The following is a 57,671-nucleotide window of genomic DNA, read 5'->3' as shown; positions in this document are numbered from 1 at the left end:
CTTCGCTTTGGCGGTGCTCCGCTTCTTCTTTGGCGCGGGCCCCTTGGCGCGCTTCTCCGCGAGCAACTCGGCGGCACGCTCCGGCGTCAGGTCGTCCACACTGTCCGACTTACGCAGCGAGGCATTGTACTCACCGTCGGTGACGTACGGGCCGAACCGCCCGTCCTTCACCACCATCTGCTTACCGGACTGCGGGTCCTCACCCAACTCCTTCAACGGCGGCTGGGCCGCTGCCTGCCGGCCCCTGCGCTTCGGCTCGGCGTAAATCTTGAGCGCCTCATCCAGCGTGATGTCGAAGATCTGTTCCTCGGTGGCCAGCGAACGCGAGTCCGTGCCCTTCTTCAGATACGGCCCGTAACGCCCGTTCTGCGCGGTGATCTCCTCGCCGGACTCCGGGTCCGTACCGACGACGCGCGGCAGCGACAGCAGCTTGAGCGCGTCGTCCAGCGTCACCGACTCGATCGACATCGACTTGAACAGCGACGCGGTGCGCGGCTTCGGCCTCCGCGCTTTCGACGTCTTCTTCTTACCGTTCTCGGCGGGCTGTTCCTCCTGCTCTGGCAGGATCTCCGTGACATAAGGGCCGAACCGGCCCTCCTTCGCCACGATCTCGTGCCCGGTGACCGGATCGGTGCCGAGCACGCGGCCTTCCTGCGGGGTCGCGAACAGCTTCTCCGCGATCTCGGCCGTCAGCTCGTCCGGCGGCAGCTCGTCCGGCAGGTTTGCCCGCTGCGAGGTTTCCTCGCCGTCCTTGCTGACGGTGCGCTCCAGATAGGGGCCGTAGCGACCCACCCGGACATACACCGTCCTGCCCTCGTCGTCGGTGAACATCGGGATCGAGTTGATCTCGCGCGGGTCGATGTCCTCGACGCCGGAGCCGACCAGCTTCTTCAGCCCGCCCTCGCGACCTACCGACCCCGCAGGGCCGACGTCGCCGCCGAAGTAGAACCCGGACAGCCACGCGGTGCGCTCCTGCCTGCCCTCGGCGATACGGTCCAGCTCATCCTCCATCGCGGCGGTGAAGTCATAGTCCACCAGACGCCCGAAGTGCCGTTCCATCAGCCCGACAACGGAGAACGCCACCCAGGACGGCACGAGCGCGGAACCCTTCCGCCACACGTAACCGCGGTCCTGAATCGTCTTGATGATCGACGCATACGTCGACGGCCGCCCGATACCCAGCTCCTCGAGGGCCTTGACCAGGCTCGCCTCCGTGTAGCGGGGCGGCGGTGACGTCGTGTGACCGTCCGCGGCCAGTTCGTCGGCGTTGACGCGCTGGTCACGCTCCAGGTGTGGCAGCCTGCGCTCGACGTCGTCGGCCTCGCCACCCGCCTCGCTGTCGACCGCCTCGACATAGGCGCGCAGGAACCCCGCGAACGTGATGGTGCGACCGGAGGCCGCGAACGTGCACTCCTCACCGGTGCCAGCGGCCGTGCCGGTGATGCGCACCGACATCGTCGTGCCCTTCGCATCAGCCATCTGGGATGCGATAGTGCGCTGCCAAATCAGCTCATACAGCCGGAATTCATCCGACTCCAGCTCGTTCGCGACCTCGCCTGGCGTGCGGAACACCTCACCGGCGGGCCGGATCGCCTCGTGTGCCTCCTGCGCGTTCTTCACCTTGCGGTTGTACTGCCGGGGGCTCTTGGCGACATGGTCCGCGCCGTAGAGCTGCGTGGCCTGGTCGCGCGCGGCCGTCAGCGCCGTCTCGGACAGCGTGGTCGAGTCGGTACGCATGTACGTGATGTAACCGTTCTCGTACAGCCGCTGCGCGATCCGCATGGTGCGGTCGGACGAGAAGCGCAGCTTGCGCCCCGCCTCCTGCTGCAGCGTCGACGTCATGAACGGCGCGTACGGCTTGCGGGTGTAGGGCTTCGACTCGACACTGGCGACGGTGAATTCGGCGTCGGCGAGCGCCTGCGCCAGCCGGGTCGCCTCGGCCTCGTCCAGCACCTTGACGTCGGTGAGCGACTCCTTGAGCACGCCGTCCGACGTGAAGTCCTTGCCGGTCGCCATGCGGTCGCCATCCACGGAGACCAGCCGCGCGCTGAACGACTTCGCATCGCCGTTGGTGTTGTCGGCCGCCGACATGGTGGCGGCGATGTCCCAGTAAGACGCGGAGGTGAACCGCATCCTGGCGCGCTCGCGCTCCACGACGATCCTGGTCGCCACGGACTGCACCCGACCGGCCGACAACTTCGGCATGATCTTCTTCCACAAGACCGGCGAGACCTCGTAGCCGTAGAGCCGGTCAAGGATCCGGCGGGTCTCCTGCGCGTCGACCAGGGCGTTGTCGAGGTCGCGGGGGTTCTCGGCCGCGTCGCGGATGGCGTGCTCGGTGATCTCGTGGAAGACCATCCTGCGCACCGGCACCTTCGGCTTCAGCGCCTCGATCAGATGCCAGGCGATCGCCTCACCCTCGCGGTCACCATCCGTGGCGAGATAGAGCTCATCGACGTCTTTGAGCAGGCCCTTCAGCTCGGTCACCGTGGACTTCTTGTCCGGCGTGACAACGTAGAGCGGCTCGAAATCGTGCTCGACGTCCACGCCGAGCCGCGCCCACGGCTGACCCTTGTACTTGGCGGGCACGTCGGCGGCACCGCGCGGCAGGTCACGGATGTGGCCCTTGGACGACTCGACGACGTAGTCGCGGCCGAGGTAAGAAGCGATCTTGCGCGCCTTCGCCGGCGACTCGACGATGACAAGCCGCCGCCTGCCGTCAGCCGAAGCGCCCGTGCCGCTTTTGCTCCGTGTCGATCCTGCCACGCTTGGCAGCCTCCTTTACCGGTCGCGCGATTCCTGGTACGGCGACACCGCCACGACAGCGTCGCGCGAGTGCGCCGCGGCAGGTGAATCGCATCGACGCCGATCCAGTGAACCGGCTCCGTGCCAAGCATCCACGAGAGATGCGTCGATACCAGGCGTGATGCCGTTCCTCACTGAGTTCCTTTTTCCACCTTTAGCATGGCCGCTGGTCAATGGCATTGCCGGGTTGGACTGACAGCATGACCTATGACCGCAAGTCCTGCCTACGCCGACACCGCGACCAGTGATGCCGGCCATGCCGGTTCCGCCGCGATGGGAGCGTCGCCAACCAGCTCAACCAGCCTGCGCAGCCGGGCTCGCCCCGCGACTCGCACGGCGGGTGTGTCCGTGCGAACTCCGACAACGCTACCCCTACTGGACATCGAGAGTAGGCCAGCCTGCCGCAAAGCGCGCAACAACGGTTCGTGAGTTCCCTGCTCATCGGCGTCCAAACCCAGCAGGAACCCGCTGCGCCGCTTGCCATCATGCCGCTCCCGCGCGCCAGCCGCCAACGCCCACAGCCGCAGCACGGCGCCGGTCAGCAGGAAGTCATCCGGCACGCGCTTCGCGCCGTCCCCCGTCCACGCCGTGGCGAGACCGAGCAGGTCGGACCGGAACGCCGTGCGCACCAGCGGGCTGCCGCAGTCCGCCGTCGTCAATGTCGCGGTGACACCTCGTACCGCGAACTCCTCCCGCAGCGCCGTCGCCCGCCATGGCTCGTCCACCACGATCGACAACCGCGCCGCGCTCGACGCGAAACTGACGATCCTGCCGTGTGCGCACAGCACACCCGCGAGGTCAGCCACCCCGGGCTGGCTCGCGTCGGCGGAATAAAAGGAGAGCTGCGCCACGACGACACATCGTAGAACAGAAGTTCGAAGTCGCGCTAGTGGGCGGGGTACCGTGAAGGGCATCTTACTGGCACCAGACGCCATGAAGATGCCCTTCACGGCACCACGCGCGAACGGCCACCCCAGAAGCACCGCGCCTCCGAGGTGGCCGTTCAGCGGGACGTCGAGCCGGTGACGCTAGGCGTTCACCGTTTCGGCCGGCTCATCGGTCATCACGCTGACCCGCCGCTTCGCGATGATGATCGCACCGACGATGATGCCCACGGCGACCAGCGAGATAATCACCCGCGCGGTGGGTGACGCCGAGTCGCCGACGCTCAGGTTCACCACGGCGGGCGCGATTAGCAGCGACACCAGGTTCATCACCTTGATGAGCGGGTTGATCGCGGGACCGGCGGTGTCCTTGAACGGGTCACCCACGGTGTCACCAATGACGGTCGCGGAGTGCGCCTCCGAGTTCTTGCCGCCGTGGTGGCCGTCCTCGACCAGCTTCTTCGCGTTGTCCCACGCGCCACCGGAGTTGGCGAGGAACACCGCCATCAGCACACCGGCACCGATCGCGCCGCCCAGATACCCGGCGAGCGCACCGGTGCCGAGGCCGAAGCCGACGGCGATCGGCGCGAACACCGCGAGCAGACCCGGCGTTGCCAGCTCCCGCTGCGCGTCCTTGGTCACCATGTCGACAACGCGGCCGTACTCCGGCTTGGTCGAGCCATCCATGATGCCCGGAATGTCGCGGAACTGGCGGCGCACCTCGCGCACGACGGCACCCGCGGACCGCGACACGGCGTTGATGGCGAGCCCGGAGAACAGGAACACCACGCTGGCACCGATGACAATGCCGACGAGCACCTTCGGATCGAAGACGGCGTAGTCCGCGAAGTTGAGCGACCTGCCTGCCTCGGTGAGCGCCTCGTTGATGGACGCGAGGTAGGAGCCGAACAGCGCGGTCGCGGCGAGCACGGCGGTCGCGATCGCGATGCCCTTGGTGATGGCCTTGGTGGTGTTGCCGACGGCGTCGAGTTCGGTGAGCACGCCAGCGGCCTGCTCGTCGACGTCCCCGGACATCTCGGCGATGCCCTGCGCGTTGTCGGAGACCGGGCCGAACGTGTCCATCGCGACGATGACGCCGACCGTGGTCAGCAGGCCGGTACCGGCGAGCGCGACGGCGAACAACGCGGCGCTGCCGCCGATAAGGTACGCACCGAATACGGCCGCGCCGACGACGAGCGCGGTATAGACGGCGGACTCGAAGCCGACCGAGATGCCGGTCAGGATCACCGTTGCGGGGCCGGTCTCGGAGCTCTTGCCGACGTCCTGAACCGGCTTGTGCTCGGTGCCGGTGTAGTAGCCGGTGACCCAAAGAATGACACCGGCGAGCGCGATACCGATGATCACGGACACGGTGGCGACGATCGCGGGGTTGCCGTCCGCCTCGAGGAACTCACCCGGCAGGAACACGAACGCGGCGATGGTGGACAGCACCGCCGCGATCACGGCCGAGATGTAGAACGAGCGGTTGATCGTGACGAGGCCGCCCTCGTTCTCGCGCGCCTTGGTGATGTAGACGCCGATCACGGCGGTGATGACACCGATGGCGGGCACGATCAGCGGGAACACGAGGCCGTCAGCGCCGAGCGCGACGGTGCCCAGGATCAGCGCGGCCACCAACGTCACCGCGTATGACTCGAAGAGGTCAGCCGCCATACCAGCGCAGTCACCGACGTTGTCACCGACGTTGTCGGCGATCGTCGCCGCGTTGCGCGGGTCGTCCTCGGGGATGTTTTGCTCGACCTTGCCGACGAGGTCGGCGCCGACGTCAGCGGCCTTGGTGAAGATCCCGCCACCGACACGCATGAACATCGCGATCAGGGCGGCACCGAAGCCGAACCCTTCCAGCACCTTCGGGGCCTGACCGGCGTAGACGAGCACGACTACCGCGGCACCGAACAGGCCGAGGCCCACCGTGATCATGCCGACGACGCCGCCAGTGCGGAACGCGATTCGCATCGCCTTCTCGCGGCCACCGGATTCCCGGGACGCCGCGGCGACCCGCAGGTTGGCCTGCGTCGCCAGCCACATGCCCAGGTATCCGATGGCGAACGAGAACGAAGCGCCTACCAGGAAGAACACCGAGCGGCCGATGCGCTCACCCCAGTCTTCCGCCGGTAGGAAGAACAACAGCACGAACACCAGGACACCGAAGATGCCGAGGGTGTTGCGCTGCCGTTTCAGGTACGCGATGGCCCCTTCCTGCACGGCCTTGGCGATCTCCTGCATTTTCTCGGTGCCCTGGCCGGCCGCCAGAACCTCACGAAGCAGGACATAACCGATGGCGAGTGCGGCGAGGGCGATCACGGCGACTGCGGCCACGATGCCGTAGTCGCCTCCAGACAGCGTCATGCTGTCCGCGAGGAACTGCCGGGACATTCGTCCTCCTGTGTTCGCCTAGTTATCAGCACCGAGCGAGTGCATCGCACCCCTCGTGCTGAAGTGGGATCTTCACCACAGTGGTGTGATTTGTGGCGGAGTCTATTGGTAGCCGCGTGCGCGATGTCACGACGGTGCGCCCAGTCACGTCCGGGACGCTCCTGGACTGTCTGCCCTATGTGCGAAGCTCGCGGTCGTGGATATCGCCGAAGTCGAGGTAGCACTCGCGGGCACGCTGCTACGCCAAGTGCTGGCGGGGGTACCGTCCGGCGAGAACCCCGTGACACATCTCACAACGCTGCCCGCGCGGCCGCCCCGCCATCAGGATTGGCCCAAATGGGCACCTGACGACGTCGTGTCCGCTTTGCGGCAGTCCGGTGTGACACGGCCATGGTCACACCAGGTGGCGGCGGTCGAGCACGCCTGGCAGGGGCGGCACGTCGTGATCTCAACCGGGACGGCGTCCGGCAAGTCGCTCGGTTACCAACTCCCCGTCCTGACGACGTTGACGACACGCTCCCGTAGCACGGCGTTGTACCTGTCGCCGACGAAGGCGCTCGCGAACGACCAGCTGCGGTCGGTGGCCGACCTGGGCCTGCGTGAGGTGCGGGCGGTCGCGTGCGACGGCGACACGCCGATGCCGGAGCGAGACTGGGCACGCGACCACGCCAACCTGATCTTCAGCAATCCAGACATGCTGCACCACACCATGCTCAGTGCCCACCAGCGCTGGGCGCGGTTCTTCCGGCAGCTGGACTATGTCGTTGTCGACGAGTGCCACAGCTACCGAGGCGTGTTCGGCTCGCATGTGGCGGTGCTGCTGCGCAGGCTGCGACGAGTGGCGAGGTACTACGGCGCAGCGCCGACGTTCGTGCTCGCCTCCGCGACGACCGCCGACCCAGCGACATTCGCTCAGCGGCTGACGGGCGTGGACTGCGTGGCGGTGACCGAGGACTGCTCGGGACGCGGCGCGCGCACGGTGGTGCTGTGGGAACCGCCGCTGCTGACGGAGATCACCGGCGAAAACGGCGCTCCCGTGCGACGCTCCGCTGGCGCTGAGGCGTCGCGCATCCTCGCTGACCTGGTTATCGAGGGTGCCCGCAGCCTGGCGTTCGTTACGTCGCGGCGGGGAGCGGAACTGACCGCGGCGGGGGCGCGGCGCGTGCTGGCCGACGTTGACCCGGACCTGTCGGAGCGGGTGGCGGCGTATCGCGCGGGGTTTCTCCCAGAGGAACGTCGCGAACTGGAGGCGAAGCTGCTCTCCGGTGAGTTGCTCGGCGTGGCGTCGACAAACGCGCTGGAGCTGGGTATCGACATCGCGGGCCTGGATGCCGTCGTGCTGGCGGGCTATCCGGGCACGCTGGCCTCCTTCTGGCAGCAGGCTGGCCGCGCTGGCCGCTCTACCAAAGACGCGCTGGTGGTGTTCGTGGCACGGGACAACCCACTGGACACGTACCTGGTGCACCATCCGGACGCGGTGCTGGATCGCCCGGTGGAGGCCGCCGTACTGGACCCGACGAACCCCTACGTGCTCGCACCACAGCTCGCGTGCGCAGCGGCGGAGCTGCCACTACGGGCGGAAGAGCTGGCGGACTTCGGTGACGACGCGGCACGGCGGGTCCTCGCGACGCTGGTGGACGACAAGCTGCTCCGGCGGCGTGCGAGCGGTTGGTACTGGACGTCGCGGCAACGCCCGCATGCACAGGTAGGCATCCGCGGCGGCGGAAACGATCACGTGGTGATCGTCGAGGCGGAGACATCACGGGTGCTCGGCACGGTCGACAGCGGTGCCGCCTGCGCCACTGTCCATCCCGGAGCGGTCTATCTGCACCAAGGCGCGTCGTTCGTGGTCGACGACCTTGATCTGGACGCCGGTCTCGCGCTGGTACACGCCGAGAACCCGGAATGGAGCACGTCGGCGCGCGACGTGACGGACATCGAAGTGCTGGAGACGACGTCGCGAGACGTCTTCGGCGGCGTGACGGTCTGCCTCGGCCAGGTCGCGGTGACCTCACAGGTGGTGGGTTACCTGCGACGCTTGCCTTCCGGGGAGGTGATCGACCAGGTGCCGTTGGACCTGCCGGAACGCACGCTGCACACCCGAGCGGTCTGGTACACGGTCAGCGATGAGTTGTTGAATGGCAGGGAACCGGGGGGCGCTGGGTTGACCGCAGCGCGCATCCCCGGCTCCCTGCATGCCGCCGAACACGCGGCGATCGGCCTGCTACCGCTGTTCGCTACCTGCGACCGATGGGACATCGGCGGTGTCTCCACCGCCTTGCACGCGAACACCGGGGAGGCGACGGTGTTCGTGCATGATGGCCATCCCGGGGGCGCGGGATTCGCCGATCGCGGCCATGCCGCATTGATCCCATGGCTGGCAGCTACGCGGGAGGCGATCGTCTCCTGCGAGTGTCCGGCAGGGTGCCCGTCCTGCGTCCAGTCGCCGAAGTGCGGGAACGGCAACGAACCGCTGGACAAGGCGGGCGCGGTGGCCGTGCTGGATACCGTGCTCGGGGCGGTCCGCGCTGGTTTGCCGGCATAGGGGACGTGGGGGCGGGAGGTGCCCCTTATGCCGGTGGGCGGGAAGCGCAGCGCGGGAATCACGGTGAGCACGACCACCTTGATGGTCTTCAGTTATGCGGCGTGAACGTGGAACTCGCTGTCACGGTTGTCGGGCAGCGTGGCGAGCGCCCTGGCGAGAACGCCATGCAGCGCGCCCGCACGGGGGAGCTTCCACTCCCACACTTCGGGCTTGACCCGCCAGTGCACGACGCCATGCGCGAACGGGGTCGGCGGCAGTGGCACCCAACTACCCATGCCATGGCGGACGACTCCGGGGCGCGTGGCGAGTTCCCCGGCCAGTTCGCCACCAGACTCGGTGAGGAACACCCACTTGCCGTTCGGCATAGCCAAGATGGGAGCGGGGCGGCCGGTCTCCCTCAATAAGGTCGCCGCACGGTGGCCAAGTTCGGCGTCTACCTCGACGGCGTCGACGTAGCTTCCGGTGGCGACGAGGACGCTGTATACCTCGCCACCCCACCACTCGATGACGTCCCCAGAGTCAGCGACGGCACGCTCCTGCCAGTCGTCGTGCACCGGTACCGGGCCGGACACGCCGTCGCCCGCCGGAGCGGTCCCCGGCACGACTGGCCAACCCCGCGTCGCGAGGCCGATGGCTTCCGCCCGCAACTCGATGCGGAACGCATCACGCCACGAGACGCTGTCGATGCCGATCGTCGGATTGTTCATCTCGCTGTTCCTGCCTCCTGCCCTTCGTTGGGCCTTCGCTCGCGGGGCCGGTTGCGACCTCGCACACTTCACTAAACGGCAAGTTGCAGATCGCGTGTAGTGGTGAGTCGATAACCGGTGGTCACGGCGCGATGAACGACCAGTGGTTAACGGTTCAACCGAACGTGTCCAGCGCCTGGACACCACGAGAGAACACGTCGTGACCAGCGCGTAATACCGCTCATCGCGTCACCGGGACCGTCTAACCGGACTCCTGCTCGTGCCGGTCAGGTTCGGTAGAACCGTTCATCGCACGGCCTCCACGGAACCCGCACGCGCCCGAGCGGTCACCTCGCCCGCGCCGCCGACGTCGCCGAGCGGCCATCCGGCAGTTGCCTGGACAGTGACGAGCACATCCCAGCCTCGTACCTGACATGAGACCAGGTCGACCTTCATGCGCCGAGCAACGAGCGCGGCGGCCTCACAGGCGTGCCGCGTTCCGTGGTTGAGCTTCACCGCCGCGCCGAGGGCGGCGAGATCGGCTGTCGCGGCGGCCCGATGCCGGGCATGGGTCGCCGCACCGAGGTATATCAGCATCGCGAACACCGCTAGCAGCGCGAAGGCGACACCGGCCGTCCATACCGTGACGATTCCGTGGTCGCCTCCGCCGCCGACATATTGCCTGCCTACCCGCGTCACGGACTCGGACCCTCCGGCGACGACTCGACGGAGACGACTCCCGGCTCGATGATCGCGAACGCGGCACCTTCGATACGTACACCGGGCAATAGCCCGCCGACCGGCACCGAACGCACTACGGCGACGAGCCCATCAGCATCGGGAACGAACTCCAGGCTCGCACCGTTCGGAGCGATCGCGGCAACCGCTCGTCTCGCGGCGTCGGGATCGCCTCGTGCCGCGAGCCGGACGGCTTCGCGCGCGGCATCGGTACACCGTAATTGATCAGTAACCGCGCCGATTCCCGCGAGCACGAGGACAAGTAGCCCAACGAGTGAGGCAAGCGAGATGGCGGCCTCAACCGTCACCGTTCCGGTGTCGTCACCGCGGCGCGGAAACAGCACCATCAGAAGTTCACGGAGAGCGCGCGTTCGACGAGTCCCGTCAACGCGTCGACGACCGAGTCACCGCTGACGACTCCATAAAGGACGGCGGCGAACGCCGCGGCAGCGAGTGTTCCGATGGCGTATTCCGCGGTCGTCATGCCGTGTTCCGCCGCACCCAGCGCGCGCAACCTGGCTCGCAGCGTACGTGGACACATCATGGGGAACGGTGGCGTCGTGGGCGTTCCGGCGAGACCACCACGTCGCGCGACTTGCGGTGGTCGTTTCGGCGGTAGCGGCCTCACGGGAAGCGGGTATGACGGCAGAGGGAACAAGGGCATCGTAAGTGACCTCCTTGATGTCGTTGAACTAACTCCCGCGAACGTCCACTATGGACGCTCCTGTGGTTCAGGGTGTAACGGTCACGGTGTTGGCGAGCCCGATGACGACGGGCACGACCCCGAGCAACAGAAAAGCAGGCAGGAAGCACAAGCCGAGTGGCAACGTGATCAGTACTCCCGCTCGCTGCGCGCGTTCCTGCGCTGATTCGGTGAACTCGGCACGCAGCCTGGCCGCGAGGTCGTCGACGGCACCGGCGAGCGCGCTGCCGGATCTCGCGGTTCTCCGCGCGGCTCGCGCTAGCGACGCCGTCGCCACGCAGTCCAGTGTTGGCCGCCAAGCTTCCTCGGTCGCGGCACCCAGTGCGATGAGTTCGCCGGTACGGCGTAGCGCGGCAGCCGCCGATGTCGGCATGGTGTCGGCTACCGCACCGAGTGCGTCAGCCACGGGCATTCCGGCCCGGAGGCAGGCCGCGAGCAAGTCCCAGTGCGCCGCGAGGCTCAGCGAGTTCACGCGCCCAGGGCGCCGGAACCGATACAACATCCCGTGCGTGCCACGAATGCCAGCGGACGGCACTCGGGCCGCACGAGAAACAGACAGCAGCGCCTGGGTGCGAAGCATCGACGCGCGCGGGGCGGGAAACACAAGCACCGCGGCCGCGATGGCGCCGAACGCGAGCTCGATCACGCCAACACCTCCTGCCTGGTCAACACCGCGCACCAGGCGGTGCCCGCGAGAACGAGGGCGGCCCCGCACACAAGAAGCAATTGCCCAACGGCGGATGTGAGCAGCACAGCGATCGGCCCCGCACCCATGGCCTCACCGAGCGCGATTCCCAGCACCGGGAGCGCGGCGAGCACGGCCGCGCTCGCTCGTGGCCCTGCCATCATGGCTCGCGACCGTGCCGCGAACCGAGCGTTGGACTCCACGTCGCGCCGGATGGAATCGAGGACATCGGCGAGCGGCAGTCCGTGGCGATGCGCCAGCGCCCAGCCACTGGCGATCCGTGCGACAGCCAGCAGCACGGGGTCGACGTGGTCCCGCGCACGAACCTGCGCGGTGATATCGCAGCCAAGACGTGCTGCGGCACCGAGGGTACGCAGCTTCGCCGCGGCCTCGGCGTGGCGGACGTCGAGGTCGGCAGCGGCGGAATCGACAGCGGAGACTGGCGACACACCCGCCCGTAGCTCCGCGACGATCCCGCCAAGCGCGTCAGCTACGGCGGACATCGCCGTGGCGCGCGCCTGTTCGCGCGACCGCTCGCGCCAGCGCCACGCCACGCCCGCGACGAGCGCGAGTAGTACGGCAGTGGGAACCATGCCGAGGGTGAGCACACCAGTCAGCATCGCGAGCGCGGTAAGCATCCCGGCGACGCTTCGGAACGTCATCGCGCGGCAAGGGTGCGCTACTCGCCACGACGTCATACCCGCCATACCCCGGACCGCGCGCAGCCGCGGCATGGCACGGCCCGCGGGCCAGCACAACAGCCCCAGCCCACAGGTGACAGTCGCGACCGTCAGCACGGCACCATCACCTCCCGCTCCGTGAGCAGGCGGGTAAGAGCGCTGCCATGTTCGGTCCAGTCACCGTCACGCCAGGCAGGCAGGACTTCGACGTCGTCGCCACGCCGATGCGGCACGCCGATCTCGGCCAACACGCGCCGATCGCCGTCTCGCCGCATGTGGAGAACGACACGCACAGCGGCGGCGACCTGACTGTGCAGCCCTGCCCGCGACAATCCGCCCAACGCGGCGAGCGCTTCGAGGCGGGCGGGCACTTCGGCAGGGGAATTCGCATGCAGCGTGCCCGCACCGCCCTCATGGCCGGTATTGAGCGCGGCGAGTAGCTGGACCACCTCGGAACCCCGCACCTCGCCCACGACGAGCCGGTCAGGTCGCATCCGCAGCGACTGCCGCACAAGCTCCCGCAGGCCGACCTCTCCAGCGCCCTCGACGTTCGGCGGCCGGGCGACGAGGCGTACGAACTGCGGATGATCCGGCTCGAGCTCACCAGCGTCTTCCACGCATACGATGCGTTCGGTCGGTGCGACGGCGCCAAGCAACGCTCCTAGCAAGGTGCTCTTGCCCGCGCCGGTTCCCCCGGAGACGAGCAGTGTCAAACGCGCCGAGATGATCGCCCTTAACAAGGCCGCACCCGCCGCATCCACCGTCCCTAACGCGGTGAGTGCGGCGAGGTCATGCGCCGCGGGCCGTAGTACCCGCAGGGACAGGTACGTACCTCCGGCCGCGACGGGCGGCAGCACAGCATGCAACCGGACCCGAGCCGCGGCGGCCGCCGCCGGCAACCACCCGTCGACAAAGGGCTGCGCATCGTCGAGCCTCCTGCCCGCCGCATGCGCCAGCCGTTGCGCCAGTCGCCGCACCGACGCCTCGTCGGAAAACGTGACATCACTACGCCGCAGGCCCCCAACGCCATCCGTCCATACCTGATCCGGCGCGGTCACCAGCACGTCCGTAACGGCATCGTCGTCAACGAGTTCCGCGAGCGGGCCGAGGCCGACCAGTTCGTGGCGGAGCTGACGCAACGCGGACAACACCTCTTCGTGGCCAGCGACGCCGAACTCCGCCCGTATCGCCGCCGCCACCGTCGCTGAGCTGACGTCGGCGCCGTCATCGGCCAGCCGTCTGCGCACGCGGTCAACCAGGTCCGCACGCATCAGGCCGCTACTTTCGAGTCGACACGCAACGCGTTAAGCACGTCAGCGGCGCCACCCGCGAGCGGGCCACCACGCCGAGGCCGGAACTCACCGCGTTCGAGCGCCCTCGCCAGCCGTGGCTCGGCACGCATCACGGCAAGCGGCTCACCGTCGACCACGTCGGCAACGACATCAGCGGGCAACGCATCGGGCGAGGGACCTCGGACAACGAGCCCGACACGGCGCGACCGATGCCGTAGCCGTTCGACCAGCCGGTGTGCCGAAGCGGTGGCGCGTACCTCGGCCGGCACGATGACCGCGATCAGGTCGGCGACGTCCACGACCTGCCATCCAGCCGAACCCAGGTGTCGCGGCAGGTCACACACCACCGTGTACCCAGACCGCACACCCGCGTCGATGACGGCCGAAACCGCTTCCGGCGCTGGGCCGTCCCCCGACCTGCCGCATGACAGGACGACCAGCCTGCCCGCACCGCCACTCACTTCGGGGAGCGCGTCACGTAGCGCGGACATCGACACTCGGCCGGCGCGCACGGTGACGTCCGGCCAACGCAACCCCTCGGTGTGTTCGGCACCGAGCACCAGGTCGATGCCACCAGACAGCGCGTCGCAGTCAACGAGCAACGCGTCTCCACCGTCGTCGGCATGCGCGATGGCTACGCTCGCCGCGAACACTGACGCACCGGCGCCACCCCTGCCGCCGATCACGCCGAGCACCGCACCTCGCCCCTCCGTTGGTTCTTCCGCGGTGTCGGCGAGTAGGTCGACAAGTGCGGATTCCGCGTCAGGCAGGGTCAGCACCCGCTCGACGCCCGCGGCGTACGCGGTTTCCCAGCCCGAGACGTCGAGCGGCTGGCCAGTGACGAGCACGACACCGCCGCGCCTAGGTAGCTGTCCGTCGCCGTCGTTGAGCATGGCGCCGTCGACAAGCACAAGGGGTGCCCGTGCCCACTGTGCCCGTGCCGCTACGAGGTCGGGGACGCAATCGAGTTCGCACCCCGCCGCCGCGGCGATGCGCAAGATCTCGTCGAGGACGCTTTCCTCACTTATGGCGACGAGCGGGCGAGAGCTGGACATACTACCCCCTGTTTCCATTAACTGACCGTGGACTGAGCTGAAACGCGGCACCAGGTTCGCTGCCGAGATGAGATGCGGCGCGGCTGTGCCATCACTGTTACCCACGGCGGCCCGGACGGCGAAATGTCCGATTGTCTTCGCTGTGGACAACGGGCGAGCCTTGTGGATAACTCGACATGAACGGCGGCTGGGTGCGCCGTACTTCTATGCTTGCGCCATGTTCGACGCGCCAGAAGGCGAACATCACGGCGACCTCGGCGGCAGGTCCGGCGTCGCCGCGTTCTTCGACCTCGACAAGACGATCATTGCCTCATCCAGCGCGCTCGCCTTCAGCAAGCCGTTGTTCAAGCAAGGCCTCATCAATCGCAAAGCGGCGCTGAAGAGCGCCTACGCGCAGTTGATGTTCTCGCTCGCCGGTGCCGACGAGCTACAGACGGAACGGCTCCGCTCACAGATCTCGGCGCTGTGCGCTGGTTGGGACGTCGCTCAGGTCAGCGCCATCGTCAATGAAACGCTGCACGATGTCGTCGATCCGCTCATCTACGCGGAGGCCGCCGAGCTGATCGCGGCGCACAAGGCTGAGGGCGATGACGTGATCGTGCTTTCCGCGACGGGCGAAGAAGTGGTCGAGCCGGTCGCGGAGATGCTTGGCGCCGATCTCAGCGTCTCGACACGGATGGAGGTCGTCGATGGGCGGTACTCCGGCGAGGTCGAGTTCTACTGTTTCGGCGAGGAGAAGGCACGAGCCGCACGGCGGCTCGCGTCGGAACGCGGTTACGACCTTGGCCGCTGCTTGGCCTACTCGGATTCCAGCACCGACTTGCCCCTGCTGGAGGCCGTCGGCAGGCCGTGCGCGGTCAATCCGGACAAGCAGCTACGCAAGATCGCGCAGGAGCGTGGCTGGCCGGTGCTGACCTTCTCCCGGCCAGTATCGCTGCGCACGAAGATCCCCCATCCGACGGCGACCGCCGTCGCACTCGGCATGGGTGTGGGAGCGCTCGCGGTGGCTGGGGTGACCTGGTACGGGGTGAAGAACAGACGTCGCCAAGAGCGCTAGTACACGGCCGAGCGACTGCTGGTGATTAAGTGACGGAAGGGGCGCTGAACAGCGGTTTCGTCGCGCGCAGAAAAGGAATCTTAGTCGGTGGACGCGCTGAAGTCACTACCGAACGCCCTCTTGACCGGTGCACCCGTTCGCTCTCTTGAAGTGGCCGTCATCACTGAGTAGAAAGAGAGGTGCGGACACCTGATCGGCCCGGGAGCAGTCGGAGATAAGGCTGGTCCACCCCGATAGGTCTCCGTGCGCGGACACCGGGCACCCACGCGCAGCACGCCGCGGGAGGCTTGTCGTCAACGGGATTGCGTACCGGGACGCCGGACGCCTAGTCCACAAGGTACGACACGAGTTGCACGCTTGGTAACCCGACTGCCCGCGCGAGCAGGCGGCGGCCCGCCGACATTCGTGTCGACGGGCCGCCGCCATTGCATGCGTACGTCGCCAATCACATCGACCCACCGTCACCTAACATGAACAGGAATCGCGTCCTGTTGTCAACTTGTTAACGATGGCCGTTAACGGTATTGCGCCCGCAAGCGACGTCCTCAACGGACAAACATTCACGGTATGGGCGAATTGACACGTTCGTGCTCATCGCCCATCACTAGACGTGTGTCTTCCAGGCCACACCAGCCGTGGATCGCGACGTGACAGAAGGGCGTGGGCGTAGTTGTCGATTCCAACCTCTGTGGGTGATCTTTCCGCCGCTGACGACAGCGAATCCGACGGCGCTACGCCGGTCATCGAACTCGCGGCGGACAACGATCCAGGCCCCCTGGTACGCATCCGCTCGCTGCTGCCGGGACTCGCGCGAGCCGAACAACGCGTCGCCAAAGTGGTGCTCGATGACCCGTCAGCGGTCGCGAACCGCAGCATCACCGAAGTCGCACTCGCCGCGAACACCAGCGAGACAACGGTGACTCGATTTTGCAAGGCTGTCGGTGTTGGCGGGTATCCGCAGCTTCGGATAGCGCTCGCCGCGGACACGGCACGCACCCAGGCGCGCGGTAGCAAGGTACTCGGCAACGAGATCGGAGCGGACGACGATCTTGACGCCATCGTCAGCAAGATCAGCTTCGCCGAAGCCAGGGCCGTGGAGGACACCGCCTCCCAGCTGGATATCGGCGTCCTTGCCGATGCCGTCACCGCCGTGACAGTGGCGCCGCGAGTTGACATATACGGCGTCGGCGCGAGCGCGTTCGTCGCCTCGGACCTCCAGCAAAAGCTGCATCGCATATCAAAGGTCAGCTTCGCATGGTCGGACACCCATGTGATGCTGAATTCCGCGTCCGTACTCACCGAACGCGATGTCGCGATTGGCATCTCCTACAGCGGGTCCACCTCGGACACGATCGAAGCGCTGCGCGCCGCGAAGCAGCGACGCGCGATCACCATCGCGATCACCAACTTCCCGCGCTCACCCATCGCCACCGTGGCGGACTACACGTTGACCACGGCGGCGCACGAGACGACCTTTCGCACCGGTTGGACCGCGAGCCGCATCACCGCGCTCACCGTGACGGATTGCCTGTTCGTCGGGGTCGCACAGCGTATGGGGCCGACCGCCCGGATGGCCGTCGATCCGGCACGCGACGCGACGATGTCGCACCGGCTGGGCGTGCGGCCAGACGGTAGACGTAAACCCCACGAATGGGGGTCGTGAACGCGGTGATCAGCGACGTGGCCTGCTGAGCTCGTGCTGGCCACCGTTCCTGCTGCGGACGATCCGATCAATCCGCCGCAGTGACTTCGGCGCGGGCTCGGCACTGGGCGCCGTCAAGTCCCGCAACCGGATCGGCGGGCCGAGGTCGACCAGGGTGGGAACGTATTCTGCCTTGTCGACCCGCCAGCCTTGCGCTCCGCGGGTGAAGCGAAACCGCGCGGCGATACCTTCCTCGCTGACGCCTCGAGGTTCCTCATGCCTGGCCACGCTGTTGCCGAGCCCGTAGGCGACCCACTTGCCCTTGATGTGTTCCATTGGTTGAACCACGTGTGCATGGTGCCCCACGATAAGGTCAATCGCCGTCGTGCCGAGCAGCCGACGCGCCAGCGTGGTCTGCTCGGCACTCGGCTCGTGGCGGTATTCCTCGCCCCAGTGCAGGCTCGCGATGACGACATCGGCACCGGCGGAACGAGCTCGCTTCGCCTCCGCGATCACCTGCTCAGCTGACAGCTGGTTCGCCAGCCAGGACTTCCCCGCTGGTAGCGGGATTCCGTTGAACCCGTAGCTGTACGAAACGTGGCCGACAGTCACGCCGCCGACATCCATGAGTAGTGGTTTGGCCGCCTCACGCGCGGATCGTGCCGAGCCGGTGTGCCGCAGCCCGGCGGCATCCATCGCGTCCAGCGTGCGCTTGACGCCCTCCTCACCCTGGTCGAGAGTGTGGTTCGACGCTGTCGAGCAAGCGTCGTACCCGGTGTCGACCAGCGCGTCGGCCAACTCGGGTGGCGCGTTGAACGCCGGATAGCCGCTGAACGGTCCGCCTGGCGCGGCGAGCGGCACCTCGAGATGGCAGAGCGCGACATCGGCGCGTTGGATCACCGGCCGGATCCCGGCGAACAGGTCTCGAAAGTCCCTGCGACCGTCGCCAACCTCGCCTTCGTCGCGGTCGGCCTGCGCGGTGAGCGGCGGGTGGATCAGGATGTCGCCCGTCGCCACAACACTGAAAGAGCGCGGCCGATCCTGCTCTTGGAGCATGGCCGTGCGTGACGTGGGCGCGGTCGGAGCCGTCGGCACACCCCTTGTCGCCCGCGGCGAGCACGCCACCGTCACCGCGACCATGATGGCGAGCAAGATCGCGCTCAGCCGCCTGCCGCGCATGGGCATGTCACTCGCCAACGGCCGCGTCGGCGATGCCAGCGGCTTCCTTCGCGCCCGTCTCAACGGCCTCGCAGCTGAACAGCAGCCATTCCCTGACGCCGTCGGTCTCCCCGCTCGCGAAGCCATCCGCGGCCGTCCGGTACTGGTTCAGCTTGCGGTAGCAGGCGACCTCCGGGACCGAAAGGCCCTTCGGGTCGAGCCCGCTGGAGATCATCGTCAGTCGAGCAGCAGCTCGTGCGATCACGCCGTCGGCGGACGGGAACGCCTTGAGTGCGAGCAGCTCGCCGTGGATGACGGCGGCGAGCACGGGACCCGGCGCTTTGGTCGCTCCGGTGACTAGCTGGCCGAGCAGCTCCAATCGTGTGGCGACGTCGTCACCCGGCCGCGGCCTGCCCAAGTCGTCGGGGTCGGAGACCAGATCGGCGGCGGCGAGCACATGCAACCGGGCGAGCGCCTGCAACGGCGCACGCTCCCAGGTGGGCAGCAGCGGTCCAAGCGCCTCGGCGACCCGGAGCGACCCGGCCAGCACCGGTTCGTCGACCTCGCCGCCCTCGGGAATCTCGGGATCGGCGCCGTCGATTCCCGCGGACGCGCGCGCGGCACGCACCGACGCCTCAGCGGCGGTTGCGGGCCACCCGGTGCGGTTCGCCGCATGCCGGTGTACGGCGTCAACCGCCTCGCGCGCGGAGCGCACGGCTTCGGTGACACCGGGGAGGTCGAGAAGGGGTGCTAACGGGTCCGTCACAGCGCGGACGTTACTCGTTGGGCCACGAATGGTTCCACTGGCGGGCCAATCCCAGCCGTTCGCGGAGTCCTGCCCGGAAGATTGGTGCGAGTGTTGTCCCCGGGCGCTAACGTCGGTAGTCACAGATCACACCCCCGTTACCCGACCCTGAAGACAGTAGTCAGGAGGCTTCGCAGCATGGCAGAGCGGACCGAATCCGGACAGTCGGCGACTCTGGACAACCTGCTCACCGAGGAGCGGACCTTCGCGCCGAGCCAGGATTTCGCGGCGCGTGCCAACGCCACCGCCGACACCTATGCGGAGGCCGAAGCCGACCGCGACGCGTTCTGGGCGAAGCAGGCCGAGCGGCTCCACTGGGAGACCGGGTGGGACCAGGTTCTCGACTGGTCGAACGCGCCGTTCGCGAAGTGGTTCGTCGGCGGCAAGCTCAATGTGGCCTACAACTGTGTCGACCGGCACGTCGAGGCGGGTCACGGCGACCAGATCGCCATCCATTGGGTCGGTGAGCCAGGCGACACCCGCGATATCACCTACGCCGAGCTCCAACGAGAGGTCAGCCGCGCGGCGCACGGACTGGCATCACTAGGTGTCGGCGCGGGCGACCGGGTGGCGATCCAGTTGCAGATGGTCCCTGAGGCAATCGTGGCGATGCTGGCGTGTGCCCGCATCGGTGCGCTGCACAGCGTCGTATTCGGCGGCTTTTCACCGTCGGCGCTGCGCACGAGGGTTGATGACGCGGAGGCCAAGGTCGTCATCACCTCGGACGGGCAGTACCGGCGCGGCAAGGCGGCCGCGACGAAATCGCAGGTCGACGAGGCTCTTGAGGGCGCGGAGTCGGTCGAGAAGGTGCTCGTGGTGCGCCGGACCGGCGACGAGACCGGAATCCCGCCGTGGACGGACGGCCGCGACATCTGGTGGCACGAGCTGATGGACGCCCAACCCGACAGCCACACCCCGGAGGCGTTCGACTCCGAGCACCCCCTGTTTATCCTTTACACCTCGGGCACCACAGGGAAGCCGAAAGGCATCCTGCACACCTCGGGCGGTTACCTCACTCAGGCGGCCTACACCCATCACGTCGTGTTCGACCACAAGCCCGGCGAGGACGTCTACTGGTGCACCGCCGACATCGGCTGGGTAACCGGGCACTCGTATATCGTCTACGGGCCGCTGGCCAACCGCGCCACCCAGGTGGTTTACGAGGGCACCCCCAACACCCCGCATGAGGGGCGGCACTGGGAGATCGTGCAGCGCTATGGCGTCACGCTGTACTACACCGCGCCCACGCTCATTCGTACGTTCATGAAGTGGGGCGAGGACATCCCCGCGAAGTACGACCTTTCGTCGCTGCGCCTGCTCGGCTCGGTGGGTGAGCCGATCAACCCCGAGGCGTGGATGTGGTACCGCGAGCACATCGGGGGCGGGAATGCCCCGATCGTGGATACCTGGTGGCAGACCGAAACCGGCGGCATCATGATCTCACCGCTGCCCGGAGTCACCGCGACCAAGCCCGGCTCGGCCCAACGGCCCCTGCCCGGCATCTCCGCGAAGGTGGTCGACGACCAGGGCGTCGAGGTCGGCCGCGGCGGTGGCGGTTACCTGGTGCTGGACAAACCTTGGCCGGGCATGCTGCGCGGCATCTGGGGCGACGATCAGCGTTACAAGGACACCTACTGGTCGCGGTTCGCCGACCAGGGCTTCTACTTCGCTGGCGACGGTGCGAAGTACGACGACGATGGCGATATCTGGCTACTCGGCAGGGTCGATGACGTCATGAACGTCTCGGGTCACCGCATCTCCACGACCGAGGTGGAGTCCGCGTTGGTGTCGCACCACAATGTCGCCGAAGCCGCCGTCGTCGGCGCGTCCGACCCCACGACGGGGCAGGGCATCGTCGCCTTCGTCATCCTGCGCGGCGGTGCCGACGACGATGCTAGTGGCGAGAAGGCCATCACCGAGCTGCGTAACCACGTCGCGAGCGAGATCGGCCCCATCGCCAAACCGCGTCAGATCATGGTCGTGCCGGAGCTGCCGAAAACCCGTTCCGGAAAGATCATGCGTCGGCTGCTGCGCGACATCGCCGAGAACCGCGAGGTCGGCGACGTCACCACGCTGGCGGACACCACCGTGATGGACCAGATTTCGGCGGGCCTCAAGAGCGGCAAAGGCGACGAGTAGTCACACAAAGCCCGTCAAGCGGGTTGAGCAATCACACATAAGACAGCCGCGAGTGGACGTCGCGGTTAGGATCACCGAAGGAGTGCCGGGAAGTCTGGTCGGCGAGTAAGACACTCATGTCCCTACGACCTATGGAGCGTGTGTGGCCCGCCGCCAGACCCACCCCAAAGCTGAGTTCGCCCGCTACCTGCGTACCGAGACCACCGGCGGCATCGTGCTGCTCATCGGTACCGCCATCGCGCTGATCTGGGCGAACTCGGCCTTCGGTGATGCCTACGTCGCTCTCCGAGACACCGAGATCGGACCGCACTTCCTCCATCTGGACCTTAGTGTGGGGACGTGGGCGAAGGACGGCCTGCTCGCGCTGTTCTTCTTCGTCGTCGGCCTCGAGCTGAAACGAGAACTCGTTGTCGGCGAGTTGTCGAACATCAAGGCCGCTGCGTTGCCGATCGTGGCCGCGATCGGCGGCATGGTCGCACCCGCGCTCATCGCGCTGACGATCTCGTGGGGTGAGCCAGGCTTCGAGCGCGCATGGGCCATCCCGATGGCCACCGACATCGCGTTCGCCCTCGGCGTGCTCGCCCTGACTGCCCGTCACCTGCCCAGCAGCGCGAGGGTCTTCCTGTTGTCGTTGGCCGTCGTCGACGACCTCGGCGCGATCATCGTCATCGCGGTGCTGTTCACGTCGGGCTTCGACCTCGTGGCTGGTGCCGTGGCACTGGTCGCACTCGCGGTGTACTGGTTCCTGCAGAAAAAGCGGGTCCGGACCTCCTGGCTGTATGTGCCGCTCGCGGTCGTGGTTTGGGTCGCGATACACACCACAGGCATCCACGCCACTATCGCCGGTGTCGTGCTCGGGCTGCTGACCAGGGTGCGCCCCGATCCTGGCGAGGAGGAGGCTCCTGCCATCCGGCTGGAACACCGCTTGCAGCCGTACTCGGCACTGATCGCCGTTCCGGTCTTCGCGCTGTTCGCGGCGGGCGTTCCGATCAACGCCGAGGCGATGACGACCGTATTCACCTCGCCGATCCCGCTGGCGGTCATGGCGGGGCTCATCGGCGGCAAGCTGATCGGCATCGTCGGCGCGAGTGCTATCGCGGTGCGAACCGGTATCGGAAGACTGCCGAACCGGACGAACTGGCGGGACATCACCGCGCTGGCGATGCTCGGCGCGGTTGGTTTCACCGTCAGTCTGCTGATCGCGGACCTCGGCCTGCCCGAGGAGGCGCGAGAACCGGCCAAGTCCGCGGTGCTGATCGCGTCAGCGACCGCCTCCCTACTCGCGGCGGCGCTACTCAGCAAACGCAGCAAGGCGCACGCGCAATACAACAACGCGCAGGAGGCGTAAAGCGACCGCGTGCCCGAACTCGCACGCGAATCGCCCGACCTCATCACTTGCAAGTCACCTGCCCCATGGCACGATGACACTCGTGACACGGCACGAGGAGCAGTTCAACGACGCCAGCGGGGCGGTGGACTACCTACCGCTGACCGACGATGACAAGGCCCTTGCGGGCAACGGCGCGGGCGAACCGTCGATCGGCACGCTCGTGCGTGATACGTCGACACGGATGTCCGCATTGGTCAGGGCGGAGATCGAGCTCGCGAAGTCCGAGGTCATCGGCGAGGTCAAGAAGGGCGTCAAAGGCAGCGTCTACTTCATCATCGCGCTTGTCGTCGCCCTCTACAGCTCGTTCTTCTTCTTTTTCTTCCTCGGCGAGCTGCTTTCCGTATGGCTATGGCGGTGGGCCGCCTTCCTCATCGTGTTCGGCCTGATGCTGGCGGTCGCCGTCGTAAGTGGACTGCTCGGCTGGCGCAAGGTGCGCAAGATCCACGCGCCAGAGGAGACCATCGAAAGCGTGAAGAAGACCTCGGCGGTATTCGCACGAAAGAAGTCCGATGAGGAGGCCGACGCGCACCAAGGTGGCCCAAGTCGCGGCTAATGGCGTGTCCCGCGCACCCGACCCGTCCAGCGTCCGGTACCAAGGGCCGTGGACGCATCGCGACGTCTCCGCCAACGGGATCGCGCTGCACGTCGCCGAAGCGGGCGACGGCCCACTCGTTGTGCTGCTGCACGGCTTCGCCCAGTGCTGGTGGGTCTGGCGTGAACACCTGACGTTTCTCGCTAATGCTGGCTATCGTGTCGTCGCTACCGACATGCGCGGCTACGGTGACTCCGATAAACCCCCGCGCGGCTACGATGCGTGGACCCTCGCCGGGGACGTCGCCGGTCTCGTGAGGGCGCTCGGAGGGCGCCGGGCCCATCTAGTCGGGCATGGCTGGGGCGGTGCGATCGCGTGGACAGCGGCGACACTGCATCCCCGCGTCGTCAACACAGTGAGCGTCGTCGGCACATCTCATCCGCTGGCGTTACGTCCGGCGCTGCGTAGGTGTTTAGTGAACGAGCGACAACGCCGTGCGACCAGCCACATCTACCGGTTCCAGATTCCGATCGCGGCCGAACGGCGACTACTCGCGGATAACGCCGCACAGGTCGAGCGATATCTGCGTGCCTGGTCAGGACCACGCTGGCACATGAGCCCGGATTTCGCCCCCACTGCGGCGACGCTGCGCGACGCCATGTGCATCCCTGGCGTGGCGCATTGCTCGCTCGAGTACTACCGGTGGGCCTTCCGTTCACTGTTTCGTGGGGACGGCAGGCGGTTCGCCCGCGCGATGCGACGGCCATGTCCGTCTCCTGTCCTACAGATACACGGCAAGGACGACGGCTGCGTACTTATCGACACCGCACGTGATAGCAACCGCTGGGCCGGTACGGGATCGCGTTTCGAGATGCTCTCCGATGTCGGACATTACCCGCACCTTGAGGCGCCCGACCGCACGGCGGTGCTTCTGCGTGACTGGCTCGACGCGCACTGACCGAACCGCCGTACACAACGTCCTGAGCGTCGGACACAACGTCGGGAGCGTCGGACACAGCGTCGGGAGTGTCGGACACAGCGTCGGGAGTGGGGACACGGTGCGCCAGATCGCGGCGGGGCGCGAGCTAGGACGTGCAGCGGCCGGTGCCGACAGGTTGCGTCATGCCAGGCGCCTGCTGAACCTCGGGAGCGACCTCTTCCGCCGTCAGAGTGAAGCCGGTGTCCGGGTCCTGCACTGACGCGCCGAAGACGACACCGAGGACATCGCCGTCGGGAGCGACCATCGGGCCGCCGGAGTTGCCACTACGGATCTGACCCCGCACCGTGTAGACGTCCCTGCGCACGGTCTTCGACTCGTAGATGTCCGGTCCGCGTAGGGTGATCCGCTGCCGCACCCTGGCAGGTGTCGCGGTGTAAGGGCCGTCGAGCGGGTAACCGACGACGATCGCGCTGTCTCCGCTGTCGGCAAGATCGGACTGGAAATCGAGCACCGGGGCGTTCAACGCGGGCACGTTCAGTACCGCGACGTCCGTGTCCGGGTCGAAGTACACCACCGTCGCGTTGAGCAACGAGCCGTTGGACTCCACCCGCACCTGGTTGGTACCCGCGACGACGTGCGCGTTGGTCATGACCCGCTGCGGTGCGATAACGAATCCGCTGCCTTCCAGCCTGCGGGCGCAGGACGGTGCCTCGCCGCGAATCTTCAGCACGCTCGGCCTGATCCGCTGCACCACGGCCGAATTCTGCAGCGCGGTGTCCGGCGGCTGCACGTTTCGGTTGGGTGACTCGGCGAATGGCGGAAGGATTCGAGGCAGACCAGAGACGTCGAGCAGCCGCCGCAGGTCATTCGGCAAGGCATGCGCCTGGTCCGGCATGGTGTCGTTGACCGTGGCGAGCACCTTGGAATTGTTGATCGCCGCCGCGAGCCCCGGCAGGCCGGAGACGCTGGTCATGGAGAATCCGACGAGCCATGCGATCGCGAACGCCGCCAAGCCCTGCACCAGCGCGCCAAGCCCGTTCTCCAGCACGGAGGGCCCGTTGGCACCGAGGCGTTCCTTGAGGGTTCTGCCGACCCATACCCCGAACGTCTCACCAAGCGCGACAAGGAACACCACGGTCGCGAACGCGAGCGCCACTTTCGCGGCCGGGTTCTGGAACATGTCCACGACCATGGGCGCGGCGAAACGGATTCCGATGATTGCCCCTGACAGCACGCCAAGGAATGCGGGCAGCGCGACGATGACGCCTTGCCGTGCACCGGAAATGGCAGCCAGCAGCGCCACGAGCAGGACGATGACGTCGACCCAGTTCACGATCACTCCCTCGTGGACTTCCGGCCTGGCAACCGTAGTAGCCCGCCCGCGCGGTCGTGACGCGGGCTCCCGGACTTCATGTCACACCTGATCACAGGCGCTCACCATGTTCGGCGAGCGCACGCCGCAGCGGCCGGACGTCGGTGGTGTCCCACTCTTCCTCCCACCCGCCGAGCGAGAGCAGCACACTCAGCAGGCCAGCGGTGAAGCCCCACACGAAGAGCCCGTCAACGACGAATGCGGGCCCCTGCCAGCCACCTTCATCCCTTCGGACGACGAATCGATTGGCGGGATTGGCAAGATCAGCGAGCCTGACACGAGCCACGGCGGATGTCTCTCCAGGATCGACGGCGCGCACCGCGCTCGGTCGCTCCCAGTGTGCGAGTACCGGTGTCACGGCGAAGCCAGACACCGGGACGAAGAGCTGCGGCAACAGCGCGACGGGCAGGACGCCGTCCGGCTCGAGCCCGGTCTCCTCAACGGCTTCCCGCAGGGCGGTGTCGACAGGACCGGTGTCGCCCTCATCGGCGCCACCGCCTGGGAAGGCAACCTGACCCGGGTGCGACGGCATGTCATCCGCCCTGCGCAGCAGCAGCACGTCAGGATCAGGTCCCGCACCGTTGGCGGCGCTCTCGCCGAAGAGCACGAGCACCGCCGCGTCGCGGACGTCGACGTCGCTTGGCGGCGAGAACCGGGTGAACGTGCGGTAGTCGAGGTCACCCGCGATGTCGACGAGGCCGCGCAGCCAAGCCGGCACCTCGGAAGGTTCGACGAGCGCACCGGGCGCGGTTTCGGTCACGAGCTTCCTCCGTAGGCTCGAACGGCCTTACGTACCTGCTCAACGCGCGAGAACACCCTGGGATTCTCGATCAAGCGGATCTGACCATCACTGGTGATCACGTAGGACGCGGGTAGCGCCTGCGGTGCACGCAGCGCGGAGCGGATCGGTCCTCTACCTTCGCCGTCGTGCACGGCGGGCAATCGGACGCCTAGCTCGGCGAGCAGTTCAAGACCTTCGAGCTCACCGCTGTCCACCTGGACGGCCAACACGCCAACGGCCTCGTCGGAAGAGGCGTAGGCGTCGAGGACCGGCAGCTCATCCCGGCACGGCCCACACCAGGTCGCCCACAGATTGACCAGCGTCGTCCTGCCCGCCAGGGCGGCGCCGACGTCGATCCGCTCGCCATCCGCGAGGCACCGGGCCTCGACGTCGCGTAGCCGCGGCACGACGGCGGGACCACTGCCGGGACCGGACGTGCGCGAACGGCCCGCCCCGTCCGACGCGCCCGGGGCGCCGGGGCAATCCGGTAGCCGCGCGTCCTGGCGTGCCGCGGCCAACGCGCCGCTGTCGGTGTTCGACCCACCGGAAGCACCAGGCGCGGCGGAGTTCTCGTCTCGTAGCGTCGGCAGCACGGCGACGATGCCAGCCAGCACCAGCACTCCGAGCACGAGCGTCCAACGCGTGATTCCGCTCACGGCGCCACCTGGCCCGCGCCAGCGGCGAGTTCGAGGAGATGCTCGCGCTCTGGCCCCTTGACCAGCCGCGCCGCCGTGTCGAAGTCGGTCGGACCGGTGCCGTAGGACGGGCACTCCCGCGCGAGCAGACACGCACCGCAGGCGGGCGTGCGCGCGTGACAAACCCGCCTGCCGTGAAAGATCACCCGATGGGACAGCAGCGTCCAGTCCTCGCGCGGGATCAGTTCGCCGACGGCGTGCTCGATCTTCACCGGATCGTCCAGATCGGTCCACCACCAGCGCCGCACCAACCTGGCGAAGTGGGTGTCCACGGTGATGCCCGGCACGCCGAACGCCTCGCCAAGCACGACGTTGGCGGTCTTACGCCCCACACCGGGCAGCGTGACCAGGTCAGCGAGGTTGTCGGGCAGTTCGCCGCCGAACTTATCGACGATCGCGGCGCCCAATCCCATGATCGACGTCGCCTTGTTGCGATAGAAGCCGGTCGAGCGAATGTAGCTCTCCAGCTCCTCCCGATCGGCCCCCGCGTAATCCGCCGCGGTCGGGTACCGCGCGAACAGCGCGGGAGTGACCTTGTTCACCCGTTCATCGGTGCACTGGGCGGACAGGATCACCGCCACGATCAGGTCAAGGGGCGTGTTGTAGTTGAGCTCGCAGTGGGCGTCCGGAAAAGCCTCGCCGAGCTTGCGGTAGATACGACGCGCACGCCGGATGAGTGCCAGCCTGCTCTCGTCGGTGAACTTCCTGCGACGTCGGCCACTGTTGGCGGGGCCCATGTTGGCTACGGAAGGCACACGGCTAGCCTACGGCCAGACGCGAGTTCATCCGCTAGTGGGCAGCGGATTCGGGGCGACGCTGGCGTCACGGCAACATCACAAGAACACGCCGATCCGGGTCAAGCACCTGAACGATCGTCGAGACGTAAGCGAGGATTGACCTTATGACGGTCTGGTTCGTAGTCGCTGTTCCCCTGGTCGTACTCGTGTTCGCGCTGTTCATGGAGCGCGTGGAGAGCAGGCTTCGGAACGTGACCGTCAAAGAGGAAGACGTCGAGGAGTTCCTGGAGAAGGCACACCCCAACGAGGTGGGCGCGCTCTACGGTCAGGGCATCGGACGAGCTCTCGAGCTGTTCCGCCTACGCAGGGTCAGCGGTAAGGCGAACAAACTCCGTACGCGCAGGCCCGAGAGCGCACAGTAACGAGCTACCCCAGCTACCGGACCGGGTGGCAACGCCGCGTGACCGACGTCTAAGATCGCCTACTTGGCGGGTCGCGTCGCCGCGCGGTCACGAATCGGGCACTCACACGTGTGGGTTCGATCGAGACCGCGCCGACGCTGGCTGCCAGGGCATTCCGCGAGTACGCCCTAGACTGCACCACACAGGCCGGGCTACTCGCTGACGGCCTCGCGGTGGGCTCACCAAGCCCGTCGTCAGGTCGGAACAGCACGACAACCGGGCAAGACAGGCTGTGCCGACATAGAGTAGCCCGGGCGGTACATTGAGGCACAGTGACCAGCGACACGTGCCCGCGAGAGACGGCGGAGAACACGGTCGCGTGCGACAGGAGGCACAGGTGGACGAGGTCCTTGCCCGCGCGGGCATCTTCCAGGGCGTAGAACCAGCCGCGGCTGAGGCACTCGTGCAGACCTTGGAGAGCGTGGAGTTCCCCAGGGGGCACGTGATCTTCAACGAAGGCGAGCCAGGCGACAAGCTCTACATCATCCAGTCAGGCAAGGTGAAGATCGGACGCAAGTCCCCGGATGGCAGGGAGAACCTGCTCGGCATCTTCGGGCCCTCCGACATGTTCGGCGAGCTGTCCATTTTCGACCCAGGCCCGAGGACATCGAGCGCCGTCACCGTGACCGAGGTGCGCGCCGTGATCATGGACAGGGCCGCCCTGCGCCAGTGGATCTCGACCCGCCCGGAGATCTCCGAGCAGCTGCTCAGAGTGGTCGCGCGTAGGCTGCGCCGCACCAACAACATGGTCGCCGAGCTGATCTTCACCGACGTGCCTGGCCGCGTCGCCAAGGCGCTGCTGCAACTCGCGCAGCGCTTCGGCAGCCAGGAGGCAGGCCTACTGCGGGTCACCCACGACCTCACGCAGGAAGAGATCGCGCAGTACGTGGGTGCGTCCCGCGAGACGGTGAACAAGGCACTCGCCGACTTCGCCCAGCGCGGCTGGCTGCGACTGGAGGGCAAGAGCGTGCTCATCCTCGACCCGGAGCGACTGGCCCGCAGGGCTCGCTGATCTCCGGCGGTGTGGGGAGGGCCGGAAGTCGATGACGCACAATCCGTGGGGTGGTTGGCACCATGCCATGCCGCCCCCGCCGCCTACCCCACCACGCTCGAACAAGCGATGGCTCGTTGTCTTGATCGTCGCGGGCGTCGTGATAGTCGCCGCGGGTGTGGGTGTCGCGGCGTTCGCGGTGTCCGCATCGAACGACGATGACCCCACGCCGGCGCAACCTACCGCCGACGTCTCGTTCCCCACGGCAACCACGAGCACGACGACCCAACCGCTGCTACCAGGCGGGCCGCGACCGTGCTACCCAGACCGGCCCGACTTGTGGCGGTGCTTCCCGCCCGAGATCACCGCGCGCGGGCTCAGCGAGGCCATCGAGGCACGCCAGGGATGGCGGTGTTTTCGGCGCGGTGAGACCGACGACCGAGGTTTCGAGGTGTCTCGCGACGTCGAATGCGGGCGGATGTTCACCGCTAACGGCGAACTGATCACGCTCGACGTCGATATGGAGACCCAGCGCGAAGCGCCTAAACGGCCACTGCGCTCGATTACGGTCGCGGCGGGAGCCACCGGAGCGAACAGCAAGGTGGCCCGAAGGCGCACCGCGCGGTACATGGACGAGGCGTTCAAGCTGGCCGTCCGGGAGGTATGGCCGGACGGCGCCCGCCGCGGCGAGGCGAGCGCCGCTTTCAAGCAGGTCAGCGCGAAGTGTGACCGCCTGACCACCGACGACACCCCGAAGGCCATCACACCGCATGGCTACCAGATCGGCTGCACGCGGCCTATAGAGATCACGGTGGACGACAAAATCTCCGTGAGCCGAACCGCGATCATCACGGTTCCGCGCGACCTCTAACGGCCTGCGGTGACCGGTGCGGTGACATACGCCACCGCACCGACGCGCTAACGCTGTCGAGTTCGCGGGCGACACACAGCCGGAAAGCAGAAAAAGGAGCCGGGCGCCACCCCCGACGTGGCGCACCGGCTCCTTTCTCTGTATGCGCGGCCCATCCCCCGACGTTCCGCGCTCCCCGCCCTCCGGACATAGGCCCCGACCCAATCTGCCGGAGGGAGCTCTCACTATGTTCTTATCTCCACCATCGCCGACGGCGTCCACGACTTCAAGGCCGTTCACCCTCAAGGACGGTGCTGAGGGCGGATATGTTGCATAAGTCGGCACAAATCTTGCGTAACGTTACCCAATCGAAACCTGCTTCTCCCGGCCCTGCGCGACAACGGTTCGGTCGGTCGGCTGGTGTGAGTGAACCAACCAGAAATCGAGTGGTACTTCCGTACCACAATTAGCCATACTGGTACACGTGTCCAACAACGCCTCGCTCGCCGACTACCGCACCGCGCTGACCGCGCCAGGTGCCGGTGTGCCCGTACTGTGCTCGTTGCTCGCGCGCCTGCCGATCGCCATGATCGGCTTCTCCGTGCTGCTCTACACCCAGCACGTCACCGGCACGTTCGCGATCGCCGGCTTGGTCGGCGCTGGACTGCTACTCGGCGTCGCGGCGGGCTCCGTGGTTCAGGGCAGGATCATCGACCGGTTCGGACCAACCTGGCCGATCCTGCTAGCCACCGTGATCTTCACGGCCGCCGTCATCAGCCTGGTCCTGTCGATCGAACGCGGCGCACCCACCGCGCTTCTTGTGGCGCTCGCGGTCATGTCTGGCAGCAGCCAGCCCGGTGTGCCATCCGCCGCACGGTCGTTGTGGGCGCGGCTGCTGCCACCTGGCAACGCGCGCGACGCCGCCTACGCCTACGAGGCCATCTCCATGGAGGTGTTCTTCATCCTCGGCCCCGGCCTCGCCGGAATCATGTTGCTGACACCGTGGCCGGGCTCCGGCGTCGTCGCAGGCGCCGCCTGCATGGCGATCGGCTCGGTCGGTTTCGCGCTCACCCCGGCGGCCCGCGCGTGGCGAGCGCGCCCCAAGGGTGAGCACGCTGGCAGTGTCATGGGCGCGCTCAGCAGCGCGGGCATGCGCACGGTAGTGATCGCGGTGCTCGGCTTCGGCATCGTGATCGGGTTCGTCGAGGTCGCCGTGCCTGCCGTCGCGACCGACGCCGGCGAACCGACGATCGGCGGGCTGCTGCTGTCGGTATGGTCGCTCAGCTCCGTGCTGTTCGGCCTGTTCTTCAGCCTGCGGCCCTGGCCTCGCCCGCTGCCGCTACGGCTGCCGGTGCTGCTCGGCGGACACGGGGTGCTGGTAGGGATGCTGGTCCTGCCGACGGCGTTCGCGCCGACGTCGCTGCTGCTGCTCGCGGGCTGCATGGTGATCGCTGGCGCGCTCATCACCCCGCAAGCGACCAGTCACTCCACCGCGATCGACGTCGTCGCGCCACAAGGCACCGCGACGGAGGCGTTCGGCTGGGTGATCACCGCGGCGACGCTCGGGCTGGCCATCGGCCACTCGACCAGTGGGTTCGTCGTTGAGCGGTTCGGGCCGCCGATGTCGTTCCTCGCGGCGGCCTGCGCCGGACTCGCGCTCGCCGCGCTGGTGTGGGCACGGCGGCACACAATGCGGACGTCAACCCCGCCGGTTGAGGTAGTCGAGCTGCGCGCGGACACTGGCCTCGGCAGCTCCCCAGAGCTTGGGGTCGACGTCGGTGTAGACGAACTCGACGATCTGCCGAGGGCTGGCGTCCGCTCCTAGCTCGGCCAGCGCGCCGCGCACCTGGTTCAGCCGCTGCTCCCTGTGCTCCCGGTACTCACGAACGGTGGCGCGCAGGTTGGCCAGCTCCGGCCCGTGACCGGGCAGCCCGACGGCGCCTTCGGGCACCTCGGAGAGCAGGTCCAGCGAGTCGAGGTAGTCCCCGAGGTGGGAAAGCACCGTGGTGCCGTAGCCGAGGATGGTGTCCCCGGTCAGCACGTGCGTGGTGGCGCCGTGGCCGACAGTCAGGCACACCGAGTCGGCGGTGTGGCCGGGGGTGTGCAGGACGTCGAACCGCAGGCCGGCCGCGTCGACGACGTCGCCGTGGCCAATCGCGTCACCGCCACGGCACAACTCGGGCTCAGCGGCCCGCACCGGCGCGCCGACGCGCTCAGCGAAACCGGGAGCGCCATCGGCGTGGTCCGGGTGATGGTGGGTGAGTAGCACTAGCTCGACGTCACCCGCGGCCTCTACAAGCAGGTCGAGGTGTTCCTCATCGTCGTGGCCCGGGTCGACGACGACGCTGCCCGCCGCACCAGGCGCACGCAACACCCAGCTGTTGGTGCCTTCGAGCGTCATCGTCGACGGATTGTTCTCCAGCAGCACCGACGCGACGTCGCTGACGGGCCGCAGCTGGCCGTAGGCGGGATGCCGCATGCGTGTCACTCTCCTCGAGGCAGTGAAAACTCGACGCGCACGCCCTCGCTGTCGCGCACGATCGTCGGTTCGATCCGGGGAATCTCCCTGCGTGCGGCGAGCGCACTCGCCACAGTGTCGTACTCGGCGAGCTCGGCGAGCGTCACCCTTGTCGGCGGCATCATCGGACGCTGCCCCGCGTCGGCCTCGGCGAGCGCGTCGGCGGGCCGATGCCACGCGGAGGACTCCGTCTCGGACGTCGCGTCGTCGGCACGCTGTCCTTCTGGCAATGCCGCGAGGAAGAACCTGGCGTCGTAGCGACGCGGCTCCTCGGCGGGTGTCACCCAACTCGCCCATGGCCGCAACAGGTCAGCGCGCAGCACAAGCCCCGCGTCGTCCAGGAAGGCCGCCAGCGACAGGTCCCGCGAGATCAACGCCTCGCGGGCGTCGTGGTACGGCGTGGAGTCGGCGACGATCGCGCCGTCAGCGTCACCGGCGAGCAGCACGCCGGACTCCTCGAATGTCTCCCGCACGGCCGCGCACACCAGGCCCCGCGCGAGGGACGTCTCACAGCCGAACCAAGCGGCCCACGCCGAGGCGTCCGGCCCGTACCAAGCGACGGCGCTGGCGGTGCTGTCCATGTCGCGCTGGTCGAGTCCACCGCCGGGAAAGACGGTCATCCCGCCCGCGAAGGCCATACCAGCCACCCTGCGCTGCAGGAAGACCTCGATGCCATGGCCGCCACCGTGCGCGGCGGCATCGCGGACCAGCATCACTGTCGCCGCGTCCTTGGGCGTGGCAGGCACGTCGGGCAGCTTCGGCGGAACGAAGTCGTCCGGCAGCGGCACCGACCTGGGCCAGCTGGTCACGCTGATTCCCCGACCTCGACGATCATCTCCACCTCGACGGGTGCGCCGAGCGGTAGCTCAGCGACGCCGACCGCGGAACGGGCATGCTGACCCGCATCGCCGAAGACCTCGCCGAGCAACTCCGACGCGCCGTTGACGACACCTGGTTGACCGGTGAATCCCTCCGCGGAGGCCACGAAGCCGACGACCTTGACCACCCGCACGATCGAGTCGATGCCGACGAGCCCGTGCACGGCGGCGAGCGCGTTCAGCGCACAGGTACGAGCGTGCCCCTTGGCTTCGTCAGCGCTGACCTCACCGCCGACCTTGCCCGCGGCGGCGAGCGAACCATCGATGATCGGCAGCTGGCCGGACGTGTAGACCATGTTCCCGCTGCGGGTGGCGGGCACGTACGCCGCGACCGGCGGGACCACCGTCGGCAGGTCGATGTCCAGCTCGATCAGCCGTGCGCTCCAGCTCATCGCGCTCAGCCCTTCGGCCGCTTGAGGTAGGCGACGTGCTGCTCGCCAGTCGGGTTCGGCAGCACGGTGACGAGCTCCCAGCCGTCAGCGCCCCACTGGTCAAGGATCTGCTTGGTCGCGTGGATCAGCAGCGGAACCGTCGCGTACTCCCATGTGGTCGCGCTCATGCACCTGTCCCTTCGTTGCGTCACGCCGGCGGGCTCGCTCCGCGCTCAATGCCACTGACGGGCCACTGACCACGTCGCTACCGGTGCCGGTCGCGCTTCATTGCGTCGTGCCCGCAGCCTAGCGAGCCAACCCATGCCGACGACTGTCCCCCGCATGCCTGTCGCGGTTACACCTCCCCGCACCAGGGAGTTAACCAGCTCGGGTTAGGTTGTCGACCATGGAAGCATGGCGGATCATCGCGACGGCGCTGTTCGTCGCTGCCGGGATCACGCTGGTGCTGCTCACCATGGCGAAGGTGCGCGAACGGACTCACTCAGGCGGGCAGACCGCGGTCGCTGGTGCTATCGGCCTCGCCGCGATGGTGATCATCAGCGTCCTGATGATCACCACGCTCGCCGCACCACTGACCTGGGCGATCGTGATCACGGCTGGCGTCGTCGTCACCGCGATGGTGCTGGCTTTCTGAGCGTGCGATAACGCCCTTCACCCCAATAGAGGCATTCACCGGTTACTCTGACGGCCGTGACAACACCGCTCGGCGACTCTGGCTGGACCAAGGAACTCAGGCGGGCGCGCTTGCATTTCGTGACCGGCAAGGGGGGAACCGGGAAGACGACGGTCGCCGCGTCGCTCGCTCTCGCACTCGCCAGTGGCGGAAGGAGAGTGCTGCTGGTCGAGGTCGAAGGCAGGCAGGGCATCGCGCAGCTCTTCGACACCGAACCCATGCCTTACGGTGAGCGTCACCTCGTCTCGGCACCCGACGGCGGCGAGCTGTGTGCGCTGCACATCGACGCCGAGGCCGCGCTGCTCGAGTACTTCGAGATGTTCTACAACCTCGGCTTCGCGGGACGCACGCTGCGCAGGATGGGCGCGATCGAGTTCGCGACGACGCTCGCACCGGGTCTGCGGGACGTGCTGCTCACCGGAAAGATCAAAGAATGCGTCACCCGCAGGGAGTCCGACGGCCGCCACAGCTACGACCATGTCGTGGTCGACTCCCCGCCGACGGGGCGCGTTGTGAAGTTCCTCGACGTCACTCGCGCGCTCAGCGACATCACCAAGAGCGGACCAATCCGCGGACAGGCCGAGGGCGTCGTGAAGCTGCTGCACTCCCCGGAGACGGCGGTGCACCTGGTGACGCTGCTCGAGGAGATGCCCATCCGCGAAACGCTTGAGGCCGTCGACGACCTCGTCGAGGCGAAGCTGCGGCCCGGCGCGGTCCTGATCAACCGGGTGCGACCGCCGCGACTTCCCGCCCGCTCGATCACCGCCGCCGCGGATGGCAGGGTCAACTCCTCCCGGGTACGTTCCGGGCTGGAGGCCGCCGGTCTCGATCTCGCCCCTGAGGTGCTGGACGGCCTGGTCAACGAAACCGTGGAGCACGCGATTCGGGTGGCCGCCGAACGGTCGGCGATGGAGCAGCTCGGCGAGGCCAACCAACCACGCATCGAGATCCCGGACATCACAGAGGGCATCGACGTCGCATCGCTGTACGAGATCGCCGACCTGCTGGTCGAGAAAGGGGTGCGGTAGTGGTGGCGCAGGCGAGGCACCTCGACATGGACACCCTGATCGACAACCCGAAGACCAAGGTCGTCGTCTGCTGCGGCTCCGGCGGTGTGGGGAAGACGACGACGGCGGCTGCGCTCGCGTTGCGCGCCGCCGAGCGCGGCAGGACGACGGTGGTGCTGACCATCGACCCCGCCCGCAGGCTCGCGCAGGCGCTCGGGCTCGAGGAGCTCGGCAACGTGCCGAAAAGGGTCGAGCTGGAAGGTTTCGAGCCAGCCGGTGAGCTGTGGGCGATGATGCTGGACATGCGTCGCACGTTCGACGACATGATCATCGCGCACTCGGATCCTGACCGCGCCGAGGAACTGCTGGCCAGCCCGTTTTACCAGACGGTGTCCACGTCGTTCTCCGGCACGCAGGAGTACATGGCGATGGAGAAGCTGGGCCAGCTCGTCGCGGACGGCGAGTGGGACCTGATCATCGTCGACACCCCGCCGAGCCGGTCCGCGCTTGACTTCCTCGACGCGCCGAAGCGGCTGTCCAACGCGCTCGACACGCGGCTGATCAAGCTGCTGACCAGCCCTGCCCGCGCGGGTGGCTGGGGTGTGCGCAAGGCGTTCACCGCGGGGCTCGCGATGGCGACCAAAGCGGTGTCGACCGTGATCGGCGGGCAGTTGCTAACCGACGCATCGGCGTTCATGCAGGCGTTCAACAGCACGGCGGGCGGCTTCAAGGAACGCGCGGCCAAGACGGCGGAGCTGCTGCGCTCGCCGGGGACGTCGTTCCTTGTCGTGGCCGCGCCGGAACCGGACGCCCTGCGCGAGGCGAGCTACTTCGTGGAGCGGCTGTCCGACGAGTCGATGCCGCTCCAGGGCCTCGTCGCGAACCGGACGCACCCCGTACTGGCCGACCTGCCAGCGACGAAAGCTCTCGCCGCCGCTGAGGCACTCGAACGCGACGGCAACGGTCCGCTCGCGGCGGCCGTGCTGCGCCTGCATGCCGACCGTGTCACCCTTGACCAGCGGGAACAGCGCCTGCTCGCGCGCTTCACCCGCGCCCATCCCGGCGTCCCCGTCGTCGGGGTGCCCGCGCTGCCAAGCGACGTCAACGACATCGCTGGGCTGCGAGTGATCGGTGAGCGGCTGTCCGGCAATGGCCACGCGCGCTGAAAGACGCTTTCACCGCACCCAACGCAGAGAAAGCGTCTTTCACCGCATCCCGCTCCATCAACCCGCGCGGGCGGGCTGCTCCGCGTCGCCGTGCTCCCGGCGGGCCTCTTCGAGCAGGTCACGCCATGACTGGACGTCTGGCCTGCGGCGCAGGAGCGCGCGTCGCTCCCGCTCCGTCATACCGCCCCATACACCGAACGTGATCCGGTTGTCCAGCGCCTCGGCGAGACACTCCGTACGAACGGGGCAAGCCATGCAGACGAGCTTCGCCCTGTTCTGCTCCGCGCCCTTGACGAAGAGACCATCCGGATCGGTGTCGCGGCAGGCCGCTGCGGTGCGCCAGTCCGGTTCAGTGCTGTTCATACCCCCAGCTCCCTCATATCTGTCATGCTCACTTCTCCGCCCAACGGCGCTCCCCGCGCCAGTACGTGAGACGTTGACGGACTGTAGAGGCCATCGGTTCCCGCCGCCAACGTGGGTAATCCAAATTCACGCCGCGGTAACACACAGGGCGTGATCGTTCCGGCTGCTCGCACTACCACGCCAGGCAAGCGAGGCCCCAGCGGAGGCACGTAGCATCAGGGATGTGCGAACGACGGATGGCATATTCAAGCTGCTCGGCCTGTGCCTGCTGGCAGGAGTGCTGCTCGCCGGCATGATGTTCCCGTTCGTCGGGGGGCTCGGTGTCATGTCGAACAAGGCGAGCGCGACCGTCGACAACACGTCGACCGAGCTGGCGAACGTGCCGCCGCCGCTGGTCACTACGGTGACGGACGCCAAAGGCAAACCCATCGCGACGCTGTATCAGCAGTACCGCATCCCCACCGCGAGCGACCAGATCTCCGACGCCATGAAGTGGGCGCTGATCTCCATTGAGGACAAGCGCTTCTACGAGCACGACGGCGTCGACTGGAAGGGCACCGTGCGTGCGGCGATCAGCAACACGCAGGGCGGAGACACCCAGGGTGCGTCGACGCTGACACAGCAGTACGTCAAGAACTACCTGATCAACGTCGTCTACTGGAACGACGACAACCCGAAGCACCTCATCGGCAGGCAGAAGGCCCAGGAACAGACCATCGCGCGCAAGCTCAAGGAAGCGCGGATCGCGGTCCAGCTCGAGACGAAGATGAGTAAGGAGGAGATCCTTACCGGGTATCTCAACATCGTCGAGTTCTCCCGCCGCATCTTCGGCGTCGGCGCCGCCGCTCGCGCGTACTTCGGTGTCTCGGCGAAGGAGCTGGACGCCGCCCAAGGCGCGCTGCTGGCGGGCATGGTCAACAACCCGACCGCGCTCGACCCGTGGAACCACCCCGAGGACGCGAAGAAGCGGCGCAACCTCGTGCTGGACAAGATGGTGGAGAACCGCAAGCTCAGCGAAGCGGACGCCGAGGAACTCAAGAACCAGCCGCTCGGCGTGCTGCCGGGCGGGCCTCGCAAGCCGCCTGCCAACTGCGTAGGCGCGGGACCTGACCACGGCTTCTTCTGCCAGTACGTCGAGGACTACCTGCTGCGCGCCGGAATGGACAAGGACGACCTCTACACCGGCGGCTACACCATCAGGACGACGCTCAATCGCAAGGCGAACAAGGTCGCCAAGGACTCGGCCGAGTTCCAGGTGAGCAAAACCGAGCCGAACGTCGCGAACACGCTGTCGCTGGTCAAACCGGGCAAGAAGCGCCACAAGGTCGTCGCGCTCGCGGCCAACAAGGACTACGGGCCGGACAAGAGCAAGGGCCAAACCGTCTACGCGCTGCCGTCGGACGTCATCAACCTTGGTGGCGCGGGCTCGACGTTCAAGATCTTCACCGCGGCGGCGGCTATGCAGGAGCGCGTCGTTGGAATCTACGACAAAATCTCGGCACCCAACTTCCACATCTCCCCGGTCTTTTCCGCGAGCGATCAAGACGCGTGCCCCGGTAATCCACAATACTGCGTGCAGAACTACCCAGGCGCGACATTCGGCGGACAGATCACGCTGCAAGACGCACTGGCAAAGTCACCAAACACCGCGTTCGTGATCCTCGAAGAGAAAACCGGCATGGGCCCAGTCGTGAACATGGCGAAGAAGCTCGGGATGCGGCGCTCCCTCGCCGCGAACGGCCAGGGCGACACGCCTGACCCGCAGGCGGAGGACGCCGATTTGCGAGTAAGTCAGGCCAAGATATTCAAACCAAGCGAGTACTCACCGGGCGGTGGATCGTTCACGCTCGGCCCTGTCGCAGTCAGTGGGCTTGAGCTGGCCAACGTCGCCGCGACCATCATGAGCGGCGGCGTGTGGTGCCCACCAACTCCAATCGCCAAGGTCACAGACCGCAACGGCAACACCGTCAAGATCCAAGAGGAGCCCTGCGAGCGCGTTATTCCGAAGCCGCTGGCCGATACCCTCGCCGTCGGGTTGAGCAAGGACCACACGGGCGGGACCGCGACCGGCGCCGCCGCCAAGGTGGGCTGGGATCGACCGATGATCGGCAAGACGGGTACCGCGCAGAACGCCCAAGCGTCGACGTTCGTTGGCGCGACGCCCCAGTTGGCGGGTGCCGCGATGGTGTTCCGGCCGGACTCTCCGATCGGCAGCCTGTGCTACGCGGGACCAGGCAATGTGCGCGCGTGCGAGCTCGGGACCGGCAACATGCAGGGTGCCCGCACCCCGGCGGACACCTGGTTCGGCGCGATGAAGAAGATCCACGCGAACTTGCCGAAGAAGGACCTGCCGAAGCCGGACCCGAAGTACGCGCGGATGCACTCGACCCCAGATGAAACCGAAACCACCGAGGGCGAAGACCAGAACGGCGACGAGGGACCGAACGAGAGCAACGATGGAGAGGACGGGGGCAACTAGTCCCCGTGAGCCACAGTATCCTGACTCGGGTGGATACCGCCCCTCACCGCAGGATGAGCCCCGCCCGCCGCCGTGCCCGTCGACTGGGTCTCGCGACTGTGACACTCGGCGCGACGACCTTCGCCTACGCGGCTGGCATCGAACGGCGACGCTTCACCCTGCGGACGGCAGAGCTGCCTGTGCTCGCCCGCGACGCCAGGCCGCTGCGGGTCCTACACATTTCCGACCTGCATATGTTGCCGAGCCACACGGCCAAGCAGCGCTGGGTGGCGTCGCTGGCCGAACTGGAGCCGGACCTCGTCGTCAACACCGGCGACAACCTCTCCCACGCGGCAGCGGTGCCTTCGGTGTTGCGGGCGCTCGGGCCACTGCTGCCCTTCCCAGGGCTTTTCATTTTCGGTAGCAACGACTACTTCGGGCCGAAGCCGAAGAACCCGGCGCGGTATCTGTTCGAGAACGTGGAGAATCGCCAGCATATCCACGGCCCCCCGCTGCCGTGGCAGGATCTGCGCGCGGCTTTCATCGAACGCGGCTGGCATGACCTCACCCACACCAGGGAGACGATCACCGTCGCGGGCCAGCGGATCGTCGCGGCCGGTGTGGACGACCCGCACCTGCACTACGACCGCTACAGCGAGATCGCCGGCAAGCCGGACGCCGACGCGGCGCTGCGGCTCGGCATCACCCACTCACCGGAGCCCAGGGTGCTGGACCCGTTCGCATCGGACGGCTACGACCTTGTCCTCGCCGGTCACACCCACGGCGGCCAGCTGCGAATCCCCGGCATCGGCGCGCTGGTAACCAATTGCGAGCTGGACCGCTCGCGGGCGCGCGGCGCCTCACGCTGGGGTTCGGACATGTGGCTGCACGTTTCCGCGGGCCTCGGCACGTCGCCGTTCGCGCCGGTGCGGTTCGCCTGCCCACCTGAAGCGAGCCTGCTGACCCTGGTGCCGCGCGGCTCGACGTCCGCGGAAGCAGCGGGGGAGTCCCGGTTCAAGACCGGAATCGGCGTCCGTTAGACTCGTTCCCGGCCCGAGATACACGGCATCGGGGTGTGGCGCAGCTTGGTAGCGTGCCTCGTTCGGGTCGAGGAGGTCGTGGGTTCAAATCCCGCCACCCCGACGCAACGGAAGCGGCCCAGGTCCACTACGGACTTGGGCCGCTTTCTCATGTTTAGGGCCACGCTCTCGCCGTCCGGCGACGTGGCACCATCTACCCGTGACCACTCACCCTGAACCGACGGTGCCGGACAGCCTGTTCGCCGACCCAGCGGCCGAAGCCCGGTGGCGCGCCCGCTTCACCGCGGCGCGGATGTCCTCGCCTGACTGGGCCCGCGACGAGCCATCGGCCAACATCTACGTCTCCAATGTCAGCGGCGTATTCGAGATCTATGCCTGGAATCGCGCCACCGACGAGCACCGCAAGGTCACCGACCGGCCCAACGGCACGGTGCATGGCGCCATAGCCCCGGACGGACGGGCGATCTGGTGGTTCAACGACACCGACGGCGACGAGTACGGCCACTGGGTCCACGAGCCGTTCACGGCGGACGACGCCGATCCGGCGCGCCTGCCGGACATCCCAGACGGCTACCCAGCCGGTCTCGAACTCGGCCGCGACGTCACGGCCGTCGGGGTGTCCACCGATGACGGCACCACGATCTACACCCACGCTGGCGGCGCCACCCGCACGGCGTATGCCAGCGAGCACGATGCCGGGGTCGCCGCGCTCTCCCGTGACGAGGCACTGCTCGCGATCAGCCACTCGGAACACGGCGACTCCCGCCACCCCGCGCTGCGGGTGCTGGCGACGGACGGTTTCGGCATGGTCACCGAGAAGTGGGACGGGCCCGGAAAGGGCCTCGATGCGCTGGAGTTCTCGCCAGTTCCAGGCGACCAGCGGCTCCTGGTGCTACACGAGCGGCATGGCAAGGAAGAGCTGCTGATCTGGGACGTCGCGCGCGACACCGAGACCGAGATCTCGCTCGACCTACCCGGGGAAGTGGCCGCGACCTGGTACCCGGACGGCACGGCACTGCTCGTCGTCCACTTCCACTCCGGCCGCAGCACGCTGCACAGCTACGACCTCACCACTGGCGTCCTGACCGACATCAGCACGCCGCCCGGCCGGATCGGCGGCGCGGGTGTCCGGCCGGACGGCACGATCGAGTACGCCTGGTCCAGCGCGAAGACGCCGCCAGCGATCCGCGCCCGCTCGGTGACCGGCGAGGACACCGTGCTGCTTACCCCACCGGGAGAACGGGCACCGGAGTCCGTCTCGATCACGGACGCGTACGTCGACGGCCCCGGCGGGCCGATCCACACGCTCATCTCGCGACCCGCCGACGCCCCTGACGGCCCGCTGCCCACGATGTTCTCCCTGCATGGCGGCCCGCACGCCGCTGACGAGGACCGGTTCTCCGCCTACCGCGCGGTCTGGGTCGACGCCGGGTTCGCTGTCATCGAGGTGAACTACCGTGGCTCCACCGGCTACGGCTCGGCATGGCGAGACGCGATCGAGGGACGGCCAGGGCTCACCGAGCTGGAAGACGTCGCCGCCGTGCACGACTGGGCGGTCGCGAACGGCGTCGCCGACCCAGACAAGTGCGTGGTAAACGGGGCGTCCTGGGGCGGCTACCTCTCGCTGCTCGCGCTCGGTACGCAGCCGGAGCGCTGGGCGGCGGGTATCTCAGTAGTGCCGGTGGCCGACTACGTCACGGCCTACTACGACGAGATGGAACAGCTTCGCGCGTTCGACCGGGCGCTGTTCGGCGGTTCACCGGAAGACGTGCCCGAGGTGTACCGGAAGTGCTCACCGCTGACGTACGTCGACGAGGTCAGCGCCCCAGTGCTGGTCCTGGCTGGCGACAACGACCCGAGGTGCCCGATCCAGCAGATCGAGAACTACCTGGACCGGCTCGCGAAGCGGGGCGCGCGATACGAGTTCTACCGGTACGACGCCGGCCACGGCTCCCTCGTGGTCGCCGAGACCATCAAGCAGACCGCCATCGAGGTCGACTTCGCGCTCCGCACGCTCGGCTGAGGGCTCCGCGAGTCCCGACTTCCGGGCGAGCAGATCCAGACGTCACCGTCGGGCGAAGTCGACGACCTGCTCGCCGATGGTGCGCAGCGTCGTCTCCACCTTGGCGTCGCTGGCCTGACCGTTCTCGTCGAACTTCGTCTCCACCGAGTTCACCGCGCCACCAAGTGGGGTCGGCCAGCCGCGAAGCGCGTGCACCGTCGTGCGGAGCTGGTTCAGCGTCGTCACGGCCGCCTGCCAACCGTACGCGACGGCGACCGTGCCGACCGCGCGGCCGTGGAGGTAGGGACGCGCGTCGTGACGGAGATCCTCCACGTAGTCGAGGGCATTTTTCACCAAACCGGATGGTCCGCCGTGATAGCCGGGCGACACCACGACCAGCCCGTCGGCGGCGCGAATCGCCGCCACTAGATCGCGCGCCGCGTCACTGCGTTCGTCGATGGCGATGTCGTAGAACGGCAGCACGAGCCGATCGCCCGTGATCTCCACCGTGCTCGCACCTGCGCTTTTGGCGCCAGCGAGCACGGCGCGCAACGCATGTTCGGACTGCGAACCCTCCCGCAGGGATCCGCCAATGCCTACCACGGTGATCGCCCGATTACCGGCCATGCCTCATTCTCCTCACGACGGCTCGATATGCACCGTACGACTTCGAGCCCGATGGAGGTCCACCCGACGTGTGCTTGCTCGCACTCCCACGACGCCAAGGGACCATGCCAGACTGCGGATGACCCGGTCATCAGAGGAGGACACCAGTGCCGAGACTTGCCGAGCGCATTCCGATTCCGGTGCAAGCAGCGACCATGCGAGCCGCGATGGCGTTGCCCCGCCACATCCGGCGGCTCATGGCGGGTAGGCCGATCGAATTGGACGGGCAGACGCTCGACGTCGACGCCCAACTGATGCTGCGCATCAACCAGTTCGCCGGGATTCAGCTCGCTGCCGCGTCACCCGAAGAGGCACGGACGAACCTCAACGCCTCAGCCAAGATCGCCGAGCGTGCCAGCAGGCCACCGATGCGAAGCAGGCCGGTGCGCATCCCCGCGCGCGGGGGTGAGCTGTACTCCCGGCTCTACATACCGAACCATGTCGGCGAGAACGCCCCACTGCTGGTGTTTTACCACGGTGGCGGCTGGGTCGTCGGCAACGTTGAAACTCACGATGACGCGGTGCGTTTCCTCGCGCAGCATGCCGGGGTGCGGGCACTGAGCGTCGACTACCGGCTCGCGCCGGAGCACCCGTTCCCCGCCGCCGTCGAGGACGCCATCGACACCTATGAGTACGTCGTCGCCAACGCCGAACAGCTGGGCGCCGACCCGAACCGGATCGCGGTCGGCGGCGACAGCGCCGGCGGCAACCTCGCGGCGGTCGTGGCGCAGCAAGCCAAGGACAACGGCGGCAACCTGCCCGCGTTCCAGCTGCTGATTTACCCCGAGGTCGACTTCGTCAACCGGCGGGCGTCCCGGAAATTCTTCAGCGAAGGCTTCTTCCTCACCGACGACGACATGAACTGGTTCGAGGGCCATTACGTGCCGGAGGGTGCCGACAAGTCCGACCCTCGGCTGTCACCATTGCTCGCCAAAGACCTCAGCGGGCTGCCGCCCGCCGCCGTGATCACCGCCGGTTTCGACCCGCTGCGCGATAACGGCGAGGCGTACTACGACGCGTTGAAAAAGGCGAGTGTCCCGGTCACGCTGCACCGACATTGGGACCTTATCCACGGTTTCATTAACCTGCTCGGAATCAGTCCCCGGTTCCGCGAAGCGACGCTGGAAATCGCGGGTGTGCTGCGAACGGGACTCGACCTGACCGCGAAATAGCGGAATCCGGCGCCGGGGCTACCGGCGCCGGATTCCTTCCCCCATCAGAAACGCTAAGAATGGCCGACAGACGCGTTATGGCGTTGGCACCGGGAGCCCGCCACCGTCGCCACCTTCGGTGACGTCACCGACGTCCGGTGCTTCCGGAGCGCCGCCACCGACGCCGGGCACACCGAGGTCGGACACCGACGGCACGCCGCCGAGAATGCTGTCGATCAAGGCCGACAACGTCGTCAGCAGGCTCTTCAGCAACGACCGCAGCAGCGCGACCGGGTCGGGCAGCCCCCCGATTCGCGCCTGGACATCCGCCAGCGCCGCCTCGACTTCGTCGGTTTGCGCCGATGCCTGTTTGGCCAAGGTGACGGTCTCGCTGGAGATCGAACTACGTTGCCCGCTGACGATGCCGGTGACGAGTGTCTTTGTCTCGTCGAGGGCGAATCCCATCGCGGTGAAGTTGGACTGTTCCATGGTGTCGGCGAGTTCGACGCGAAGCTCACTGAGATGGCCCGCGACGTCGACCATGCTGGCTGAACTGGAACCGGTGCCGATGACGTCGTCCGACGGACTTGCCCCTGCGACTCCCGCGCCAGTCACCGAAAGGATGCTTCCGGTCGCGATAATGGCAATCGTGCGAGCGATTTTGCCTTTCATTGCGTACTCCTCACAGCGTCCGTGTCCGCCCTGAAATGGGCTGTTTGTGGCGCTGGAATCATCCGTACTCCTCGGTTGGGCCGACCACTACTCGCCCTCACCACTCCGGTGGACAGCAGGGCGGAAGAACCGGTGACAACCGGTCGGCTGGTGACCCCGATACGAATGAGCCGCAAGCACCCACACAGGAGTCAGACCAGTTACTTTGCGCAACCAAATGGCCGTGACTTCACGTCGACCTCACTCGACGGCGGCCCACACCTCACCCGGGTAGGTCATGTTGATCTACGACCCTCAGCAAGATCACCCACAAGGCTTGATCACGCCAACCGGGCAACCTAAGCCGCCGCGAGTCCCGACCTCCCCTGCCGCGAGTCCCCCGGTACGGCGCCGCGTGTTCCGGGTTCGGCAGACTGGGTCTCGTGCGAATCCCCACCGCTATCGACGTCGATACCGCCGCTACCCGCGTCCACGGCCACGTCCGGCACACACCGCTGTTGCGCACGGAGATCGGCGACAGAGAGTGCCTGCTCAAGCTGGAACACCTCCAGCGCACCGGTTCCTTCAAGCTCCGAGGCGCCGTGAACGCGCTGGCCAGCGGTGAGCGGCCAGAGCAAGTGATCACCGCGTCCGGCGGCAACCACGGCCTCGGCGTCGCCACCGCCGCGAAGAGCCTAGGACTCCCGGCCACGGTGTACGTGCCGGAGACCGTCCCCGAGGCGAAGGCGCGCCGTATCGAGCGATCGGGCGCCACACTGATCCGGCACGGCACGACCTACGCGGAGTGCGCCGCGGCCGCGCATGACGCAGCCACACGGACCGGCGCGCGCTATGTCGAGGCGTACAACGACCCGGACGTCGTCGCAGGTCAAGGCACCATGGCGCGGGAGATCGCGCGGGACGCGCCGGACGTCGACGCCATCGTCGTCGCGGTGGGTGGCGGCGGACTCGCGGCAGGCACCGCGCTCGGCTCGGACGGCAGAAAGACCGTCGCCGTCGAGCCACACGGGTGCGGTTGCCTGCACCAAGCACTCCACGCGGGCGAGCCGGTGGACACCGACGTCGACTCTGTGGCGGCATCCGCGCTTGGCGCCACCCGGATCGGTGACATCCCGTTCGCCGTGCTGGCCTCGGCCGACGTCACGTCGGTGCTGGTGACCGACGACGAGATCCTCACCGCGCGTGACCTGCTGTGGGAGGAGTTCCGACTCGCCGTGGAACCGGCCGCGGCCGCGCCACTCGCGGCGTTCGCGGCGGGCCGCATACCAGGCGACCTGCCGTGTCTGGTGCTGTGCGGCGCCAACACAACATGGACGCCCTCGACATGACGAGGCACGATAACCCCATGTCTCGCACTGACTTGACGTTCACCTCGCACGGCGCAGAGTGCGCTGCCTGGCTGTACCGACCGGACGGAGATGGCCCGCATCCGATCGTCGTCATGGCGCACGGCTTTTCCGCGACGCGAGAGCTGCGCCTCGACGCCTACGCGGAGCGGTTCGTCGCGGCGGGCCTCGGCGTGCTGCTGTTCGACTACCGGCACTTCGGCGCGAGCGGCGGCGAGCCGCGCCAACTCCTGGACATCGGCAAGCAGCTGGACGACTGGCGCGCGGCGATCGCGGAGGCTCGCAACGTCGACTGGGCCGACCCGAACCGGGTGGCGCTGTTCGGCTCGTCGTACTCCGGCGGGCACGTCGTCACGCTCGCCGCCGAGGACAGGAGGATCGCCGCGATCGTGGCGCAGTGTCCGTTCTCCGACGGGCTCGCGACGTTGCGTGCGGTCGGCCCGAAGCACGCGGCGTCGTTGACGGTGCACGCCTTGCGCGACCAGATCAACGCCGCGCTCGGTAAACCCCCGCACTACCTACCCGCGGTCGCCGACCCCGGCAGCCCCGGCGTAATGACCACGCACGACGCCAAGCCCGGCATGATGGCGTTGGTCCCGCGGGACACGGTGTGGGAGAACCGGGTCGCCGCCCGCATCGGGCTGCGCGTACCGCTGTACCGGCCTGGCACGAAGGCCAAGCATGTCCAGTGCCCCGCGCTGTGGTGCATCACCGACCAGGACACGCTCTGTCCCGGCGACAACACGGCCAAGTGGGCGGCGCAAGCCCCGCGCGGCGAGGTGAAGCGGTACCCGATCGGGCACTTCGACATCTATGTCGGCGACAGCTTCGAACGCGCGGTGGCCGACCAGACCGAGTTCCTGCGCCGCCATCTGCTGCCGGGCTGAGCAACGCGTGTTACTCGGCTGGCAGGCCCATCAGGTCGGCCATGCAGCCCACCGCGTGCTCGAAGAACTCGTCGGCAGGATCAGCGCTGCCGACGAGGTGTCCGAACAACTCGAAGCTGACCATCCCGAACAACTGCGTCCAGGCGACCAACGCCCGCGCAAGCACTTCGGACGGCACGTCCGGCGCGATGGCCGTCGCGACGCCCTCGGCCTGCTCGGCAAGACCGGGCCGCAATGGCGGCGCCTGGACCTGGCGCAGCTCTCCCGCCGCCCAGCCATCGGCCAGCAGCTTTCCCAGCACCACGGCGACCCGGCTCGCAGGAGCGATGGTTTCCTCCGGCGCGCGGTAACCGGGCACCGGCGAGCCGAAAATCAGCGCGTACTCCTGGCTGCGCTGCCGTGCCCACGTCCGCACTCCGGCGCACAACGCCTGCCACCTTGCACGGATGTACTCGCGCGGCACGTGACTTTCGACGTCTTCGACCGCCGCACCGAGCGAGTCATACGCGTCGATGATCAACGCGGTGAGCAGGTCATCGCGGCTGGGAAAGTACCGGTAGATCGCGGACGACGCCATGCCGAGCTCGCGCGCGATCGACCGAAGCGACAACCGCTGTGGCCCCTCGGCGACGACTTGCCGCAGCGCCTCCGCCTTGATCGCACTGGTGAGTTCGTCGCGGGCGCGCTGCCGCGCCGTCCGAACGGCGTTCATAACGTGTCAGTGTGCCACAGGCGAGGTCAGTGTTCCTGTTTGTGAGCACTGCTCTCTAAGGAGAGCAATGGCCGCCATCCATCACCAGGAACCCGGCAGACTGGTTCGGACGTCGAACGCGGCCGTGGCTGCACTGCTGCGGCTCGGCGTCCCGCTGTTCGGCGCGCACGTGCTGGGAGTGCGCGGGCGAACCAGTGGGCAACTGCGCACCGTGGGAATGGCAGGTGCGCCCGTACGTCAACGGCCGCACCGCCGGCTCGACCGACGCCGAACTCGTCGCGGCAGCAGAGCGCCACCCCGTGTTCCGGCTGACCGAGAAGGTGTGAGGCGGATCAGCCCTTCACGCAGACGACCTGCTTGAGATGGGCGACGACCTCGACCAGGTCGGTCTGCGCCGCGATCACAGACTCGATGTCCTTGTAGGCGGCCGGGATCTCGTCCACCACGCCGCCGTCCTTGCGGCATTCGACGCCCTCGGTCTGCGCCGCGAGGTCGGCCTCGGTGAACGTCTTGCGCGCCTTCGTCCGTGACATCGCCCGGCCCGCGCCGTGCGAGGCGGACTGGAACGACTCGTCGTTGCCGAGCCCGCGCACGATGTACGACCCGGTGCCCATCGACCCGGGGATAATTCCCAGGTCACCGGACCCGGCGCGGATCGCGCCCTTCCGTGTGACCAGCAGCTCGACGTCGTCGTAGCGCTCCTCGGCGACGTAATTGTGGTGGCAACTGATCGCCTCGTCGAAGCGTACCCACGGCACGACGTCGGCGACGGCCTGTTTGAGCAGCGCCACCATCGTCGCCCGGTTCCGCGCGGCGTACTCCTGCGCCCAGAACAGGTCCCTACGGTACGCGGCCATCTCGGGTGTGCCCGCGAGGAACACCGCCAGGTCCCGGTCGGGCAGGTCCGCGTTGTGCGGCTGCTTCGCCGCGATGGCCATGTGCCGCTGCGCGAGCTGGTTACCGATGCCACGCGAGCCGGAGTGCAGCATCAGCCATACCCGACCGGCGTCCTCGCCGCCCTGCTCGAGGCACACCTCGATGAAGTGGTTGCCGCCACCGAGGCTGCCCATCTGCGTGCGAGCCTTGTGCCACATGTTTTGCACGCCGCTGTGCAGCTCGCGGAAACCGCGCCAGAACCGGTCCCAGCCGCCGACGCCGTGCACCCGCGCGGGATCAACCGGCGCCTTGTGCCCGGCGAACCCGACCGGGATGAGGTCCTCGATCCTGCGCCGCAGCTTGCCGAGGTCGTCCGGCAGATCCTCGGCGTACAGGGACGTGCGCACCGCGCTCATCCCACACCCGATGTCGACGCCGACCGCCGCTGGCGATACGGCATCCCGCATCGCGATGACGCTGCCGACCGTGGCGCCCTTACCGAGGTGGACATCTGGCATCACGGCGAGGCCATGCGTCCACGGCAGGTTCGCGATGTTGTGCAGTTGGCTCAGGGCGGCGTCCTCGACCGTGCTCGGATCGGTCCACATGCGGATCGGCACGCGGGCACCGCCTACTGCGGTGTGCATCACTGCCCCTTCCCTCGGTGCTTCAAAGGCGCCTCAGGATCGGCGACGCGCGGGTATCGTCGCAACCAGTTTTCCCGCTCTGACCTCGACAAAACCAGTTGCGGCTAAGCGCCGTCGTGGCTAGCGCGGCACCCACGCCCGCACGCTGACCCCGCCGTCGTCGCCGCTCGACACGGTCAGGTTCCCCCCGAGTCGCGCGAGCCGATCACTGATCGCGGCGAGGCCGAGGCCGGGGTCCCACGAAGATCTCGGCGCGAGCCCGACGCCGTCGTCGACCACCGTCACCGCGACACCGCCCTCCACCGCGACCAGCGTGACCACGACGGAATCGGCGTGCGCGTGCTTTTCGACGTTGAGCAGAGCTTCCCGCGTCGCCGCGGACAAAACCCGCACCCGGGACGGCAGCAGCGGCGGCAGCTCGGTCACCGTGATCATACGAGTGGTGGTGCCGGTCCGTTCCTGGAACGCACGCGTATCCTCCCGCACGGCGACACCGAGCGCGACCTTTTCCGGTGCGTTGCTCAACACTCGCAACGAGCCGCGCAGCATGGCCGCCGCCTCGCTCGCCTGTTCCTCAATCGCTTGGAGCTTGTCCTTGATGTGCGGTGCCGACACCAACGAGGTGACCTCGGCGCCGAGCGTGCGAATACCCGCGCTTACCGCGTACAGCATGGCGCCAACAGTGTCGTGCAGCTCCAGCGCGACCCTGCGCCGTTCCTCATATACGGCGACCTCGGCGGACTCTTTCGCACGCTCCGCCACGACCGTGGCGGTGGCGGCGCGCCCCGCGATCTCACCGAGTACATGGGCCGCGCGGTCGCCGAAGTCGGTCTCATACCGGTTGGCGCCGTAGAGCACACCCAGAACGCGGTCGTCGTGCATGATCGGCACCGCGATCATCGCGCGGAGCCCCTCCAGCTGTGCCTGACTAGCGAAGTCATGCGTGATACGCGGTGAGGTGATGTAGTTCTTCACCCACATGGGCCGTTTCGTGAGCATCACCTGACCGCCGAGTCCGACGCCCTTCGGCACGGCGAGTCCGTCGAGCACGTCGGTCCTTGCCCGCACGGAGTCACCAATGAGGAGGGTGTCGTCGCTGTCCGGCTTGCCGACCCATGCGACGTCGATATCGAGGCTTTCCGGCACCTCGCGAACCACCCGCCGCATGACCGCTTCGGGCTCAAGCATGCTCATCAGCTCGACGTACTTCTCGTCGAGCTCCCCCAGCCTGTCCTCCGCCAACGCAGCTGCTGGACGTTGCCGCAATCCATTCATCACAGGCCAGCCTTTCGTCCACCTGGCGCCTGCCGACACCGACGCGGATGGGCCGACATCGATGCCCGGCGTCGACATCCTGCCGTGGCTAGAACAGGTGACACCCTCCAGAGGTAGGACCCTGTCCGGGTGACACTCAGGGCCGTGCGGGAAGCGGCCTGAAAGTCAGAACTAGCGAACCCGGAGCTCGGGGCTCGCTAGTTACCGCTGGGCGATGAGCTCCGCGATCTGGACCGTATTCAGCGCGGCGCCCTTGCGGAGGTTGTCGCCCGCGACGAACAGCGCGAGGCCGCGGCCGTCGTCGACGCCAGGGTCCTGCCGGATGCGGCCGACGTAGCTCGGGTCCTGCCCCGCCGCCTGCAACGGCGTCGGGATGTCGGACAGCTCCACGCCAGCGGCACCGCCAAGCAACTCGGTAGCACGCTCGACCGACAGCGGTCGCGCGAACTCGGCGTTGATCGACAGCGCGTGGCCGGTGAACACCGGCACCCGTACGCAGGTCCCGGACACCTTCAGCTCGGGGACGTCGAGAATCTTGCGGCTCTCGTTGCGGAGCTTCTGCTCCTCGTCGGTCTCGAAGGAGCCGTCGTCCACGATCGAGCCCGCCATGGCCAGCACGTTGAACGCGATGTGCCGCGCGTACTTCGACGGCTCCCCAAGGGCGACCGCCGACCCGTCGTGGGTCAGCTTCGAAGCGTCAGCACCCGCCGCCGCGACCTGGCTGGCCAGCTCGTCAACACCGGCGAGTCCGCTACCGGACACCGCCTGGTACGTGCTGGCGACCAGCCGCACCAGACCAGCTTCGTCGTGCAGCGGTTTGAGCACCGGCATCGCGGCCATCGTGGTGCAGTTCGGGTTGGCGATGATGCCCTTGCGGGCCTCCTTCACCGCCTGCGGGTTGACTTCGCTGACCACCAGCGGAACGTCCGGGTCGAGGCGCCACGCGGACGAGTTGTCGATCACCGTCACACCCGCATCGGCGAACCGGGGAGCCTGCGCCTTCGACGTCGATCCACCAGCGGAGAACAGCGCCACGTCCAGGCCGGACGGGTCCGCCTTCTCGGTGTCCTCGACGACGACGTCCTCACCGCGCCACGGCAGCGTCTTGCCCGCCGAGCGCGCGGACGCGAAGTACCGGATCTCATCGACCGGGAAGTTCCGCTCCTCAAGTAGCCTGCGCATCACGGCGCCGACCTGGCCGGTCGCGCCCACAATCCCTATCCGCATCAGCGACCACTCCCCGCGTAGACGACGGCTTCCTCGTCGCCGCCGAGGTCGAACGCCTCGTGGATCGCGCGCACCGCGTCCTCGACGTCGGTGTCCCGGATCAGCACCGAGATGCGGATCTCCGAAGTGTTGATCATCTCGATGTTGATACCCGACTCGGCGAGCGACTCACAGAACTTCGCGGTCACACCGGGGTGCGAGCGCATGCCGGCGCCGACCAGCGAGACCTTGCCGACGTGGTCGTCGTAGAGCACCGCGTCGAACCCGGCCTCGTCCTTGATCTGCTCCAGCGCCGCGACGGCCTTCGGCCCATTGTCGATCGACAGGGTGAAGGTGATGTCGGTGACGCCGGACGAGGTGCGCGAGGCGTTCTGCAGCACCATGTCGATGTCGATGTTGGCGTCGGCGACCGCGCGGAAGATCCGCGCCGCGGCGCCCTTGTAGTCCGGGACGTCGGTCACGGTGATCTTGGCTTCTGACTTGTCGTGCGACACGCCGGTGATCAGCGCCTGTTCCACGGGAATCTCCTCGATCGATCCGGCCACAAGCGTGCCCGGTTTGGTGCTGTAGGACGATCGAACCCGCAGCGGCACCCCGTAGCGCCGTGCGTACTCGACCGAACGCAGATGCAGGATCTTCGAACCGGTCGCGGCCAGTTCGAGCATCTCTTCGTACGGAACGGTGTCCAGTTTGCGTGCGTCCGACACGATCCTTGGGTCCGCGGTGTAGACCCCGTCGACGTCGGAGTAGATCTCACACTCGTCGGCCTTCAACGCCGCCGCGAGGGCGACCGCGGTCATGTCCGAGCCGCCCCTGCCGAGTGTCGTGATGTCCTTGGTGTCCTTCGAGACACCCTGGAAGCCCGCGACAAGGGCGATGTATCCCTGGTCAAGCGCTTCCGTCACCCGCGTCGGTGATACCTCCACGATACGTGCGTCGCCATGCGCGGCCGTGGTGGAGATGCCGGCCTGCGACCCGGTGAACGACCATGCTTCCGTGTCGAGCTTGCTGATGGCCATCGCCACGAGCGCGTTCGAGATGCGCTCACCGGCGGTGAGCAACATGTCCATCTCGCGCTCCGGCGGGTCCGGATTGACTTGTCCTGCCAGATCGAGCAGTTCATCCGTCGTGTCACCCATCGCGGAACACACAACGACAACGTCGTTACCTGCGTTCTTGGTTTCCACGATGCGTTCGGCAACGCTTCTGATGCGATCCGCGCTCTCCAACGACGATCCGCCGTACTTCTGGACTACGAGCGCCACTGCGCGCCAACCTCCTCCAACGGGAGCGCCCAGGCCCCAGTCCTTGTATCGAGGCGGGCGTCGTCCCTGTAGTTGAACCAAGGGTACCGGCCGACCCGACCCGTTCGCGGTACCGATGTGGCACCGACCACTTTCCGTTCACCTGAGCACGTGGCTTCTACCAGCCGTGATGCCTTCGCGATGATGTCGTGGCGCCGACGTCGGGCGCGGCACACTACCCTGGACGGACCAGCGTTCGCCTACCCCCGGAAGCCGCAGTGAGTCCGACGGACACCGCAGCGCTCATCGAGCAGCGGTCAGCACCGCGCGTGTCGCCGGCCCCAGCCGGTACGTCGCGCCGCGACCGCACCGCGCCCCGCGCGCTGCTCGCGTTCGCGCCCGCGCTGGTCTACCTCGGCGTACGTCTCGTCGGGGTGCTGATTCTCGTGCTGATGGCCGGTCCCAACAACACCACCGTGCATCGGTCGCTGACGGCGTGGGATGGCCAGTGGTACCTCGGCATCGCCACCGGCGGGTACACGGGAGCGCCGGAGGGGCTGCTCGACGCGCACGGCCAGCGCACCCCGCAGACTCCGTTGGCGTTCTTCCCCGGCTACCCGACGGTGACCGGCTGGCTGGCCGATCTGACCTGGCTCTCGGTGGATACCGCCGCGTTCGTCGTCAGCATCCTCGCCGGGATCGCGGCGGCATACGCGCTGGTCCGTATCGGCATGCTGATCCGGGGCGGGTCGCGTCGTGTCGGGCTGATCCTGGTCGCGCTGTTCGCCGCGTCGCCGATGGGCGTCGTGCTTTCGATGACGTACTCCGAGGCGCTGTTCTGCGCGCTCGCCGCATGGTCGCTGGTGTTCGTGCTGCGCCGCCAGTGGATGTGGGCCGGTGTGCTGTGCGCGTTGGCCGGACTGGTGCGACCGACCGGGCTCGCGCTCGTCCTCGCCGTCGGCGCGGCGGCGTTCGCCTGTGCGGTTGAGGTCCGCCGACGGGGTGGTCTCCGTCCTGCGCTGCGCCCGCTTGGCGGGCTGCTGCTCGCCCCTATGGGGCTGGTGGGATACCTGTGGTGGGCTGGTGCGCAGATCCGACCAGGGGCGGGTGTCCTCGCTCAGCTCGGTGGGTGGAGCGAGCTGCAAGAGCGCGGGTGGAACTCCGCGTTCGACGGCGGTGCCGCCACGCTGCGGTTCACCGGCGAGGCCATCGCGCGATCGGAGTCCGTGCATGAGATCGGCACGATCCTGGTGCTGCTCGCCGCCGTCGCGCTGGTAGTCGTCGGGTTCGTCCTGCGGGTGGAATGGCCGCTGCTGGTGTACGGACTCGGCGTGCTGATCATGGATCTCGGCTCGAACGGCCTGATGAACTCCAAGGCCCGGCTGCTGCTGCCCGCGTTCACACTGCTCATACCGGTAGCGCTGGGGTTGGCGAAGCGCAAACCCGCGACGACGCTGGTAGTGCTGGTCGCCACGACCGTGGTGAGCGGCTGGTTCGGCGCGCACGCCCTTGTCACCTGGCCGTACGCGATATAACTGGAGCCATGCAGCGCAAGCCAGCGACGACCAGCGTCGCCGTGCACGAACTGATCGCGCAGCGCTGGAGCCCGCGCGCGTTCGACCCGGACGCCAAGGTGTCCGAAGAGCAACTACGCGCGCTGCTGGAAGCCGCGAGGTGGGCGCCGTCGTTCGGCAACACCCAACCAGCGCGGTTCCTGGTTGGACGCAGGGGCGACGCCGTGTTCGACCGCATCCACGGCACGCTGACCGAGCGCAACCAAGACTGGGCGCACCGGGTCGGTGTGCTGCTCGCTGGGCTCGCGGTCACCCGCAACGAGAAGGGCGACATCCCCTACGCGGAATACGGTGTCGCGCTCGCCGCGCAGAACCTGGTGCTCCAGGCCGTGGCAGAGGGGCTGGGCGCACACCAGATGGCCGGGTTCGACCCGGACGCGCTGCACCAGGCGTTCGCGCTGCCCAACGACGTCCGGCCGGTGGTCACCATCGCCGTCGGGGTGCAGGCGGACGCCGAGGTACTCGGCGCGCAGCGGCTCGTCGAACGGGAACGCGGCGAGCGTTCCCGCATCCCGCTGGCGGAGTTCGCGCTCAGCGAATGGGGCGCGCCAGCGTTCTGAGGGGCACGGGTGCCACAGCGAACGCGTCACTACCTCGCCGTTGAAGTTGATCACGTCTACTCGCGTTGTGGTGCGAGTTTGTCCATTAAGTTCGCTTTGGCGAACAACAGTGCGAGTACACGTGATCAACTGCGCTGAACAGCTCCGGCTGATGGGCAAACGACGCCTTCAGCGCGAACGCTACTTTCCCAGCGACCCGAGGCGGCGGATGATCGTGGCGCCAAGGGACGACACGATCAGCCAGAAGATCGCCGCGATGCCGTAGTTGACCAGGATCTTCAGCTGCGCGTCATCAGGCTGGAACAGGTCCTTGAAGGCGAGCGCGAGCGGATCGGCCCAGTCGCGGACGAACGACACGATGCTGTTGTCCTCGTTCGCATCGGCGATGGTGAACACCACGTGCAACACCAGCACCAGCGCGAACAGCAGGAACACCCAGCGCACGATCGCGGCGAGGATGTTGACCATCTTGTCCTTCACCGCGACCCAGTCGACGCTCGGGCCATGCTTACCGCCCACGGTGTCGTCCTCATTCGACGTAGCGCTCGACTTATCAGCGTGCTCGGCCATGCCGGAAGTCTGACATGCCACGCGGCACACCGCTATGGCAACATCGGCAAATCGCCCGGTCAGCCAGCCTGCGACGCCCCTGACGTGTGCCAGCCCTCGACAGTGTGGTTATGCTGAACCCGTGGCACGCGCACTCCTGCTTCGCTGCCGCGACGGGGCCTGATCCGACCGGCCCCCCGTCGCGGGGCCTTGTCGTGCCGCCGGTCACCCGCCCATAGCGGAAACACCGACAGCAGGAGACCATCAACAAATGTCCACTTCCCCCCGCCCGGAACACGGACCCATCACCGCGCCCAACGGCCCAGTACCCGCTGGCCAGCCGGTGTGGAACCCCCAACGCGGCAGCTCGATGCCGGTCGGCCGGTACCAACCCTGGTACCGCCTGGTCGAAGACATCCAACTGCCGGACCGCACCTGGCCGGACGCCCGTATCACCCGCGCCCCGCTGTGGTGCGCCGTCGACCTCCGCGACGGTAACCAGGCGCTGATCGATCCGATGTCGCCCGCGCGCAAGCGCAAGTTCTTCGAACTGCTGGTCGCGATGGGCTACAAGGAGATCGAGGTCGGCTTCCCGTCGGCGTCGCAGACCGACTTCGACTTCGTCCGCGAGATCATCGAAGAGGACGTCATCCCCGATGACGTGCGGATCCAGGTGCTGACCCAGTGCCGCTACGAGCTGATCGAGCGCACCTTCGAGGCACTCAAGGGCGCGCCGAAGGCCGTCGTCCACATCTACAACTCGACGTCGATCCTCCAGCGGCGCGTCGTGTTCCGCGAGGAGCGCGAGGGGATCAAGAAGATCGCCACCCAAGGCGCCGAGCTCGCGCAGGAGTTCGCGGCGAAGAACCCGGAGACGGACTTCCGGTTCCAGTACTCGCCCGAGTCGTTCACCGGCACCGAGCTGTCGTACGCGGCCGAGGTGTGCAACGCCGTCACCGACATCTGGCAGCCGACGCCGGAGAACCCGGTGATTCTGAACCTGCCCGCGACCGTCGAGATGGCGACGCCGAACGTCTACGCCGACTCGATCGAGTGGATGGGCCGCAACCTGGACCGGCGTGACTCGGTGATCCTGTCGCTGCACCCGCACAACGACCGGGGAACCGGCATCGCCGCCGCTGAACTCGGCTACCAGGCCGGGGCGGACCGGATCGAGGGCTGCCTGTTCGGCAACGGAGAGCGCACCGGCAACGTCGACCTCGTCGCGCTGGGAATGAACCTGTTCAGTCAGGGCATCGACCCCCAGATCGACTTCTCCGACATCGACCACATCAAACGCACGGTCGAGTACTGCAACCAGCTCCCGGTGCACGAACGCTCGCCATGGGGCGGTGACCTGGTCTTCACCGCATTCTCCGGCAGCCACCAGGACGCCATCAACAAGGGCTTCGACGCGCTTGAGGCGGCCGCCGAGAAGGCAGGCGTGCCGGTGAACGAGTTCCCGTGGGAGGTCCCGTACCTGCCGATCGACCCGAAGGACGTCGGCCGCACGTACGAAGCCGTCATCCGGGTGAACTCGCAGTCCGGTAAGGGCGGCGTCGCCTACGTGATGCGTACCGAGCACCAGCTCGACCTGCCGCGTCGCCTGCAGATCGAGTTCTCCCAGGTCGTACAGCAGTACACGGACACGTCCGGCGGCGAGGTCGACCCGGACACCATGTGGGACGCCTTCAGCAGGGAGTACCTGACGACGACGTCCCCGCTGGAGCTGGTGCGCTCGCACGTTACCGACAACGGTGGCGGCCAG

52 protein-coding genes, 1 tRNA gene and 1 pseudogene (2 of these 54 cut by a window edge) are annotated in these 57,671 nt (G+C 67.5%); 24 read left to right on the top strand and 30 right to left on the bottom strand.

Annotated features, from left to right (window positions below; translation table 11 throughout):
• From topA to ACFQGD_RS03265, 3 genes are all read right to left on the bottom strand, one after another.
• Nucleotides 1-2,766: the 5' portion of a type I DNA topoisomerase gene (topA, locus tag ACFQGD_RS03275; RefSeq protein ID WP_345407206.1), read on the bottom strand. It extends 6 nt beyond the left edge of the window; 2,766 of the gene's 2,772 nt are visible here — the first part of the coding sequence; the start codon lies at nt 2,764-2,766; its stop codon lies off the left edge, out of view.
• Nucleotides 2,767-3,029: 263 nt separating this feature from the next.
• On the bottom strand, nt 3,030-3,656 hold the full coding sequence (locus ACFQGD_RS03270) for a hypothetical protein (RefSeq protein WP_345407203.1): 627 nt from the start codon (nt 3,654-3,656) through the stop codon (nt 3,030-3,032).
• A gap of 177 nt (nt 3,657-3,833) precedes the next feature.
• Nucleotides 3,834-6,086, bottom strand: a complete 2,253-nt coding sequence (locus ACFQGD_RS03265; RefSeq protein ID WP_345407200.1) for a sodium-translocating pyrophosphatase — start codon at nt 6,084-6,086, stop codon at nt 3,834-3,836.
• Between the two features lie 196 nt (nt 6,087-6,282).
• Here ACFQGD_RS03265 and ACFQGD_RS03260 point away from each other — a divergent pair, with 196 nt between their 5' ends.
• The gene (locus tag ACFQGD_RS03260; RefSeq protein WP_345407197.1) at nt 6,283-8,631 is read left to right on the top strand and encodes a DEAD/DEAH box helicase; all 2,349 of its coding nucleotides are present in this window, start codon (nt 6,283-6,285) and stop codon (nt 8,629-8,631) included.
• Between the two features lie 92 nt (nt 8,632-8,723).
• Here the strand turns inward: ACFQGD_RS03260 and ACFQGD_RS03255 are convergent, their stop codons facing one another.
• The 8 genes from ACFQGD_RS03255 to ssd all read right to left on the bottom strand — a co-directional run bounded on the left by ACFQGD_RS03255 (nt 8,724) and on the right by ssd (nt 14,470).
• A complete protein-coding gene (locus tag ACFQGD_RS03255; RefSeq protein ID WP_345407194.1) occupies nt 8,724-9,338 on the bottom strand; it encodes a bifunctional DNA primase/polymerase in 615 nt (204 codons plus the stop codon).
• A gap of 285 nt (nt 9,339-9,623) precedes the next feature.
• Nucleotides 9,624-10,016, bottom strand: coding sequence for an Rv3654c family TadE-like protein (locus ACFQGD_RS03250; RefSeq protein WP_345407191.1), 393 nt, complete (start codon nt 10,014-10,016; stop codon nt 9,624-9,626).
• On the bottom strand, nt 10,013-10,402 hold the full coding sequence (locus tag ACFQGD_RS03245; RefSeq protein ID WP_345407188.1) for a TadE family type IV pilus minor pilin: 390 nt from the start codon (nt 10,400-10,402) through the stop codon (nt 10,013-10,015). Before ACFQGD_RS03245 ends, ACFQGD_RS03250 begins: the two co-directional genes overlap by 4 nt.
• On the bottom strand, nt 10,402-10,596 hold the full coding sequence (locus ACFQGD_RS03240; protein WP_345407185.1) for a DUF4244 domain-containing protein: 195 nt from the start codon (nt 10,594-10,596) through the stop codon (nt 10,402-10,404). Before ACFQGD_RS03240 ends, ACFQGD_RS03245 begins: the two co-directional genes overlap by 1 nt.
• Before the next feature lie 190 nt (nt 10,597-10,786).
• Complete coding sequence (locus ACFQGD_RS03235) at nt 10,787-11,404, bottom strand: type II secretion system F family protein (RefSeq protein ID WP_345407182.1); 618 nt, start codon at nt 11,402-11,404, stop codon at nt 10,787-10,789.
• Nucleotides 11,401-12,240 carry a type II secretion system F family protein gene (locus tag ACFQGD_RS03230; RefSeq protein WP_345407179.1) on the bottom strand — a complete coding sequence of 280 codons (840 nt, stop codon included), beginning with the start codon at nt 12,238-12,240 and terminating at the stop codon, nt 11,401-11,403. Before ACFQGD_RS03230 ends, ACFQGD_RS03235 begins: the two co-directional genes overlap by 4 nt.
• Nucleotides 12,234-13,394 (bottom strand): TadA family conjugal transfer-associated ATPase, encoded by a 1,161-nt coding sequence (locus ACFQGD_RS03225; RefSeq protein ID WP_345407176.1) that lies wholly within the window; start codon nt 13,392-13,394, stop codon nt 12,234-12,236. The genes ACFQGD_RS03230 and ACFQGD_RS03225 overlap by 7 nt, the downstream gene beginning before the upstream one ends.
• Entirely contained in the window at nt 13,394-14,470 is a 1,077-nt protein-coding gene (ssd, locus tag ACFQGD_RS03220) for a septum site-determining protein Ssd (protein WP_345407174.1), read from the bottom strand. Before ssd ends, ACFQGD_RS03225 begins: the two co-directional genes overlap by 1 nt.
• Before the next feature lie 217 nt (nt 14,471-14,687).
• Here ssd and ACFQGD_RS03215 point away from each other — a divergent pair, with 217 nt between their 5' ends.
• Both ACFQGD_RS03215 and ACFQGD_RS03210 read left to right on the top strand, forming a co-directional pair.
• Complete coding sequence (locus tag ACFQGD_RS03215; RefSeq protein ID WP_345407172.1) at nt 14,688-15,527, top strand: HAD family hydrolase; 840 nt, start codon at nt 14,688-14,690, stop codon at nt 15,525-15,527.
• A gap of 742 nt (nt 15,528-16,269) precedes the next feature.
• A complete protein-coding gene (locus ACFQGD_RS03210; RefSeq protein WP_345407567.1) occupies nt 16,270-17,190 on the top strand; it encodes a MurR/RpiR family transcriptional regulator in 921 nt (306 codons plus the stop codon).
• 9 nt (nt 17,191-17,199) lie between these two features.
• On the opposite strand, the gene ACFQGD_RS03205 is transcribed toward ACFQGD_RS03210, so the two are convergent.
• Together ACFQGD_RS03205 and ACFQGD_RS03200 are read right to left on the bottom strand one after the other, a co-directional pair.
• Nucleotides 17,200-18,348 carry a CapA family protein gene (locus ACFQGD_RS03205; RefSeq protein WP_345407169.1) on the bottom strand — a complete coding sequence of 383 codons (1,149 nt, stop codon included), beginning with the start codon at nt 18,346-18,348 and terminating at the stop codon, nt 17,200-17,202.
• A 7-nt stretch (nt 18,349-18,355) separates the two neighbouring features.
• The gene (locus tag ACFQGD_RS03200) at nt 18,356-19,093 is read right to left on the bottom strand and encodes a Fic family protein (RefSeq protein ID WP_345407166.1); all 738 of its coding nucleotides are present in this window, start codon (nt 19,091-19,093) and stop codon (nt 18,356-18,358) included.
• 177 nt (nt 19,094-19,270) lie between these two features.
• Between ACFQGD_RS03200 and acs the strand changes: the two genes are divergently transcribed.
• From acs to ACFQGD_RS03180, 4 genes are all read left to right on the top strand, one after another.
• Nucleotides 19,271-21,271: an acetate--CoA ligase gene (acs, locus tag ACFQGD_RS03195; RefSeq protein WP_345407163.1), complete on the top strand. Its 2,001-nt coding sequence runs from the start codon at nt 19,271-19,273 to the stop codon at nt 21,269-21,271.
• 142 nt (nt 21,272-21,413) lie between these two features.
• Entirely contained in the window at nt 21,414-22,619 is a 1,206-nt protein-coding gene (gene nhaA, locus ACFQGD_RS03190) for a Na+/H+ antiporter NhaA (RefSeq protein ID WP_345407160.1), read from the top strand.
• A 73-nt stretch (nt 22,620-22,692) separates the two neighbouring features.
• Entirely contained in the window at nt 22,693-23,214 is a 522-nt protein-coding gene (locus tag ACFQGD_RS03185) for a phage holin family protein (protein ID WP_345407157.1), read from the top strand.
• On the top strand, nt 23,171-24,151 hold the full coding sequence (locus ACFQGD_RS03180) for an alpha/beta fold hydrolase (RefSeq protein WP_345407154.1): 981 nt from the start codon (nt 23,171-23,173) through the stop codon (nt 24,149-24,151). Before ACFQGD_RS03185 ends, ACFQGD_RS03180 begins: the two co-directional genes overlap by 44 nt.
• Before the next feature lie 127 nt (nt 24,152-24,278).
• Here the strand turns inward: ACFQGD_RS03180 and ACFQGD_RS03175 are convergent, their stop codons facing one another.
• The 4 genes from ACFQGD_RS03175 to nth form a co-directional block, all read right to left on the bottom strand.
• Nucleotides 24,279-25,466 (bottom strand): MarP family serine protease, encoded by a 1,188-nt coding sequence (locus tag ACFQGD_RS03175; RefSeq protein ID WP_345407151.1) that lies wholly within the window; start codon nt 25,464-25,466, stop codon nt 24,279-24,281.
• A 91-nt stretch (nt 25,467-25,557) separates the two neighbouring features.
• Entirely contained in the window at nt 25,558-26,265 is a 708-nt protein-coding gene (locus ACFQGD_RS03170; RefSeq protein ID WP_345407148.1) for an NUDIX hydrolase, read from the bottom strand.
• The gene (locus ACFQGD_RS03165) at nt 26,262-26,942 is read right to left on the bottom strand and encodes a TlpA family protein disulfide reductase (protein ID WP_345407145.1); all 681 of its coding nucleotides are present in this window, start codon (nt 26,940-26,942) and stop codon (nt 26,262-26,264) included. The genes ACFQGD_RS03170 and ACFQGD_RS03165 overlap by 4 nt, the downstream gene beginning before the upstream one ends.
• Nucleotides 26,939-27,718: an endonuclease III gene (gene nth, locus ACFQGD_RS03160; RefSeq protein WP_345407564.1), complete on the bottom strand. Its 780-nt coding sequence runs from the start codon at nt 27,716-27,718 to the stop codon at nt 26,939-26,941. The genes ACFQGD_RS03165 and nth overlap by 4 nt, the downstream gene beginning before the upstream one ends.
• Nucleotides 27,719-27,882: 164 nt before the next feature.
• Here nth and ACFQGD_RS03155 point away from each other — a divergent pair, with 164 nt between their 5' ends.
• The 4 genes and pseudogenes from ACFQGD_RS03155 to ACFQGD_RS03140 all read left to right on the top strand — a co-directional run.
• Nucleotides 27,883-28,140: a hypothetical protein gene (locus ACFQGD_RS03155; protein WP_345407142.1), complete on the top strand. Its 258-nt coding sequence runs from the start codon at nt 27,883-27,885 to the stop codon at nt 28,138-28,140.
• A gap of 376 nt (nt 28,141-28,516) precedes the next feature.
• Nucleotides 28,517-29,191, top strand: coding sequence for a Crp/Fnr family transcriptional regulator (locus ACFQGD_RS03150; RefSeq protein WP_034268500.1), 675 nt, complete (start codon nt 28,517-28,519; stop codon nt 29,189-29,191).
• A 31-nt stretch (nt 29,192-29,222) separates the two neighbouring features.
• A complete protein-coding gene (locus ACFQGD_RS03145) occupies nt 29,223-30,041 on the top strand; it encodes a hypothetical protein (RefSeq protein WP_345407135.1) in 819 nt (272 codons plus the stop codon).
• Between the two features lie 463 nt (nt 30,042-30,504).
• A pseudogene (locus ACFQGD_RS03140) lies at nt 30,505-31,722 on the top strand (MFS transporter); the annotation flags it as partial.
• On the opposite strand, the gene ACFQGD_RS03135 reads toward ACFQGD_RS03140, so the two are convergent.
• From ACFQGD_RS03135 to ACFQGD_RS03120, 4 genes are read right to left on the bottom strand one after another with little or no spacing between them, the layout of a single operon-like run.
• Nucleotides 31,720-32,499, bottom strand: a complete 780-nt coding sequence (locus ACFQGD_RS03135) for an MBL fold metallo-hydrolase (protein WP_345407132.1) — start codon at nt 32,497-32,499, stop codon at nt 31,720-31,722. The pseudogene ACFQGD_RS03140 and the gene ACFQGD_RS03135 sit on opposite strands and share 3 nt — an antisense overlap.
• Nucleotides 32,500-32,504: 5 nt before the next feature.
• Nucleotides 32,505-33,326: an NUDIX hydrolase gene (locus ACFQGD_RS03130; protein WP_345407561.1), complete on the bottom strand. Its 822-nt coding sequence runs from the start codon at nt 33,324-33,326 to the stop codon at nt 32,505-32,507.
• Between the two features lie 17 nt (nt 33,327-33,343).
• Nucleotides 33,344-33,808 (bottom strand): RidA family protein, encoded by a 465-nt coding sequence (locus tag ACFQGD_RS03125; RefSeq protein WP_345407129.1) that lies wholly within the window; start codon nt 33,806-33,808, stop codon nt 33,344-33,346.
• Between the two features lie 5 nt (nt 33,809-33,813).
• Nucleotides 33,814-33,975, bottom strand: coding sequence for a DUF4177 domain-containing protein (locus ACFQGD_RS03120; RefSeq protein ID WP_157361826.1), 162 nt, complete (start codon nt 33,973-33,975; stop codon nt 33,814-33,816).
• 218 nt (nt 33,976-34,193) lie between these two features.
• Here ACFQGD_RS03120 and ACFQGD_RS03115 point away from each other — a divergent pair, with 218 nt between their 5' ends.
• From ACFQGD_RS03115 to bagB, 3 genes are read left to right on the top strand one after another with little or no spacing between them, the layout of a single operon-like run.
• Nucleotides 34,194-34,442, top strand: coding sequence for a hypothetical protein (locus ACFQGD_RS03115; protein ID WP_345407123.1), 249 nt, complete (start codon nt 34,194-34,196; stop codon nt 34,440-34,442).
• Between the two features lie 56 nt (nt 34,443-34,498).
• Nucleotides 34,499-35,509, top strand: a complete 1,011-nt coding sequence (gene bagA / locus ACFQGD_RS03110; protein ID WP_345407120.1) for an ATPase BagA — start codon at nt 34,499-34,501, stop codon at nt 35,507-35,509.
• A 26-nt stretch (nt 35,510-35,535) separates the two neighbouring features.
• The gene (gene bagB, locus ACFQGD_RS03105) at nt 35,536-36,654 is read left to right on the top strand and encodes an ATPase BagB (protein ID WP_345407558.1); all 1,119 of its coding nucleotides are present in this window, start codon (nt 35,536-35,538) and stop codon (nt 36,652-36,654) included.
• Nucleotides 36,655-36,711: 57 nt separating this feature from the next.
• Here bagB and ACFQGD_RS03100 read toward each other — a convergent pair whose 3' ends face one another.
• The gene (locus tag ACFQGD_RS03100) at nt 36,712-37,017 is read right to left on the bottom strand and encodes a WhiB family transcriptional regulator (protein WP_345407117.1); all 306 of its coding nucleotides are present in this window, start codon (nt 37,015-37,017) and stop codon (nt 36,712-36,714) included.
• Nucleotides 37,018-37,240: 223 nt separating this feature from the next.
• Here ACFQGD_RS03100 and ACFQGD_RS03095 point away from each other — a divergent pair, with 223 nt between their 5' ends.
• From ACFQGD_RS03095 to ACFQGD_RS03080, 4 genes are all read left to right on the top strand, one after another.
• Nucleotides 37,241-39,496 carry a transglycosylase domain-containing protein gene (locus ACFQGD_RS03095; protein ID WP_345407114.1) on the top strand — a complete coding sequence of 752 codons (2,256 nt, stop codon included), beginning with the start codon at nt 37,241-37,243 and terminating at the stop codon, nt 39,494-39,496.
• Nucleotides 39,497-39,549: 53 nt separating this feature from the next.
• Nucleotides 39,550-40,515, top strand: coding sequence for a metallophosphoesterase (locus ACFQGD_RS03090; RefSeq protein ID WP_345407555.1), 966 nt, complete (start codon nt 39,550-39,552; stop codon nt 40,513-40,515).
• Nucleotides 40,516-40,544: 29 nt separating this feature from the next.
• Nucleotides 40,545-40,618 (top strand) — tRNA-Pro (locus ACFQGD_RS03085).
• A 96-nt stretch (nt 40,619-40,714) separates the two neighbouring features.
• On the top strand, nt 40,715-42,538 hold the full coding sequence (locus ACFQGD_RS03080) for a prolyl oligopeptidase family serine peptidase (protein ID WP_345407111.1): 1,824 nt from the start codon (nt 40,715-40,717) through the stop codon (nt 42,536-42,538).
• 42 nt (nt 42,539-42,580) lie between these two features.
• On the opposite strand, the gene ACFQGD_RS03075 is transcribed toward ACFQGD_RS03080, so the two are convergent.
• A complete protein-coding gene (locus ACFQGD_RS03075; protein WP_345407108.1) occupies nt 42,581-43,144 on the bottom strand; it encodes an NADPH-dependent FMN reductase in 564 nt (187 codons plus the stop codon).
• Nucleotides 43,145-43,338: 194 nt separating this feature from the next.
• Between ACFQGD_RS03075 and ACFQGD_RS03070 the strand changes: the two genes are divergently transcribed.
• Nucleotides 43,339-44,355, top strand: a complete 1,017-nt coding sequence (locus tag ACFQGD_RS03070) for an alpha/beta hydrolase (protein WP_345407553.1) — start codon at nt 43,339-43,341, stop codon at nt 44,353-44,355.
• A gap of 75 nt (nt 44,356-44,430) precedes the next feature.
• Here the strand turns inward: ACFQGD_RS03070 and ACFQGD_RS03065 are convergent, their stop codons facing one another.
• Nucleotides 44,431-45,006 (bottom strand): hypothetical protein, encoded by a 576-nt coding sequence (locus tag ACFQGD_RS03065; protein WP_345407106.1) that lies wholly within the window; start codon nt 45,004-45,006, stop codon nt 44,431-44,433.
• A 422-nt stretch (nt 45,007-45,428) separates the two neighbouring features.
• On the opposite strand from ACFQGD_RS03065, the gene ACFQGD_RS03060 reads away from it, so the two are divergent.
• Nucleotides 45,429-46,334, top strand: a complete 906-nt coding sequence (locus ACFQGD_RS03060; protein WP_345407103.1) for a serine/threonine dehydratase — start codon at nt 45,429-45,431, stop codon at nt 46,332-46,334.
• A gap of 17 nt (nt 46,335-46,351) precedes the next feature.
• Nucleotides 46,352-47,239, top strand: a complete 888-nt coding sequence (locus ACFQGD_RS03055) for an alpha/beta hydrolase (protein ID WP_345407100.1) — start codon at nt 46,352-46,354, stop codon at nt 47,237-47,239.
• Nucleotides 47,240-47,249: 10 nt separating this feature from the next.
• On the opposite strand, the gene ACFQGD_RS03050 is transcribed toward ACFQGD_RS03055, so the two are convergent.
• From ACFQGD_RS03050 to ACFQGD_RS03030, 5 genes are all read right to left on the bottom strand, one after another.
• On the bottom strand, nt 47,250-47,951 hold the full coding sequence (locus ACFQGD_RS03050; protein ID WP_345407097.1) for a TetR/AcrR family transcriptional regulator: 702 nt from the start codon (nt 47,949-47,951) through the stop codon (nt 47,250-47,252).
• A gap of 332 nt (nt 47,952-48,283) precedes the next feature.
• Complete coding sequence (locus ACFQGD_RS03045) at nt 48,284-49,474, bottom strand: RtcB family protein (RefSeq protein ID WP_345407091.1); 1,191 nt, start codon at nt 49,472-49,474, stop codon at nt 48,284-48,286.
• Nucleotides 49,475-49,594: 120 nt separating this feature from the next.
• A complete protein-coding gene (locus ACFQGD_RS03040) occupies nt 49,595-50,716 on the bottom strand; it encodes a GAF domain-containing sensor histidine kinase (RefSeq protein ID WP_345407088.1) in 1,122 nt (373 codons plus the stop codon).
• Nucleotides 50,717-50,950: 234 nt separating this feature from the next.
• The gene (locus tag ACFQGD_RS03035) at nt 50,951-51,976 is read right to left on the bottom strand and encodes an aspartate-semialdehyde dehydrogenase (protein ID WP_345407085.1); all 1,026 of its coding nucleotides are present in this window, start codon (nt 51,974-51,976) and stop codon (nt 50,951-50,953) included.
• Complete coding sequence (locus ACFQGD_RS03030) at nt 51,976-53,241, bottom strand: aspartate kinase (RefSeq protein ID WP_345407082.1); 1,266 nt, start codon at nt 53,239-53,241, stop codon at nt 51,976-51,978. Before ACFQGD_RS03030 ends, ACFQGD_RS03035 begins: the two co-directional genes overlap by 1 nt.
• A gap of 257 nt (nt 53,242-53,498) precedes the next feature.
• Between ACFQGD_RS03030 and ACFQGD_RS03025 the strand changes: the two genes are divergently transcribed.
• Both ACFQGD_RS03025 and ACFQGD_RS03020 read left to right on the top strand, forming a co-directional pair.
• The gene (locus tag ACFQGD_RS03025; protein WP_345407079.1) at nt 53,499-54,755 is read left to right on the top strand and encodes a hypothetical protein; all 1,257 of its coding nucleotides are present in this window, start codon (nt 53,499-53,501) and stop codon (nt 54,753-54,755) included.
• Between the two features lie 8 nt (nt 54,756-54,763).
• Nucleotides 54,764-55,354 carry a nitroreductase family protein gene (locus ACFQGD_RS03020; RefSeq protein ID WP_345407076.1) on the top strand — a complete coding sequence of 197 codons (591 nt, stop codon included), beginning with the start codon at nt 54,764-54,766 and terminating at the stop codon, nt 55,352-55,354.
• A 180-nt stretch (nt 55,355-55,534) separates the two neighbouring features.
• On the opposite strand, the gene ACFQGD_RS03015 is transcribed toward ACFQGD_RS03020, so the two are convergent.
• A complete protein-coding gene (locus tag ACFQGD_RS03015; RefSeq protein ID WP_345407073.1) occupies nt 55,535-55,924 on the bottom strand; it encodes a hypothetical protein in 390 nt (129 codons plus the stop codon).
• A gap of 250 nt (nt 55,925-56,174) precedes the next feature.
• Between ACFQGD_RS03015 and leuA the strand changes: the two genes are divergently transcribed.
• A protein-coding gene (gene leuA, locus ACFQGD_RS03010; RefSeq protein WP_345407070.1) for a 2-isopropylmalate synthase crosses the window boundary here: on the top strand, nt 56,175-57,671 show its 5' portion. 288 nt of this gene lie beyond the right edge of the window; only the first 1,497 of its 1,785 coding nucleotides appear in the window; its start codon is at nt 56,175-56,177; its stop codon lies off the right edge, out of view.

It is taken from the genome of Haloechinothrix salitolerans, assembly GCF_042662605.1.
In the GTDB taxonomy this organism is placed as follows: Bacteria; Actinomycetota; Actinomycetes; order Mycobacteriales; family Pseudonocardiaceae; genus Haloechinothrix_A; species Haloechinothrix_A salitolerans.
The sequence above is the reverse complement of the archived record's forward strand: the minus strand, read 5'-3'. Positions and strand labels throughout refer to the sequence as shown.

Coding starts and splice junctions, on each gene's coding strand:
- ACFQGD_RS03265 (WP_345407200.1), bottom strand. CDS start 6,086: ATGTCCCGGCAGTTCCTCGCGGACAGCATGACGCTGTCTGGAGGCGAC.
- ACFQGD_RS03255 (WP_345407194.1), bottom strand. CDS start 9,338: ATGAACAATCCGACGATCGGCATCGACAGCGTCTCGTGGCGTGATGCG.
- ACFQGD_RS03245 (WP_345407188.1), bottom strand. CDS start 10,402: ATGGTGCTGTTTCCGCGCCGCGGTGACGACACCGGAACGGTGACGGTT.
- ACFQGD_RS03240 (WP_345407185.1), bottom strand. CDS start 10,596: ATGTGTCCACGTACGCTGCGAGCCAGGTTGCGCGCGCTGGGTGCGGCG.
- ACFQGD_RS03225 (WP_345407176.1), bottom strand. CDS start 13,394: ATGCGTGCGGACCTGGTTGACCGCGTGCGCAGACGGCTGGCCGATGAC.
- ssd (WP_345407174.1), bottom strand. CDS start 14,470: ATGTCCAGCTCTCGCCCGCTCGTCGCCATAAGTGAGGAAAGCGTCCTC.
- ACFQGD_RS03215 (WP_345407172.1), top strand. CDS start 14,688: ATGTTCGACGCGCCAGAAGGCGAACATCACGGCGACCTCGGCGGCAGG.
- ACFQGD_RS03205 (WP_345407169.1), bottom strand. CDS start 18,348: ATGCGCGGCAGGCGGCTGAGCGCGATCTTGCTCGCCATCATGGTCGCG.
- acs (WP_345407163.1), top strand. CDS start 19,271: ATGGCAGAGCGGACCGAATCCGGACAGTCGGCGACTCTGGACAACCTG.
- ACFQGD_RS03185 (WP_345407157.1), top strand. CDS start 22,693: ATGACACTCGTGACACGGCACGAGGAGCAGTTCAACGACGCCAGCGGG.
- ACFQGD_RS03180 (WP_345407154.1), top strand. CDS start 23,171: ATGAGGAGGCCGACGCGCACCAAGGTGGCCCAAGTCGCGGCTAATGGC.
- nth (WP_345407564.1), bottom strand. CDS start 27,718: ATGGGCCCCGCCAACAGTGGCCGACGTCGCAGGAAGTTCACCGACGAG.
- ACFQGD_RS03155 (WP_345407142.1), top strand. CDS start 27,883: ATGACGGTCTGGTTCGTAGTCGCTGTTCCCCTGGTCGTACTCGTGTTC.
- ACFQGD_RS03145 (WP_345407135.1), top strand. CDS start 29,223: ATGACGCACAATCCGTGGGGTGGTTGGCACCATGCCATGCCGCCCCCG.
- ACFQGD_RS03135 (WP_345407132.1), bottom strand. CDS start 32,499: ATGCGGCATCCCGCCTACGGCCAGCTGCGGCCCGTCAGCGACGTCGCG.
- ACFQGD_RS03125 (WP_345407129.1), bottom strand. CDS start 33,808: ATGAGCTGGAGCGCACGGCTGATCGAGCTGGACATCGACCTGCCGACG.
- ACFQGD_RS03120 (WP_157361826.1), bottom strand. CDS start 33,975: ATGAGCGCGACCACATGGGAGTACGCGACGGTTCCGCTGCTGATCCAC.
- ACFQGD_RS03115 (WP_345407123.1), top strand. CDS start 34,194: ATGGAAGCATGGCGGATCATCGCGACGGCGCTGTTCGTCGCTGCCGGG.
- bagB (WP_345407558.1), top strand. CDS start 35,536: ATGGACACCCTGATCGACAACCCGAAGACCAAGGTCGTCGTCTGCTGC.
- ACFQGD_RS03100 (WP_345407117.1), bottom strand. CDS start 37,017: ATGAACAGCACTGAACCGGACTGGCGCACCGCAGCGGCCTGCCGCGAC.
- ACFQGD_RS03090 (WP_345407555.1), top strand. CDS start 39,550: ATGAGCCCCGCCCGCCGCCGTGCCCGTCGACTGGGTCTCGCGACTGTG.
- ACFQGD_RS03075 (WP_345407108.1), bottom strand. CDS start 43,144: ATGGCCGGTAATCGGGCGATCACCGTGGTAGGCATTGGCGGATCCCTG.
- ACFQGD_RS03070 (WP_345407553.1), top strand. CDS start 43,339: ATGCGAGCCGCGATGGCGTTGCCCCGCCACATCCGGCGGCTCATGGCG.
- ACFQGD_RS03065 (WP_345407106.1), bottom strand. CDS start 45,006: ATGAAAGGCAAAATCGCTCGCACGATTGCCATTATCGCGACCGGAAGC.
- ACFQGD_RS03055 (WP_345407100.1), top strand. CDS start 46,352: ATGTCTCGCACTGACTTGACGTTCACCTCGCACGGCGCAGAGTGCGCT.
- ACFQGD_RS03050 (WP_345407097.1), bottom strand. CDS start 47,951: ATGAACGCCGTTCGGACGGCGCGGCAGCGCGCCCGCGACGAACTCACC.
- ACFQGD_RS03045 (WP_345407091.1), bottom strand. CDS start 49,474: ATGCACACCGCAGTAGGCGGTGCCCGCGTGCCGATCCGCATGTGGACC.
- ACFQGD_RS03035 (WP_345407085.1), bottom strand. CDS start 51,976: ATGCGGATAGGGATTGTGGGCGCGACCGGCCAGGTCGGCGCCGTGATG.
- ACFQGD_RS03020 (WP_345407076.1), top strand. CDS start 54,764: ATGCAGCGCAAGCCAGCGACGACCAGCGTCGCCGTGCACGAACTGATC.
- ACFQGD_RS03015 (WP_345407073.1), bottom strand. CDS start 55,924: ATGGCCGAGCACGCTGATAAGTCGAGCGCTACGTCGAATGAGGACGAC.